This is a genomic window from Pseudomonas akapageensis (assembly GCF_011355085.1).
Lineage (GTDB): Bacteria > Pseudomonadota > Gammaproteobacteria > Pseudomonadales > Pseudomonadaceae > Aquipseudomonas > Aquipseudomonas akapageensis.
The window spans coordinates 1-57,112 of the sequence record NZ_VXCP01000040.1 but is presented as its reverse complement, the minus strand read 5'-3'; the positions used below and the strand labels follow the sequence as shown (position 1 = coordinate 57,112).

General features: G+C 61.0%; 52 protein-coding genes and 1 rRNA gene (1 of these 53 cut by a window edge). 29 read left to right on the top strand and 24 right to left on the bottom strand.

The annotated features are described in order from the left end of the window. From F2S13_RS23395 to F2S13_RS23375, 5 genes are all read left to right on the top strand, one after another. On the top strand, window positions 1–93 hold the 3' end of the coding sequence (locus F2S13_RS23395) for a flavin reductase family protein (RefSeq protein WP_166365307.1). 423 nt of this gene lie to the left of the window's left edge; the window shows 93 of its 516 coding nt (coding positions 424–516); its start codon lies off the left edge, out of view; it ends in the stop codon at window positions 91–93. 34 nt (window positions 94–127) lie between these two features. Beyond that, window positions 128–883 (top strand): glucose 1-dehydrogenase, encoded by a 756-nt coding sequence (locus F2S13_RS23390; RefSeq protein ID WP_166365305.1) that lies wholly within the window; start codon window positions 128–130, stop codon window positions 881–883. Between the two features lie 13 nt (window positions 884–896). Then, on the top strand, window positions 897–1,988 hold the full coding sequence (locus F2S13_RS23385; protein WP_166365303.1) for a ferredoxin--NADP reductase: 1,092 nt from the start codon (window positions 897–899) through the stop codon (window positions 1,986–1,988). A gap of 102 nt (window positions 1,989–2,090) precedes the next feature. Next, on the top strand, window positions 2,091–2,837 hold the full coding sequence (locus tag F2S13_RS23380) for an SDR family NAD(P)-dependent oxidoreductase (protein ID WP_166365301.1): 747 nt from the start codon (window positions 2,091–2,093) through the stop codon (window positions 2,835–2,837). Between the two features lie 69 nt (window positions 2,838–2,906). After that, window positions 2,907–4,472 (top strand): FadD3 family acyl-CoA ligase, encoded by a 1,566-nt coding sequence (locus F2S13_RS23375; RefSeq protein ID WP_166365299.1) that lies wholly within the window; start codon window positions 2,907–2,909, stop codon window positions 4,470–4,472. Window positions 4,473–4,594: 122 nt separating this feature from the next. On the opposite strand, the gene F2S13_RS23370 is transcribed toward F2S13_RS23375, so the two are convergent. Both F2S13_RS23370 and F2S13_RS23365 read right to left on the bottom strand, forming a co-directional pair. Next, complete coding sequence (locus tag F2S13_RS23370; protein ID WP_166365297.1) at window positions 4,595–5,473, bottom strand: SDR family NAD(P)-dependent oxidoreductase; 879 nt, start codon at window positions 5,471–5,473, stop codon at window positions 4,595–4,597. Further along, a complete protein-coding gene (locus F2S13_RS23365) occupies window positions 5,470–7,212 on the bottom strand; it encodes an FAD-binding protein (RefSeq protein WP_166365295.1) in 1,743 nt (580 codons plus the stop codon). The genes F2S13_RS23370 and F2S13_RS23365 overlap by 4 nt, the downstream gene beginning before the upstream one ends. A 263-nt stretch (window positions 7,213–7,475) precedes the next feature. Here F2S13_RS23365 and F2S13_RS23360 point away from each other — a divergent pair, with 263 nt between their 5' ends. From F2S13_RS23360 to F2S13_RS23350, 3 genes are read left to right on the top strand one after another with little or no spacing between them, the layout of a single operon-like run. Next, complete coding sequence (locus tag F2S13_RS23360) at window positions 7,476–9,053, top strand: DUF1302 domain-containing protein (RefSeq protein ID WP_166365293.1); 1,578 nt, start codon at window positions 7,476–7,478, stop codon at window positions 9,051–9,053. Between the two features lie 23 nt (window positions 9,054–9,076). Next, window positions 9,077–10,459, top strand: coding sequence for a DUF1329 domain-containing protein (locus tag F2S13_RS23355; protein WP_166365291.1), 1,383 nt, complete (start codon window positions 9,077–9,079; stop codon window positions 10,457–10,459). Window positions 10,460–10,514: 55 nt separating this feature from the next. Beyond that, window positions 10,515–11,465, top strand: a complete 951-nt coding sequence (locus F2S13_RS23350) for a 5'/3'-nucleotidase SurE (RefSeq protein ID WP_166365289.1) — start codon at window positions 10,515–10,517, stop codon at window positions 11,463–11,465. 127 nt (window positions 11,466–11,592) lie between these two features. Here F2S13_RS23350 and F2S13_RS23345 read toward each other — a convergent pair whose 3' ends face one another. Continuing rightward, window positions 11,593–12,702, bottom strand: coding sequence for a 3,4-dihydroxy-2-butanone-4-phosphate synthase (locus F2S13_RS23345; protein ID WP_166365287.1), 1,110 nt, complete (start codon window positions 12,700–12,702; stop codon window positions 11,593–11,595). 14 nt (window positions 12,703–12,716) lie between these two features. Then, on the bottom strand, window positions 12,717–13,643 hold the full coding sequence (locus F2S13_RS23340; protein WP_166365285.1) for an alpha/beta hydrolase: 927 nt from the start codon (window positions 13,641–13,643) through the stop codon (window positions 12,717–12,719). Between the two features lie 202 nt (window positions 13,644–13,845). On the opposite strand from F2S13_RS23340, the gene F2S13_RS23335 reads away from it, so the two are divergent. The 4 genes from F2S13_RS23335 to F2S13_RS23320 all read left to right on the top strand — a co-directional run bounded on the left by F2S13_RS23335 (window position 13,846) and on the right by F2S13_RS23320 (window position 17,215). Beyond that, entirely contained in the window at window positions 13,846–14,889 is a 1,044-nt protein-coding gene (locus F2S13_RS23335; RefSeq protein ID WP_166365283.1) for a 3-ketosteroid-9-alpha-monooxygenase, oxygenase component, read from the top strand. Between the two features lie 128 nt (window positions 14,890–15,017). Beyond that, the gene (locus F2S13_RS23330; RefSeq protein WP_166365281.1) at window positions 15,018–16,148 is read left to right on the top strand and encodes a helix-turn-helix transcriptional regulator; all 1,131 of its coding nucleotides are present in this window, start codon (window positions 15,018–15,020) and stop codon (window positions 16,146–16,148) included. A gap of 248 nt (window positions 16,149–16,396) precedes the next feature. After that, window positions 16,397–16,945 carry an ADP compounds hydrolase NudE gene (gene nudE, locus F2S13_RS23325; RefSeq protein WP_166365279.1) on the top strand — a complete coding sequence of 183 codons (549 nt, stop codon included), beginning with the start codon at window positions 16,397–16,399 and terminating at the stop codon, window positions 16,943–16,945. 105 nt (window positions 16,946–17,050) lie between these two features. Next, window positions 17,051–17,215: a hypothetical protein gene (locus F2S13_RS23320; RefSeq protein WP_166365277.1), complete on the top strand. Its 165-nt coding sequence runs from the start codon at window positions 17,051–17,053 to the stop codon at window positions 17,213–17,215. Between the two features lie 154 nt (window positions 17,216–17,369). Here F2S13_RS23320 and dmpG read toward each other — a convergent pair whose 3' ends face one another. Genes dmpG through F2S13_RS23300 form a run of 4 tightly spaced genes read right to left on the bottom strand, consistent with a single transcriptional unit; the run spans window position 17,370 to window position 20,950 of the window. Beyond that, window positions 17,370–18,392, bottom strand: a complete 1,023-nt coding sequence (gene dmpG / locus F2S13_RS23315) for a 4-hydroxy-2-oxovalerate aldolase (protein WP_166365275.1) — start codon at window positions 18,390–18,392, stop codon at window positions 17,370–17,372. Between the two features lie 13 nt (window positions 18,393–18,405). Further along, window positions 18,406–19,314, bottom strand: coding sequence for an acetaldehyde dehydrogenase (acetylating) (locus tag F2S13_RS23310; RefSeq protein WP_166365273.1), 909 nt, complete (start codon window positions 19,312–19,314; stop codon window positions 18,406–18,408). A 20-nt stretch (window positions 19,315–19,334) separates the two neighbouring features. Beyond that, window positions 19,335–20,126 carry a fumarylacetoacetate hydrolase family protein gene (locus F2S13_RS23305; RefSeq protein ID WP_166365271.1) on the bottom strand — a complete coding sequence of 264 codons (792 nt, stop codon included), beginning with the start codon at window positions 20,124–20,126 and terminating at the stop codon, window positions 19,335–19,337. Next, entirely contained in the window at window positions 20,123–20,950 is an 828-nt protein-coding gene (locus F2S13_RS23300) for an alpha/beta fold hydrolase (protein ID WP_166365269.1), read from the bottom strand. The genes F2S13_RS23305 and F2S13_RS23300 overlap by 4 nt, the downstream gene beginning before the upstream one ends. A 162-nt stretch (window positions 20,951–21,112) precedes the next feature. On the opposite strand from F2S13_RS23300, the gene F2S13_RS23295 reads away from it, so the two are divergent. Beyond that, a complete protein-coding gene (locus F2S13_RS23295) occupies window positions 21,113–21,886 on the top strand; it encodes an SDR family oxidoreductase (RefSeq protein WP_166365267.1) in 774 nt (257 codons plus the stop codon). 32 nt (window positions 21,887–21,918) lie between these two features. After that, on the top strand, window positions 21,919–22,422 hold the full coding sequence (locus tag F2S13_RS23290) for an SRPBCC family protein (RefSeq protein ID WP_166365265.1): 504 nt from the start codon (window positions 21,919–21,921) through the stop codon (window positions 22,420–22,422). On the opposite strand, the gene F2S13_RS23285 is transcribed toward F2S13_RS23290, so the two are convergent. The 7 genes from F2S13_RS23285 to F2S13_RS23255 are packed head-to-tail and all read right to left on the bottom strand — an operon-like array spanning window position 22,398 to window position 28,084. Next, entirely contained in the window at window positions 22,398–22,832 is a 435-nt protein-coding gene (locus F2S13_RS23285; RefSeq protein ID WP_166365263.1) for a nuclear transport factor 2 family protein, read from the bottom strand. The genes F2S13_RS23290 and F2S13_RS23285 overlap by 25 nt on opposite strands. Further along, window positions 22,829–23,218 carry a steroid Delta-isomerase gene (locus tag F2S13_RS23280; protein WP_166365261.1) on the bottom strand — a complete coding sequence of 130 codons (390 nt, stop codon included), beginning with the start codon at window positions 23,216–23,218 and terminating at the stop codon, window positions 22,829–22,831. Before F2S13_RS23280 ends, F2S13_RS23285 begins: the two co-directional genes overlap by 4 nt. Before the next feature lie 9 nt (window positions 23,219–23,227). Then, window positions 23,228–24,430: an acetyl-CoA C-acyltransferase gene (locus F2S13_RS23275; protein ID WP_166365259.1), complete on the bottom strand. Its 1,203-nt coding sequence runs from the start codon at window positions 24,428–24,430 to the stop codon at window positions 23,228–23,230. A gap of 31 nt (window positions 24,431–24,461) precedes the next feature. Further along, window positions 24,462–24,920, bottom strand: a complete 459-nt coding sequence (locus F2S13_RS23270) for a MaoC family dehydratase (protein WP_166365257.1) — start codon at window positions 24,918–24,920, stop codon at window positions 24,462–24,464. Between the two features lie 2 nt (window positions 24,921–24,922). Continuing rightward, entirely contained in the window at window positions 24,923–25,705 is a 783-nt protein-coding gene (locus tag F2S13_RS23265) for an SDR family oxidoreductase (protein ID WP_166365255.1), read from the bottom strand. Window positions 25,706–25,721: 16 nt separating this feature from the next. After that, window positions 25,722–26,915: an acyl-CoA dehydrogenase family protein gene (locus F2S13_RS23260; RefSeq protein WP_166365253.1), complete on the bottom strand. Its 1,194-nt coding sequence runs from the start codon at window positions 26,913–26,915 to the stop codon at window positions 25,722–25,724. After that, complete coding sequence (locus tag F2S13_RS23255) at window positions 26,912–28,084, bottom strand: acyl-CoA dehydrogenase family protein (RefSeq protein WP_166365251.1); 1,173 nt, start codon at window positions 28,082–28,084, stop codon at window positions 26,912–26,914. The genes F2S13_RS23260 and F2S13_RS23255 overlap by 4 nt, the downstream gene beginning before the upstream one ends. A 533-nt stretch (window positions 28,085–28,617) precedes the next feature. Here F2S13_RS23255 and F2S13_RS23250 point away from each other — a divergent pair. Beyond that, window positions 28,618–28,923: a DUF3077 domain-containing protein gene (locus F2S13_RS23250; RefSeq protein ID WP_166365249.1), complete on the top strand. Its 306-nt coding sequence runs from the start codon at window positions 28,618–28,620 to the stop codon at window positions 28,921–28,923. A gap of 145 nt (window positions 28,924–29,068) precedes the next feature. Here F2S13_RS23250 and F2S13_RS23245 read toward each other — a convergent pair whose 3' ends face one another. Both F2S13_RS23245 and mdaB read right to left on the bottom strand, forming a co-directional pair. Continuing rightward, a complete protein-coding gene (locus tag F2S13_RS23245; protein ID WP_166365247.1) occupies window positions 29,069–29,965 on the bottom strand; it encodes a LysR substrate-binding domain-containing protein in 897 nt (298 codons plus the stop codon). 67 nt (window positions 29,966–30,032) lie between these two features. Next, window positions 30,033–30,623: an NADPH:quinone oxidoreductase MdaB gene (mdaB, locus tag F2S13_RS23240; protein ID WP_166365245.1), complete on the bottom strand. Its 591-nt coding sequence runs from the start codon at window positions 30,621–30,623 to the stop codon at window positions 30,033–30,035. Between the two features lie 196 nt (window positions 30,624–30,819). On the opposite strand from mdaB, the gene F2S13_RS23235 reads away from it, so the two are divergent. Further along, entirely contained in the window at window positions 30,820–31,134 is a 315-nt protein-coding gene (locus F2S13_RS23235; RefSeq protein ID WP_166365243.1) for a putative quinol monooxygenase, read from the top strand. Between the two features lie 2 nt (window positions 31,135–31,136). On the opposite strand, the gene F2S13_RS23230 is transcribed toward F2S13_RS23235, so the two are convergent. After that, window positions 31,137–31,472: a type 1 fimbrial protein gene (locus tag F2S13_RS23230; protein ID WP_166365241.1), complete on the bottom strand. Its 336-nt coding sequence runs from the start codon at window positions 31,470–31,472 to the stop codon at window positions 31,137–31,139. A gap of 164 nt (window positions 31,473–31,636) precedes the next feature. Between F2S13_RS23230 and F2S13_RS23225 the strand changes: the two genes are divergently transcribed. Next, the gene (locus tag F2S13_RS23225) at window positions 31,637–32,068 is read left to right on the top strand and encodes a hypothetical protein (RefSeq protein WP_166365239.1); all 432 of its coding nucleotides are present in this window, start codon (window positions 31,637–31,639) and stop codon (window positions 32,066–32,068) included. 101 nt (window positions 32,069–32,169) lie between these two features. Next, a complete protein-coding gene (locus tag F2S13_RS23220; protein ID WP_166365237.1) occupies window positions 32,170–32,514 on the top strand; it encodes a cupin domain-containing protein in 345 nt (114 codons plus the stop codon). Window positions 32,515–32,640: 126 nt separating this feature from the next. Here F2S13_RS23220 and mmsB read toward each other — a convergent pair whose 3' ends face one another. Together mmsB and F2S13_RS23210 are read right to left on the bottom strand one after the other, a co-directional pair. Next, entirely contained in the window at window positions 32,641–33,528 is an 888-nt protein-coding gene (mmsB, locus tag F2S13_RS23215; RefSeq protein WP_166365235.1) for a 3-hydroxyisobutyrate dehydrogenase, read from the bottom strand. Window positions 33,529–33,539: 11 nt separating this feature from the next. Further along, complete coding sequence (locus tag F2S13_RS23210; RefSeq protein ID WP_166365233.1) at window positions 33,540–35,063, bottom strand: CoA-acylating methylmalonate-semialdehyde dehydrogenase; 1,524 nt, start codon at window positions 35,061–35,063, stop codon at window positions 33,540–33,542. Window positions 35,064–35,186: 123 nt separating this feature from the next. Between F2S13_RS23210 and F2S13_RS23205 the strand changes: the two genes are divergently transcribed. From F2S13_RS23205 to F2S13_RS23160, 11 genes are all read left to right on the top strand, one after another. Then, the gene (locus F2S13_RS23205; protein WP_218584069.1) at window positions 35,187–36,134 is read left to right on the top strand and encodes a LysR family transcriptional regulator; all 948 of its coding nucleotides are present in this window, start codon (window positions 35,187–35,189) and stop codon (window positions 36,132–36,134) included. A gap of 288 nt (window positions 36,135–36,422) precedes the next feature. After that, window positions 36,423–36,887 carry an OsmC family protein gene (locus F2S13_RS23200; RefSeq protein ID WP_166365229.1) on the top strand — a complete coding sequence of 155 codons (465 nt, stop codon included), beginning with the start codon at window positions 36,423–36,425 and terminating at the stop codon, window positions 36,885–36,887. Window positions 36,888–37,033: 146 nt separating this feature from the next. After that, window positions 37,034–37,774, top strand: coding sequence for a hypothetical protein (locus F2S13_RS23195; RefSeq protein ID WP_166365227.1), 741 nt, complete (start codon window positions 37,034–37,036; stop codon window positions 37,772–37,774). A 382-nt stretch (window positions 37,775–38,156) separates the two neighbouring features. Next, window positions 38,157–40,763, top strand: a complete 2,607-nt coding sequence (locus F2S13_RS23190) for a pesticin C-terminus-like muramidase (RefSeq protein WP_166365225.1) — start codon at window positions 38,157–38,159, stop codon at window positions 40,761–40,763. Between the two features lie 13 nt (window positions 40,764–40,776). Beyond that, complete coding sequence (locus tag F2S13_RS29890; protein WP_166365223.1) at window positions 40,777–41,181, top strand: lysozyme inhibitor LprI family protein; 405 nt, start codon at window positions 40,777–40,779, stop codon at window positions 41,179–41,181. Window positions 41,182–41,641: 460 nt separating this feature from the next. After that, window positions 41,642–42,061: a PA3715 family protein gene (locus tag F2S13_RS29955; RefSeq protein WP_484573267.1), complete on the top strand. Its 420-nt coding sequence runs from the start codon at window positions 41,642–41,644 to the stop codon at window positions 42,059–42,061. 67 nt (window positions 42,062–42,128) lie between these two features. Then, the gene (locus F2S13_RS23180; RefSeq protein WP_166365221.1) at window positions 42,129–42,593 is read left to right on the top strand and encodes an OsmC family protein; all 465 of its coding nucleotides are present in this window, start codon (window positions 42,129–42,131) and stop codon (window positions 42,591–42,593) included. A gap of 386 nt (window positions 42,594–42,979) precedes the next feature. Next, window positions 42,980–43,831 (top strand): sugar phosphate isomerase/epimerase family protein, encoded by an 852-nt coding sequence (locus F2S13_RS23175; RefSeq protein WP_166365219.1) that lies wholly within the window; start codon window positions 42,980–42,982, stop codon window positions 43,829–43,831. Window positions 43,832–43,845: 14 nt separating this feature from the next. Then, the gene (locus F2S13_RS23170) at window positions 43,846–44,916 is read left to right on the top strand and encodes an isopenicillin N synthase family dioxygenase (protein WP_166365217.1); all 1,071 of its coding nucleotides are present in this window, start codon (window positions 43,846–43,848) and stop codon (window positions 44,914–44,916) included. Between the two features lie 45 nt (window positions 44,917–44,961). Continuing rightward, window positions 44,962–45,756, top strand: a complete 795-nt coding sequence (locus tag F2S13_RS23165; RefSeq protein ID WP_166365215.1) for an ABC transporter substrate-binding protein — start codon at window positions 44,962–44,964, stop codon at window positions 45,754–45,756. Between the two features lie 64 nt (window positions 45,757–45,820). Then, the gene (locus F2S13_RS23160) at window positions 45,821–47,380 is read left to right on the top strand and encodes an amino acid ABC transporter permease/ATP-binding protein (RefSeq protein ID WP_166365213.1); all 1,560 of its coding nucleotides are present in this window, start codon (window positions 45,821–45,823) and stop codon (window positions 47,378–47,380) included. An 18-nt stretch (window positions 47,381–47,398) separates the two neighbouring features. Here the strand turns inward: F2S13_RS23160 and recD are convergent, their stop codons facing one another. The 4 genes from recD to rrf form a co-directional block, all read right to left on the bottom strand. Continuing rightward, window positions 47,399–49,489, bottom strand: coding sequence for an exodeoxyribonuclease V subunit alpha (gene recD, locus F2S13_RS23155; RefSeq protein WP_166365211.1), 2,091 nt, complete (start codon window positions 49,487–49,489; stop codon window positions 47,399–47,401). After that, window positions 49,486–53,187, bottom strand: a complete 3,702-nt coding sequence (gene recB, locus F2S13_RS23150; RefSeq protein ID WP_166365209.1) for an exodeoxyribonuclease V subunit beta — start codon at window positions 53,185–53,187, stop codon at window positions 49,486–49,488. The genes recD and recB overlap by 4 nt, the downstream gene beginning before the upstream one ends. Next, window positions 53,184–56,660 (bottom strand): exodeoxyribonuclease V subunit gamma, encoded by a 3,477-nt coding sequence (gene recC, locus F2S13_RS23145; protein ID WP_166365207.1) that lies wholly within the window; start codon window positions 56,658–56,660, stop codon window positions 53,184–53,186. The genes recB and recC overlap by 4 nt, the downstream gene beginning before the upstream one ends. A gap of 274 nt (window positions 56,661–56,934) precedes the next feature. Then, window positions 56,935–57,050, bottom strand: a 5S ribosomal RNA gene (gene rrf, locus F2S13_RS23140). Window positions 57,051–57,112 lie beyond the last annotated feature (62 nt).

Here is a 57,112-nt window from a genome sequence, read left to right as displayed (position 1 = left end):
CACACCAGCGCCACCATCACCCCGCTGGTTTATCTCGACGGTCACTACACCACCACCGCAGCTCCCGCCCCTTCCCTCGCCGCAGCAGGCTGACCGGGTTTCAAATCGCACGATCAGGAGAACAACAATGCAACGTGTAGAAGGTAAGGTTTGTATCGTCACCGGCGCCGCCAGCGGCATCGGTCGCGAAGACGCCCTGCTGCTGGCCCGCGAAGGCGCCAAGGTGGTCATCACCGACCTCAATGAAGAGGCCGGTCGCCAGGTGGCCGCCGAAATCGGCAGCAACGCCCTGTTCATCCGCCATGACATTGCCAGCGAAAGCGATTGGCAACAGGTGATCAAGACCACGGTGCAGCACTTCGGCCGTCTCGATGTACTGGTCAACAACGCCGCCATCCTGGCGCTCGGCAGCATCGAAGACACCACCCTGGAGCTGTGGCAGAAGGTGCAGAAGATCAACGGCGACGGCTACTTCCTTGGCTGCAAGTACGCCATCGAAGCCATGAAGGAAACCGGCGGCGGCTCGATCATCAACATGTCCTCGGTCGCAGCACTGGGCGCCATGCCGATGTTCTGTGCCTATTCCGCTTCCAAGGGTGCGGTGGCAGCGATGACCCGTTCCATTGCCCTGCATTGCAAGCAGAAGGGTTATCGCATCCGCTGCAACAGCGTGCACCCGGACGGCGTCAACACGCCAATGACCCAGGCCCTGGCCGGCGGCCAGCCGATCCCTCAGGAAGTGCTGGACCAGGACCCGATGAACCGCATGTGCGCGCCGTTGGATATCGCCAACGTGGTGCTGTTCCTTGCCGCCGATGAGTCGCGTTTCGTCAACGGCGCCGAAATTCGCGTCGATAACGCGCAACTGATCAGCGGCATCTGAGGTAGAGGTGAGTATGGGCACGCAACAGCTGAACCTGAACCCCACCGAACAATCGGCGAGCGGCAGCTACCGCCTGCAAGTCTGCGCGGTGATCGATGAGACCGCCGATGCCCGCTCGCTGGTGTTTGACGTTCCAGAGTCTCTGCGCGAACGGTTCCGCTACAAGCCGGGACAGTTCTTGAGCTTTCGCGTGCCTTGCGCCGGCAAGCTGTTGACCCGCTGTTATTCCATGGCCAGCTCGCCAGTGTGCGATGCCCGGCCCAAGGTGACGATCAAGCGCGTCGATGGCGGTCGCGTTTCAAACTGGATGAACCAGCAGGTGCAGGTCGGCGACTGGCTGGAAGTGCTGCCGCCGGCGGGGCATTTTCATCTGGACGAGCGTCAGGCGGACAACGAGCGACCACTGGTGCTGTTCGGAGGTGGTTCAGGGATCACTCCCGTTTTCTCCATTCTCAAGTCGTCGCTGCAAACCAGCGCGCGACCGATCAAGCTCATCTATGCCAATCGCGACGAAGCCTCGGTAATTTTCCGCGATGAACTGCGCCAGCTCGCCAAGGCCAATCCGGAACGTCTGGAAGTGGTGCATATCCTGGATTCGGTGCAAGGGTTCCTGACCGATGCACAGGTGCGCCAACTGGTTCGCGGCCATAGTGCCGGCGACTATTTCATTTGCGGCCCCGGCCCATTCATGGATACCGTGGAGAGCACGCTGCTTGCCTTGGGCGAGGCAGCCGTACGTATCCATGTGGAGCGTTTCGTATCCCCGCCGGACCCCGACGAGGTGCTGGCTCAAGAGGCACTGGCCCGCGCTGCCGCGGCCGACTCGGCGTGCGAAGCGTTGATCGTCGAGCTTGATGGCCAACGGCACGAGATCGCCTGTCGTCCCGGCGATACCCTCCTGCAAAGCTGCAAGGCCGCTGGCCTGGAAGTGCCTTTTTCCTGCGAAGAAGGATTCTGCGGCGCCTGCATGTGCACCATCCAGGAGGGCGAAACCCAATTGGCGCGCAATGACGTACTCAGCGCCAAGGAGCTGGCCGAGGGCTGGACCCTGGCCTGCCAGAGCCGACCGACCGGCGCCCGGGTGCGGCTGAAGTTCCCGGACTGAACGCCCTTCGGCCAATAGTCTCAACGGACGATCACCCAAGCCCTACCTGCGGTTAGACTCGGCAGCAGGTACATGGCCCACAACAACAAAAGAGGTTCAGTTATGGCTCGTTTGCAGAACAAGGTCGCGGTCGTCACGGGTGGTGCGTCGGGTATCGGCCTGGCTTGCGTACGCCGTTTCGTCGCTGAAGGTGCGCAGGTTGTGGGGCTGGACATCGGCAATGCACCAGCGGATTTCCCCGGCCTGTTCATGACCCTGGACGTGCGCGATGAAGCGCAGGTCCAGCAGGTGATGACCGAAGTCATCAGCCGCTTTGGTCGCATCGACGTACTGGTCAACGCCGCCGGCGTCGCCGACCAGGGCAGCGTCACCCAGACCACCACCGCCAACTGGCAGCGGGTGCTGGATATCAACCTGACCGGCAGCATGCTCACCAGCAAGTACGTATTGGCCCAGATGGAGTCCCAGCGCAGCGGCTCGATCATCAATATCGGCTCGATCTTCGGCCTGCAGGGCTGCGATGGCAACGTCGCCTATAACGTCTCCAAAGGTGGGATCAATCAACTGACCCGCTCCATGGCCATCGACTACGGCTACGCCAACATCCGTGTCAACGGCCTGTGCCCGGGTTTGATCGAAACGCCGATGACCACCATGGTGCGCGAACAGGAAGCCTTCCACGCCTTCTTCGCTTCGCAACACATGCTCAACCGCTCCGGGCAACCGGAAGAGGTGGCCAACGTCGCACTGTTCCTGGCCTCGGACGAGTCTTCTTTCGTCAGCGGGCAAATGATTGCGGTCGATGGCGGCTTCTCCGCCGGTCGCCGCTTCGCCCCGCCCGCCGCTTAAGCGTGCACCCCGCCGGGTGCCCTGCCCGGCCTGTTTCCTTCCGTATTCATCCTCTGCTGAGGAGGCACCATGCCGCCCGTCGAAAACGCTCTGACCATCGCACAACTCTTCGTCAACGCAGCCCAGGCCTATGGCGACAGCCTGGCCATCGACGACGCGGGGCGACGGATCAGCTACCGCCAACTCGACCAACTGCGCCAGCAAGGCGCCCGTGCCCTGCTGGCGCTGAACGTGCAGGCCGGAGACCGGGTGGCCGTCTGGGCGCCGAACATCTGGGAATGGATCGTCGCCGCCGGCGCCTTGCAGAGTGTCGGCGCCGCCCTGGTGCCGCTCAACACGCGGATGAAGGGCGCCGAGGCGGGCTACATCTTGCGCGAGAGTTCTACCTGCGTGCTGTTTGCCATCGGTGATTTCCTGGGCACCAATTACCCGGGCATGCTGGCCGCCGAAGACCTGCCGGACCTGCGCCATATCATCAGCCTGCGCGGCAACGGACCGGGCACCCTGGCCTGGGACGACTTTCTCGCCCTTGCCGCCGAGGTTCCCGAAACGGCATTGCAATCCCGCGAGCAGACCGTAGGGCCGCAAGCATTGTCCGACCTGCTGTTCACCTCGGGCACCACCGGCAAACCCAAGGGCGTGATGACCCAGCACGGGCAAAACCTGCGCATCGTGCGGGACTGGAGTGAAGTGGTCGGCCTGCGTGAAGGCGATCGCTACCTGATCGTCAATCCGTTCTTCCACTCCTTCGGCTACAAGGCTGGCTGGCTGGCCGCGCTGATGCGTGGCTGCACCATCGTGCCGCAGCAGGTATTCGATGTGCAGGCGGTGCTGGAATGCGTGCAGCGCGAGCGCATCACCGTGTTGCCCGGGCCACCGACTCTCTATCAATCGCTGCTCGCCCATCCGCAACGCGGCGATTACGACCTGTCCTCACTGCGCGTGGCCGTGACCGGCGCGGCGGCGATTCCCGTGGAAATGGTCTGGCGCATGCGCGACGAGCTGGGCTTTGCCACCATCGTCACCGCTTATGGCCTCACCGAAGTCTGCGGTTTTGCCACGATCTGCCGCCCCGGCGACTCTCCGGAGCGGGTCGCCACCACCAGTGGCCGTGCGATGCCAGGCGTCGAGATCCGCTGCGTGAGCAGCACCGGTCACACCCAACCGGCCAACGTACCCGGCGAAGTGCTGATACGCGGCTACAACCTGATGCAGGGTTACCTCAACAACCCGCAAGCCAGCCAGGAGCTTCTCGATGCCGAGGGCTGGCTGCATACCGGCGACATCGGCGTGCTCGACGAAGACGGCTACCTGCGCATCACCGATCGCCTCAAGGACATGTTCATCACGGGTGGTTTCAACGTCTACCCGGCGGAGATCGAGCAATGCCTGCTGCACTACCCGGGCGTAGCCCAGGCGGCGGTGATCGGCATTCCCGATGAGCGCATGGGCGAGGTGGCCATGGCCTTCCTGCTGCCGGCACCGGGCCAGGTGATCGACACGGCGCAGTTCATTGCCTGGTGTCGGGAGCAGATGGCCAACTATAAAGTGCCGCGCAGGGTGCAGGTGCTGGAGGCCATGCCGCTGAATGCGGCGGGGAAGGTGACCAAGAATGCGTTGCGGGAGATGGTGTAGATTTTTGCGGCCTTGAGGGCCCTATCGCTGGCAAGCCAGCTCCCACAGGGTCCCAGGTTGTTCACACATGATATGGCAAGCCTAGCCCCTTGTGGGAGCTGGCTTGCCAGCGATGAGGCCCTTCAGACCACCCGAGCAGGATGTTGTTGGCGCGGATCCCCCAACATCGCCCGATGCGAAGGCGGCTGACGCCCTTCGGCCTCACTGATCCCATACCCCGGCGCGATCTCGGCAGTGATCAACGTCTGCCCGGAATACTTCATCAACTCCGGATCATTGAGCAACGCATGAATCACCCGCCCATTGAACTCCGGCGTCTCCGCCTGTGCCAGAAAAGCCTTGTACTGCTCGCCATGCTGCTCGCCGGCGATACGCGTGCGCTCGGTCAGTTGCGGGCCGAGCCAGAGTGACAGCGCGGCCACGTCATGGTTTTCGAAATCGATGGCCATATCCGCTGCCAGCTTGTCGCAACCAGCCTTCTGCGCGCCATAGGCCGGCCCGTGCATGTAGCAACCGGCACCGAACGACGAAGTGAAACACACCAGTGCGCGCTCACTACGCAGCAACAGTGGCGCGGCATGGTAGCTGGCGACGTAGGCCGAACGCAGGCCGACATCGATGATCCGCACCAGGTCCAGGGGCTTTTCCCAGAACGGTCCCGGCTCGATCAATCGGTCGTGGATAAAGGCTGCATTGTTCACCAGCAAATCCAGGTGCCCGCACTCGCGCTCGACCTGGGCGAACAGCGCCTGCACCTGGGCATCGTCGCCATGGTCACAGACCACGGCGATGCCGCGGCCACCGGCAGCGGTAATGGCCGCTGCCGTTTCTTCCAGCGAACCATTGAGGGGGCGCCCATACAAGTTGGAACCTCCTTGCGCCGGGGCGCGCCCGGTGACGTAGACCGTCATGCCGGCGGCGCCGAGCGCCAGGGCGATACCCTGGCCGACACCCCGGCTGGCACCGGTAACAACAGCAACCTGACTGCGTTCTGTACTCATCTTCCACTCCTGGACATGGCCAGGGCCTGTTGGCTCTGGCACTGGTGCTTGATGTGATTGGCGGCCCGGTAGCCGAATGTCATCGCCGGGCCGATGGTGGAACCCGCGCCGGGGTAGGTACGCCCCATCATCGAGGCCGCGCTGTTGCCGATCGCATACAGACCGTCGATCGGCTGCCCGTCTTCATGCAGTACACGGGCGTGCACATCCGTCAGCAGCCCGCCTTTGGTACCGATGTCACCGGCATCGATGCGAACCGCGTAGAACGGCCCCTTGAGCAGCGGCGCCAGGCACGGGTTGGGCTGTACATTGGGGTCGCCGTAATAGCGATCGAACAGCGAATCACCCTTGTGAAAATCTTTATCGATGCCCTGCACCGCCATGCCGTTGAATCGCTGCACAGTGCGTGACAGTCCGGCGGCATCCACACCGATTTTTGCCGCCAGCGCCGACAGGCTGGAGGCTTTATGGAAGTACTTGCGCAGGTGCTTGGGCAGTTGCCAATCACGCTGGGCATAGCCCGGCAGCAACGCGCCACAGGGATATTTGTGACGGAACGTGGCGTCAAAGATCATCCAGCACGGCACGCTTACCGCACCCTCACGGTTGTTGGCGTACATCGCGTAAACGATATCGGTGTAGGGCGCGGCTTCGTTGACGAAGCGCTCGCCGGCGGAGTTGACCAGGATGCAGCCAGGCAAGGTCCGCTCGACAAACAAGGCACGCTGTTTTTCCTCGCCCTGCACATGGGTCGTGGGTGCCCACCAGCTGTGGCTCATCAGCGCCGTGCGCGCACCGATGGCCTGGCCTGCCCGTATGCCGTCGCCGGTATTGTTCGGCGGCGTTGCACTCCAGCCGGCCTGCGAGGGTTGCGGATGGTATTGCGCGCGCATCGCCTGGTTACGCTCGAATCCGCCGGCGGCGACGATCACGCCGTGACGCGCCTTGATGTTGAATGTTTGCCCGTCGCGGCAGACGCGCGCACCACCGACCCGATCACCGATGATGATCAGCTCCTGCAGCGAACAGTTGAGCCAGAGCGGCAGCCCGCGGTCGAGCAAGGAACAGCGCAGCGCGCCGATCAAGGCATTGCCCAGGGTCAGGAACCGATCGCGGCGCGACAGTTTTCGCCCTTCACGGTCACTCCAGTAACGCCACATCACTCGCAGGGTCAGCCCCAGCCAGCCCTTGCCACGGCAGAGCAGGACTTGCGCCTCTTTCATGGTCATCGCCATGCGCCCCATCATCAGGGTACCGGGTGATGGCGCACGCATGCGCAGGAACTCTTCGCCCAGGGCAGCGGCATTGAAGGGCTGTGGGTCCATGGAGCGATAGCCCGGTTTGCCGCCCGCCACTTCAGGGTAGTAATCGGCATATCGGGGTTGCGCTTCAAAGCGCGCACGGGTGTGTTTTTCAAGGTACTCGACCATCTCGCGGCCATGCTCGACATAGGCTTCGATACGCCCGTCATCGATCTCGCCATGGGTCACGGCCTTGATGTAGGCAATCGCCTCCTCGGCCGAGTCGCTGCCGCCAAGGGCGCTGATACGGTGGTTATTGGGTATCCAGATACCACCACCCGACACGGCTGAAGTGCCGCCATATTCGGCGCTCTTTTCTATCACCAGTGCATTGAGACCAAGATCGTGGGCGCGCAGTGCAGCGGTCATCCCGCCCGCCCCCGAGCCGATCACCAACACATCGCAGCATTCATCCCATTTGATCTCGGCATCGTTCATGCGATCACCTCCCCCGGCGGCCCAACTGACAAGAAGCCGCTACCGGCGCAAGGCCGGGTGCGGTCGTTCTCGTGATTGTTCGCCGCGCCTGCCTGGGTGGTCATCGTCCAATGGGACTAAGACGCCGCCGCGCATCCCTCACAAATATCGCTTAGTCCGCTTGGACGATGTTACGCCTGAAGGGTGACTCCATAGTCGCCCCAGCTTCACTTCTCAACCCTGAACTGCAGGTCGGGCTGGCCTGACCGCGGCATGAGGACGACATGATAAAAACAACAATCGCCCCACAACCACTTAACACTTGCGTACGTATGGCCATGCTGTTGCTCGCTGGGGGACTGGGCAGCCAAGCGAATGCAATGACCTTTCAACCGAGCGATGACCTGAGCCTCGACTGGGATACCACGCTGACCTACAGCGCGGCCTGGCGTACCGAAGGTCGCGATAACAAGCTGGTTGCCAATGCCAACGGCAACGACGGTGACAACGCCTTCGACAAAGGCAGCATGATCAACAATCGCGCTGGCTTCATCACCGAAGCCAACCTGAAATGGCGTACCGACTACGGCATGTTCGTGCGGGCGACCGGCTTCTACGACAGCGTCTACGATCAGGGCAACGATAACGACACCGGCACCTCCAACTGCTTCGCCGGCGGCCATTGCTCGCGCCCGGATCGCTTCCCCCAGGCCACCATCGACCAGCACCGAGACGACGTGCGCCTGCTCGACGCCTACGTCTACGGCACCTGGGACCTGAGCGGGCACAGCCTCAACCTGCGTGCGGGCGACCAGGTGGTGAACTGGGGCGAAAGCCTGTTCTACCCCGGTATCTCTGCAGCACAGAGCCCGGTTGACGCCACCAAGTCGACCACCCCGGGCGTCGAGGTCAAGGAGATCCTGCTGCCGGTGGGCCAGGTGTTCGGCCAGTTCAGCCTGACCGACGCACTCAATGTGCAGGCCTACTATCAATACAAATGGGAAAAGACCGAAATCTTCGGCGTCGGCAGCTACTTCTCCACCACCGACTTCATCGACAGGGGCGGCTTCAACGATGCCACCGGCTTCGTCCAGCGCCTCAAGGACGACGAGCCAAGCGACAGCGGCCAGTACGGCGTGGCCTTCACCTATGCGGCCGAGTCGCTGAACAACACCGAGTTCGGCGTCTACTACTCGCGCTTCCACGACAAGACCCCGTCGCTGGACTTCCAGAGCGACCTGGGCCGCTACCGCGTGCGCTACTTCGACAACATCGACCTGTACGGCGCCAGCTTCTCGACCGTGCTGGGCGACACCAGCATCGCCGGTGAAGTCAGCTACCGCGACGGCACCCCGGTGATGGTCGACAACGGCTTCTCCAGCCCGGTACGTGGCGAGACCCTGCAAGCGCAGACCTCGCTGATCCATGTGGTCGGCCCTACTGCCTTTGCCGACAACACCACCCTGGTCGGCGAGCTCGTCTACAACACCGTGCTCAACAACGACAAGTCTGCGCCGGTGACCCTGGCGCCAGGCTTTACCCTGCCCGGCACCGACAGCCTGGTCTACGACCGCGATGCCTGGGGTTACACCGTGCAGGCGACCTTCGATTACAACAACGTGTTCAGCGGCTGGGACATGTCGGTCCCGGTCACCTACAGCACCGCCGCGCAGCACGACAGTGCCATGGTCGGTTCGATCAACGCAGGCCAGGGCGATGACCGCGCGAGCATCGGCAGCTCGTGGCGCTACCTCGGCAACTTCACCGTGGAGGCCCGTTACAACGCTTACCTTGGCAACGCCAACAATGCCCCCCTGGCTGACCGCGACAACGTCGCCCTCAACTTCAAATACCGGTTCTGAAGCCCCTGATGGAGGAGCACAGCATGTCTAGAATCACTCACACATGGATGCGCACTACCCTGGCCGTGGCCCTGCTCGGCAGCAGCCTGGCCCTGCAGGCCAAAGTCAGCAACGAAGAAGCCGCACGCCTGGGCCAGGACCTGACCCCGATGGGCGCGGAAAAAGCCGGCAATGCCGATGGCAGCATTCCGGCCTGGACCGGTAAATGGCGCGGCCTGCCACCGGGACTCAAGTTCGGTGGTGTCGGCACGTCATACCCGGATCCGTACGCGTCGGAAAAACCCTTGTTCACCATCACCGCGCAGAACATGGATCAGTACGCCGCCAACCTCACCGACGGCCAGAAAGCCCTGTTCAAGCGCTACCCGGACTCCTTCAAGATGCCGGTTTACCCGAGCCATCGCGATTTCCGGGTCGATCAGACCACTGAAGAGGACATCAAGAAAAACGCCGTCACCGCCGAAGCCACCAACGACGGCAACGATACCAACAATGCTTTCGGCGCCTCGCCGTTCCCGATCCCGAAAACCGGCAACGAACTGATCCTCAACCACACCATGCAAGGGCGTGCCCGCACCGAAGAGGCCGTGTACCAGCAGGCGGTGATCTATCCCGACAACAACCGGGTAATGGAAAAGGTCGACTACAAGATTTTCTCGGTGTGGTCCGACCCGCAAAAGAACCTGGACTCTTCGGGCGGGATCCTCTCGCACTTCTTGCTCACCACCCTGGAGCCGGTGCGCAAGAAAGGTGAGATTGTCGTCGGCCACGAGTTCATCAACGCCACCGCCGAGCCTCGCCAGGCCTGGCAATACACCCCGGGTCAACGCCGCGTGCGCCGCGCGCCGACCGTGGGCTACGATTCGCCAAGCGGTGCGGGCGGTTTCCGTGTCTATGACGAAGACCGTCTGTTCAACGGCGCGCCGGATCGCTACAACTGGTCCATCGTCGGTAAAAAAGAAATCTACATTCCGTACAACAACTACAAGATCGACGAGCCTGACGTAAACGTCGAAAAGGTCCTGTCGACCACTGGCCACATCAACCCCGATGTCATGCGCTACGAGAAACACCGCGTCTGGGTGGTACAGGCCACGCTCAAGCCAAACGCACGGCACATCTATGCCAAGCGTGTGATCTACCTGGACGAGGACAGCTGGGCAGCCACCCTGGCAGACAACTACGACAGCCGTGGGCAACTGTGGCGCACCAACATGCAGACCTCGATCTACGCCTACGACATCCAGCGCTTCCATGCCCGCCTGGGCATCTACCATGACCTGATCGTGGGCTCCTATCTCGTCGACCGCATGCTGGTCGATCAGAAACCTGCCAAGCTCAATGCCAGCAACTTCGTCGACGACGACTTCACCGCCGGCAACCTGCGCAAGCTCGGTACCCGCTAAACCCCGCCGCCCCGGCCGACTCGTTCGGCCGGGGCGCGCCCTTTCGGAGACCTCCATGAACAAACTGCTCACTGGCGTCATTGCCATGGCCAGTGCCGGCCTCACGCTGCAGGCCAATGCCTTGAACATTCTCCTGACTAACGACGACGGTTGCCGCGCTCCGGGCATCAATGCGATGTACCAGGCGCTGACGGCGGCCGGCCACCAGGTGACCCTGGTCGGCCCGTTGAACGACAGCAGCGGCATCAGCGCCGCCAGCGTGGTCAGCCCGGGGCAGGCCCTGGCCGTGACCGAGCTTGATGCGCACAAATTCTGTGTCGGCCCGCCCGAGGGCTACACCCCGCCTGCAGGCAAGACCTCCGCCATTGGCACACCGGTGGATGCGGTCAACGTCGGCCTCGACGTACTGCTCAAGGATAACCGTCCGGACCTGGTGGTGTCGGGCACCAACTTTGGCGAAAACGTCGGCCCGCTGACGCAAATGTCCGGCACCCTGAACGCTGCCGTGCGCGCCATGTTCAAGGGCGTGCCGGCCGTGGCCGTTTCCACCGCGATCGACATGGAGCTGATCATGCGCGATCAGCAGGCCGGCTACCGCAAGACCCTCGACGCCATGGATGACACCGCGCAGTTTGCCGTGCAGGTGATCCAGAAGGCCGTGGCGGCAGGCGCAGCATCCAAAGGAAAATTGAACGTTCTCGGCTTGCCCGGCAGCAACGGGTTGAACATCAACTACCCGGCCCTGGCTGCAGCAGAAGTCAAAGGCGTCAGCTACGCCCCGATCGGCACCTGGGATCGCGTCAATTTCACATCCGTGCGCGGCGGCGATGGCATCGTGCGCGCCAATCTGGTTGCGCCTCCGACGCCGACGGCCGAACAGCAGCAGGCCGATGCCTATCAGTTGTGGCAGGGGAATGCGGTGATTACGGTGATTGATGGGGGGATGACGGCGCCTGGCGAATTGCAGGAGCAAGCCCGAGAGATGCTGAACGGCATCAAGCCCTGATTACATATTGCAGGCGGCCGCTTTGCGGCCGATCGCGGGCAAGCCAGCTCCCACAGGGTTGGGCGGTGCATTTTCCCTGTGGGAGCTGGCTTGCCAGCGATCGACCGCGCAAGCGGTCGCCATACAATCACTCTGTCAAAGCCTGAAAAGGCACAAACTCAGTCACTTCCAGATCAAACCCCGCCACAGCCTTGTAAGGTATGGGCGAGCTGAGCAAGCGCATCTTGCGCACATTCAGATCGCGCAGGATCTGCGCACCGATGCCAACCGTGCGTTGCGGAAACTGCGGCGGCCGGGGCTTGCCGCCACTGCGATGACGCAATTGCTCGAGCACCCCTTCCGGGGTTTCCTTCTGCGCCAGCAACACCACCACGCCACAGCCGGCCGCTGCAATGCTGGCCAGCGAACGCTCCAGGTTCCACTGCTGCGGCCCGCCTTCGGTCTCGCAGCCCAGGGCATCACGCAGCGTCTCGATGCTTTGTACCCGCACCAGCGTCGCTTCGCTGCTGCTGATGCGTCCCTTGACCAGCGCCAGGTGCAATTGGCCCTGGTAGGTGTCCTGGTAAGTCATCACCTGGAATTCACCGTGGCGCGTATGCAAGGGATAGACACCCGAGCGATGGATGGTCCCTTCATGACAGATGCGGTAGTGAATCAGGTCGACGATGCTGCCGATGCGTAATCCATGCTCTCTGGCGAATGCATGCAACTCGGCACCCCGCGCCAGTTCACCCTCTTCGTTGAGGATGCTCACCAGCGTTGCTGCCGGCTGCAAGCCGGCCAGGCGGGTCAGGTCGCAGGCGGCTTCCACATGCCCGGCGCGCTGCATGACGCCGCCCGACAAGGCCTGCACCGGAAAGATGTGACCTGGCTGGACCAGATCGGTGGGGCCACTGCCCGGGGCCACGGCAACCTGAATCGAGCGAGCCCGATCGGCAGCCGAGATGCCCGTGGATACACCGGTGGCTGCCTCGATCGACCGGGTGAAGCCCATGCCATGGGATGCCCTTGAATTGGGCACCATCAAGTCCAGGCCGAGCACGCCGCAGCGCTGTTCGGTCAAGGCCAGGCAGATCAACCCGCGCGCCTGCACGGCCATGAAGGTCACTGCCGCCGCATCGACCTGCTCGGCCGCCATCAGCAATGAGCCTTCACCATTGTTCTCGTCATCGGTAATGACCACCATCTCGCCGGCACGCAAGGCTTCGATCAGCTGTGGCACGCTGTCGAACTGCACACTCGCCGCGCCGTTCAATTGAGCGCCCTGCGCACGTCGGCAGCCGCAGCTGCCAGTGCCTGAGCTGCGCGCTCAACGAATGGCGCCATGCTGATAAAACCATGCACCATGCCGTCGCAACGTTCGACACGTGTCGGCACGCCGCCCTCCAGCAGGCGCTGGGCAAATGCCTCGCCCTCGTCGCGCAACGGATCGAACTCAGCGGTGATCAGGGTCGTGGGAGGCAACCCTGTCACAGAATCGGCAGCCAGCGGAGAGGCCAGGGGATCGTCGATTTGTCCGGGTTCCACAAGGTACTGCTGCCAGAACCAGCCCATCATCGCCCGCGAAAGCAGGTAACCCTCGGCGAATGCCTGGTAAGACGCACTGTCGCAGCGGCCATCGGTCACCGGATAGAAAAGGCACTGGTAACTGATCTTCGGCCCCTGCCGTTGCGCCGCCTGGCGGCTCACGGCCAGCGCCAGATTGCCCCCGGCACTGTCACCGGCGACGGCCAGGCGACGGCCATCAAAACCCAGCTCAGCGGCGTGTTCGACCAGCCAGCAGGTCGCAGCAAAGCAATCGAGCGGTGCTGCCGGGAACCTGGCTTCCGGTGCCAGCCGGTAGGCGACCGACACCACCACTGCCCCGACCTGCTTTGCCAGGGAACGGCAAAGATCGTCATGGGTGTCGAGGGTGCCGATCACGAAGCCGCCACCATGGAAGAACACCAGTAGCGGCAAGTCTTGCTGATCCAGTGGCCGGTACAGGCGCGCATCTAGTTCACCCTCGGCACCGCCTACGCGCAGGTCGCGCACTTCGGCCATGGTTTCGCCGGGAACGGGGGCCAGCATGTTGTCGGCGAACTGACGATAGTGCACGGCATCAAGCGTGCTGTAGTCCGGCTCCGGCGCGGCACTGAATTGCTGGAGCACAGCGGCGATCTGACTGTCGAGCGGCATGGGCGCCTCCTTGAATCGAGTCTTTGGGAACATTGGGTGTCGCCAGTAGAGCCGCCCACCGTCAAGCAGCCATCGTCCGTTCAGACGATGCCCTCCTGCGCAGGCGCGGCAGAATCCCTTGTGTGCACAAGCGCTACCTGCCGACTTGCCTGAGTCAGAGCCCGAGGTAGCCCAACCCGTGATACCTCCGGAGAACAAAAAGATGAGTACCCTGCACCGCATCGAAACAAAACTGCTGGAAGACCGCTATGCCCGTGGCTGGCACTGCCTGGGCCTGGCCGCGCAATACCGCGACGGCAAGGCCCATCGCCTGGACGTGTTCGGCACCCGCCTGGTGGCCTTCCAGGGCGATGACGGGCAACTGAACATTCTCGACGGCTATTGCCCACACATGGGCGCCGATCTGAGCACCGGCTGCGTCGAAGGCAACTCGATCCGCTGCCCGTTTCACTCCTGGCGCTGGGGCGCCGATGGCGTCTGCGATGACATTCCCTATGCCAAGCGCATTCCACCACGGGCCAAAATCAAAAGCTGGCCGATCATGGAAGAAAACCAGTTGCTGTTCATCTGGAACGACCCCGAAGGCAACCCGCCGATCGCCGAGCAGCGCATCCCGCGTATCGATGCGTGCTTCAACGACGAATGGGCTGTGTGGGAAGTCGCCGAGCTGAAAATCGATACAAACTGCCGCGAGCTGATCGATAACATCGCTGACATGGCGCACTTCGATACGGTGCATGGCACCGATCTGGACGAGTTCAGCAACGTCTTTCAGGGTCATACGGCAACTCAATTCATGCGCGGTACCAGCGCGCGCCTGTCCGGCGACAGTGAACTGAGCACCGTGGCCACCTACTTCGGCCCCGCCTACCAGATCACTGAAATGACCGGCGCCATGAATGGCCAGGAAATCCACTCGATCCTGCTCAACTGCCATGTGCCGATCGACCTGGACAGCTTCACCCTGCGCTACGGCGTACTGGTGAAAAAGATCCCGGGGCTCAGCGAAGAGCAGAACCAGGCGATGGCCAAGGCTTACGTGGAGCAGGCACAGGAAGCCTTCTACGAAGACGTGGCCATCTGGCACACCAAGACCCGGGTCGACAACCCACTGCTGTGCGATGGCGACGGCCCGGTGTATCAACTGCGTCGCTGGTACGAGCAGTTCTACACCGACGTCGCCGCACTGCCGGTCGATGTCGAAGAAACCAAGCGGTTTGTCGTGCGCGCCCGCGAACGCGTCTGACACCGGCTGCGCGGTCTGACGGGCACACCTGTTGCGCCCGTCAGGCCCCGTGCCAGGGCGCTGCGCTGGGTCGAAGACGGCGCTTGTTCTCGACCCTTGCCAACGCCAACAATAAAAACGGTTCTCCTATGCAGCAGTCCCTCAGCCTCAAGACATTCAGTGAATTGGTCGGCAACCTCTATCAGGGGCCGCTGGAGAACATTCCCTGGGCGACCTTCCTCAACCAGCTCAATGTTTACCTGCAAAGCAAGTTCGTGACCTTCATCCTGCGCCCGCCGAGTGCTCAGGTGGACGGGCTGATGGTCAATACCACCGGCACCTCGACCGAAGCGACGGCATCCTATAACAAACATTTTTTCACCCTCGACCCGTTCGTCGACCTGCCCAACCGCCAGGTCGTTACCCTGGCCGAATTCGTCTCCAACGACGATTGGCAAAACTGCGAGTTCTACAAGAATTTCATGGAGCCTGTGGATGTGTTCCAGGTCCTTGGCGCCGACATCAACACCTGCGACGGCGCCCAGTGCCGCATCCGCATCAGTCGCGGCCGCGACGACAAGGCCTTTGGCGATGAAGAGAAGGCCTTGCTGGCGGAGTTCATTCCGCACCTGGAACGCTCGATCAAGATCCACATGCAGCTCAACCGTATCGAAGCCGAACGCAACCTTTATGCCGGTGCGGTGGATCAAATGGCAGTGGGTACCATCATCCTCGACGAAGCCGGCAAAGTGCTGCAGACCAACCAGGTTGCTGACCGGCTGATCCAGGAAAAAGACGGGATCAAACTGGTCAACGATGGCCTGCAGGTCGGCACGGCCCGTGATACCCAGGAGTTTCGCCGCCTGGTGAAACAGTCGCTGCTCTCGCAAAAAAGCAGCAACCCCTCGGTGGTCGAAGCCCTGCGCGTGCAACGGCCTTCGGGGCGCGCGGACCTGGGCATCATCGTCCGCTCGGTACCGTTGGCGGCCTGGAGCGAAGGCAAACAGTGCCCGACGGTGGTGATCTTCATCAGCGACCCGGAACAACAATCCAGCGCCCCACAAGAGATCGTCCGCGCCCTGTTCGACTTCACCCCGGCCGAAACCCAGCTGGCGATGCTGCTGGCCAACGGCCTGACCCTGGACGAAGCCTCCGAGGAGCTGGGCATCAGCCGCAACACTTCACGGGCACACCTGCGCTCGACGTTCTCCAAAACCGGGGTGACTCGCCAGACCATGTTGGTGCGGTTGATCCTGCGCAGCGTGGCGACGCTTGGATAATGCAGGCAAGGGTCATGCTGACCTTCTGTGGGAACTGACCTCCTGTGGGAGCTGGCTTGCCAGCGATGCAGGCGACGCGGTCTGTCTGGAACACTGCGGTGATGCTATCGCTGGCAAGCCAGCTCCCACAGGGATTTATGTTTAGACACGTCAGCCTTGGACGCCATCGTCCGCTTGGACGATGGCGGCCGCCGGACCTCGGCGCACAGTAGAGACTTCCAAACCTTCCCCACAGCGGGGGGCAGCACATGCGCAACTGTCCGACCATCCTCAAGACCGAACTGCTGGCCGAAAGCGGCCATTTCCAGATCGAAGCCCTGCACCTGCAATTCAGCAATGGCCAGCAACGCGTCTATGAGCGCCTGCGCGGCACCGGCTACCGCTCGGTGATGCTGGTGGCGATGCCCGATCCGTTGCATGTGTTGATGGTTCGCGAATATGCCGTGGGCGTGGAGAAAACCGTGCTGGGCCTGCCCAAGGGCGGCGCCGAACCGGACGAGGATTATCTGCAGGCGGCGCAACGCGAGCTGATCGAAGAAGTCGGACTGCGCGCCGGACGACTCAGCGAGCTGGGCGAGTTGACCCTGGCGCCCGGGCATCTGTGTCATCGCTACAGGGTGGTCCTGGCCGAAAATCTGAGTCCCTGCCAGCTGGACGGCGACGAGCCAGAGCCACTGGAGTGCATTCGCGTACCCCTGGCGCAGATCCCCGACCTGGTCGCCCGTGGCGAGCTGCATGAGGCCCGGGCGATTGCTGCGCTGTTCATGGCCATGGGTGCCCTGGCCAGGCGTGGATGAGCCGCTGATCGGCCGCTGTGGCGCATAGTCCGTTTGGACGAGGCCGTTTTCTGGCGAGGGCAATAAGGTGATTTCACAACAATAAAATCAGTACCGAGGCTCGCCATGCGAATCCGTTCCTACGCCTTTCTGGTCCTCCTCTGCGCCGGCAGTTCTGCCAGCCTGTGCCAACTCATCAAGAATGAACCCTATCGCATTACCAGCCTCAGCAGTTGCGCCAGCATGAACATCGCTTGTTATCCACCCGTGGTACGCAACCTGATGCCCTGAGAATTGTGCAAGTCGACGCGGAGCGTCTGGCAAGGCATTCCCACGCAGAGCGTGGGAACGAGAAAAAAGAAGCCGTGGGAGCGGCCCTGGTCGCGAAGGTCGGATGCGACTCCAGACCTTTCGCGACCAGGGTCGCTCCCACGGCAAAAAGGTTTCAGCCCCGTGCGCGTGACAGGGTCAGCGCCAGGTCTTCGATCATGTCTTCCTGCCCACCCACGGTTCCGCGACGACCCAGCTCCACCAGCAGGTCGCGGGCAGCGATGCCGTACTTCTGCTCGGCGCGCTTGGCGAACAACAGGAACGAGCTGTAGACACCGGCGTAGCCCAGGGTCAGCGCATCGCGGTCGAGGCGGATCGGATGGTCCATCATCGGCACCACCAGGTCCTCGGCGACATCCATGATCCGGTACAGGTCGATGCCGCTGTTGACGCCCATGCGTTCGAGCACCGCAACGAACACTTCCAGCGGCGTGTTACCGGCGCCGGCGCCCAGCCCGGCGACCGAACCGTCGATCCGAGCAGCCCCTGCCTCGATGGCTGCCAGCGAGTTGGCAATCGCCATGCCCATGTTGTGGTGGCCGTGGAAACCGACTTCGGTGCCGGCATTCAAGCCTGCACGCAGGACGCCGATTTTCTCGCTGACTTCATCGGGCAGCATGTAGCCGGCCGAGTCGGTGCAGTAGATGCAGTTGGCGCCGTAGCTTTCCATCAGACGGGCCTGCTCGAGCAGTTTTTCCGCGCTGACCATGTGCGCCATCATCAGGAAGCCAACGGTATCCAGCCCCATCTTGGCCGACATGCCGATGTGCTGGCCGGAGACATCGGCTTCAGTGCAGTGAGTGGCGACACGAATGGTCGAAACACCGTGTTCATGGGCCATTTTCAGATGGTCGAGGGTGCCGATGCCTGGCAGCAGCAGCGCGGATACCTTGGCCTGCTTGAGCTTCGGGATCACCGCCGAGAAATATTCCTCGTCGCTGTGGGCCGGAAAGCCGTAGTTCAACGAAGCACCACCGAGGCCGTCGCCATGGGTGATCTCGATCAGTGGCACACCTGCGGCATCAAGTCCGGTGGCCACCGCGATCATCTGCTCCAGACTGATCTGATGCTGTTTGGCGTGCATGCCGTCGCGCAGGCTCATGTCATGCAGACGGACGCTCTTACCTTGCAAATTCATGGCAGTTCTCCACTCAACGGGCGGGCAGTTGCAGGGCGCCCTTGTGGGCTTCTTCGGCGAACATCTCGGCAGTACGCAGACCGGCGGCGGTCATGATGTCGAGGTTACCGGCGGATTTGGGCAGGAAGTCGCCGAGGCCTTCGACCTCGATAAAGATCGACACCTTGCGGCCATCGAAGACCGGCCCGTTGATCAATTTGTAGCCAGGTACGTAGCGCTGCACTTCCTTGACCATCTCCAGCACCGAGGTACGGATGGCGTCCTGGTTCGGCTCTTCATCGGTCAGGCAGTGAATGGTGTCGCGCATCATCAGCGGCGGCTCGGCCGGGTTGATGACGATGATTGCCTTGCCGCGCCGTGCACCACCGATCTTCTCGACGGCGCCAGCGGTTGTGCGGGTGAATTCATCGATGTTCTGGCGAGTGCCCGGGCCCACGGAACCGGAAGACACAGTAGCGACGATCTCACCGTACGCCACTGGCTGGACCCGCGACACGGCCGCGACCATGGGAATGGTCGCCTGGCCGCCACACGTCACCATGTTGACGTTCAGCGCCAGGGAAGCCGCGTGCTCCTTGAGGTTCACCGGCGGCACACAGAACGGGCCGATGGCCGCCGGGGTGAGGTCGATCATGATCACGCCCAGCTCATTGAGCTTGCGGCTGTTTTCGGCATGTACGTAAGCCGAGGTGGCATCGAAGGCAATGCGGATATCATCGTCGAGCACATGGGGCAGCAGCCCGTCGACACCACCGGCAGTGGTTTTGATCCCCATTTCCCGAGCGCGCTTGAGGCCTTCGGATTCAGGGTCGACGCCGACCATCCAGACCGGCTCGATCCACTCCGATCGACACATTTTCATCAGCAGGTCGGTGCCGATATTGCCCGGGCCGATAATGGCCGCTCTCAGTTTCTTGCTCATTGAAATTACTACCCCGCAAGTCAGGCGCAGAAGGACACCCGGGCACTGCCCAGGCCGTCGATGGTCAGGGAAAAGCTGTCGCCGGCACGCGCTGGCTCCAGCGGCACCAGTGAACCGGAAAGGATGATTTCACCGGCCTTGAAGGGAATGCCGAAGGCTCCCAGGGTGTTGGCCAGCCAGGCCACGGCAGTCAGCGGGTTGCCTTGCACCGCAGAGCCCAGGCCTTCGCTGATCTGCTCACCGTTCTTGAACACCTTCATGTGCAGGTTGGGCAGGTCCAGCTCGCGTGGGTCGACCTGGGTATCGCCCAGTACGAACACGCCGCAGGAGGCGTTATCGGCCACGGTGTCCTGAATACGGATGCGCCAGTCGTGAATCCGCGAGTCGACGATTTCGAAGCACGGCATCACGTACTCGGTGGCCGCCAGCACGTCGGCTTCGGTGACACCGGGGCCGACCAGGTCGTGCTTGAGCTTGAAGGCGATTTCGCCTTCGGCGCGCGGCTGGATCAGCTTGTTGGCGGACAGGGAAATCTGTGCGCCATCGGCGAAAGACATCTCCTTGGTGATAAAACCAAAGTCCGGCTGATGCACATTGAGCATCCGCTGTACCGCCGTCGAGGTCACCCCGATTTTCTTGCCGACGATGCTGTCACCCGCGGCCACGCGGCGTTCGATGCTGTAGAGCGATATGTGGTAGGCATCTTCGATGCTGATCTGCTCCCAGCGCTCGGTCAGCGGCGCCAGCGTCTTACCGCTCAGCAGTGCCTGATAAAGCTCTTCGCCATACTGGCGGCGCAATTGCTCGCTCATGGGCGGGCCTCCTCAAGGAACGCCAGGCATTCGCGGTTGAACAATTCACGGTGCTCGACCATGACCCAATGGCCACATTCGCTGAGCATGATGAAGCGGATCCGGCTGCAGGCAGCCAGCATCGTCTGCGCCCCGGAAGCCGGGCAGAACTTGTCGTTCATGCCCCAGAAACCCAGAATGGGGCATTGCAACTCGGCCAGACGCGACGCCATGTTCGGCACCTGCATGGTCGACAGCACGCAGGTCGGCTGCTGCTGGACCACGGCGACCCGCTCAGCGACGGTCTCATCGCTGATCAGCGACGCATCGAACAATTGCAGGCTGAGCAGGCGGCGCATCCCCGCGGCATCGTTCAACTCGCCATTGGCAAAGGCGGCGCCCATCTTCTGGATGCCTTCCATCTGCAGGTAATACTGCTCTTTTTCCATCAGGCCGCCGGGGGCCATCAGCACCAGTCGGCTGACCCGCCCAGGCTGCTCCAGCGCCAGCTTGATGGCGATGGCGCCGCCCAGCGAGTTGCCCACCAGCACGCAGCGCTGGATATCCAGGGCATCGAGCAAACCGCTCAAGGCGCCGACGAAGAAGTCCAGGGTGTAGAGGGTTTCCGGCTTGTCCGACGCACCATAGCCTGGCAGGTCCGGGACGATGACGCGGTAGCCGGCTTCGGCGAGCACCGGATAATTCTGCTTGAAGTTGCTGTGGCCGCTGGCACCCGGGCCACTGCCATGAATGAAGACCACCGGCTCGCCCGCGCCGATGTCCTGGTAATGCAGCTGCAATCCATCGGGCAACGTTACGAAGTGCCCTTGCGCTGATGCGCCCATGAGGTGTCCTCCCGGCCTGTTGTTGTACCGGGATTATTCCGAGGGGGCCTGAATGCAACATCGTCCGACAGGACTACGCAGCCATAGTCTTTTTGGACGTTGGCGCAGGCCCCACCCCACCCTAGCATCGGCCACATTCCCGATTGATAGAACGAGGCAGCCATGCACGATCCGATGGACTTTCGCGGTAAAGTGGTACTGGTCACCGGCGGCGGCAAGGGTGTCGGTCGCGGCATCAGCCAGCGCTTTCTCGAGTGTGGGGCCGAGGTGGTGATTTGTGGTCGCCAGGCACCCGATACATTGCCGGCTCATGCCGGCCGCGAGGCGTGCTTCCTGCCCTGCGACCTGCGCGATGTGGAGCAGGCTCAGCAGTTGATCGATGCCCTGGTCGAGCGCTTCGGGCGCCTCGATGTACTGGTCAACAATGCCGGTGGCGCTCCGTATGCCGACGCTGCAACCGCTTCGCCACGCTTTTCCGAGTCGATCATCCGCCTCAATCTGCTGGCGCCACTGAACCTCAGCCAGATGGCCAACCGGGTGATGCAGGGGCAAGCCGAAGGCGGTGCGATCATCAATATCTGTAGCGTCAGCGCGGTCCGCCCTTCCCCGGGGACGGCGGCCTATGGCGCAGCCAAGGCCGGTTTGTTGAACCTGACCCGTTCGCTGGCGGTAGAGTGGGCACCCAGGGTGCGCGTCAATGCGGTCATTGCCGGGCTGATTCTCACCGAGCAGGCCGCCATGCATTATGGCGATGAAACCGAGATCGCCCGGGTGGCCGCGACCATTCCGTTGCAACGCATGGCGGCCCCTGAAGATATCGGTGATACCTGCCTGTACCTGGCTTCGCCACTGGCACGTTATGTCAGCGGCGCTGATCTGGCCGTGCATGGCGGCGGCGAACGCCCGGCGTTTCTCGATGCTGCCAAATCCCACTGAGCTCTTAACCCGTAAAGAATGGAACGTTTTCAATGCCAGCCATCGCCAGCCACAGCGTCCTGCTCGACCTCACCCCGACCGCAGCCTGGGTCAGGCTGCGTGACCTTAGCCTCGCTCCACATTACGTGCCCGGCCTGACCGGTTGCCAGTTCCACCCTGGCAATCACGAAGGGCTCGGCGCCAGCCGCCGGGTGTTTCGCAAGGGCGGCCAGTGGCTTGATGAAAGCGTGGTGCAGTGGCAGGAAGGCGAAGGCTTCGTGCTGGTCCTGCACAAGGGCAATGGCGGTGCGCCCTTCCCTTTCCGTCAGGCCAGCTTCCACTATGCCTTGCAGGCCGAGGGCGAAGCCACACGCATGACCACCAGCATGCATTACTGCCTGCGTGGTGGTCGTCTGGTGGAGTGGTTATTGCGCAAGGCGTTCGCCAAGGTGGTGCGACAGATCGCCGAGAACCTCAAGGCCTACTACGAAAGCGGGGCGACCCAGAACCCCGCCTTTGTTGATGCCAACCTTCAGGGCCGCGCTACTTCAGAGTGAGCCTTGAAGGCGGTCGCGACGATCTTCCAGCTGCCGGCGATGCGCCGGTAGCGATCCTGATAGAAACCGCCCAACTGCCGGGTCGCCCCGCTTTCACCGTCGAGATTGAAGTACCACAGCGCCCAACGGCCCTGGGCCTCCTCCTCGTTCAGCAGTTCGATCTCCGGGTTGGCACCGTGGTGCAGGTCGATCACCCGCGCATGGCAGGCCAGCTCGCGGTACAGCGCAACGAAGCTGTCGCGTTCACGGAAAATCCCCAGCGGGCCATAGTCGATCAGCACTTCGCCCTCGGCGAAGCAGTCGGCAATGGCCTGCACGTCCTTGAGGTCGCAGGCGTTGAGGTAGCGGTGCTTGAGCTGGCGAATGTCTTCCAGCGCTTCCAGGCGAGCAATACGTTGTTCCAGATTCATGCTGACTCCTGCGCGGTCACGTTGACCTCGCTCCAGTAGGCTTTCATCGAGCGGATCTTTCCTGCCGCATCGAACTCCATTACATCGATCACATGGATCGAGCAGGCTTGCCCGCCCCATTCCAGGTCCACGCGAAACGGTACTGCCCCACAACTGTTATGGGTGGCCCGCACGGGGCCCGTGAGCACCGCCGAGGCATTGCTGACACCCAGGCCTTCACGGTAGAAACGGGCGATCTCGGCGATGCCGTGAAATGCAGGTTTACCCACCGGGTCTTCGACCACGGCATCCTCGGCATACAGCGCGACAATGGCGTCGATGTCACCGGCATCGACCAGCTCGACATAGCGCGTCATGGCCGCTTGAACTTCTTGTGGGCTGAGCATTGCCTTCTCCTAGACCACTTCGAACAAGGCAGCAGCACCCATGCCGCCACCGATGCACATGCTCACCACCACATAACGCAGACCGCGACGCTTGCCCTCGATCAAGGCATGACCCACCATCCGCGCGCCGGACATGCCGAACGGGTGGCCGATGGCAATGGCGCCGCCGTTGACGTTCAGGCGCTCATCGGGAATGCCCAGGTTGTCGCGGCAGTACAGCACCTGGCTGGCGAAGGCTTCGTTCAACTCCCAGAGGCCGATGTGGTCCACGGTCAGGCCGTGGCGCTTCAGCAGTTTCGGGATCGCATAAACCGGGCCGATGCCCATCTCGTCGGAGTTGCAGCCGGCCACAGCCAGACCACGATAGATGCCCAGCGGCTCCAGCCCGCGCTGCTCGGCCAGCTTGGCGCTCATCAGCACCGACGCCGATGCACCGTCGGACAACTGCGAAGCGTTGCCGGCGGTGATGAAACGTCCTTGCTCGCTCCATTGGCCACCCTGCCAGACCGGCTCCAGGGCGCTCAGGCTTTCCCGGGTGGTGTCGGCGCGATTGCATTCATCGCGCAGCAGGGTGACGTTTTCATAGCGGGTCTCGCCGCTGGCCTTGTCGAAAATCGACTTGCGCGTGGTCAGCGGGGCCATCTCGCGATCGAACAACCCGGCGTTCTGGGCCAGGGCGGTGCGCATCTGGCTCTGGTAGCTGTACTCGTCCTGTTCCTGACGGGAAATGCCATAGCGCTGGGCGACGATTTCCGCCGTCTCGATCATCGGGATATAGGCACGCGGGTCCAGCTCGATCACCGCGCTGGACTGATTGCGGTAGAGGTTCTTGTGCTTGTTCTGCACCAGCGAGATCGACTCCAGGCCACCGGCGACGGCGATGTCGATTTCGTCGCAGATGATGCCCTTGGCCGCCATAGCGATGCTCATCAGGCCCGAGGCGCACTGACGCTCCACTGCCATCCCGGCCACCGAGGTCGGCAAGCCGCCGGCGATGGCGCACAGCCGTCCGAGGTTGTAGGACTGAGTGCCCTGCTGCGCGGCGGCACCGATGATCACATCGTCCACCTCAGCCGGATCGATGCCTGCGCGGCGTACCGCTTCGCGCACCACATGACCGCCCAGCGTGGGGGCTTCAGTGTCGTTGAAGGCACCGCGAAAGGCTTTGCCGATCGGTGTGCGGGCGGTGGAAACGATGACGGCTTCTTTCATGCTGGATTCCTCGAATGGCTAGGCGGATGGATCAGGCGGGGTAGTAGCGGCTGATGGTGTCGACCACGCAGCCGGGACGCTCCTGGCCTTCAATCTCGATGGTGACGCGGGTGGTCGCCTGGACCCCGCCCTTGACCTCCTCGACTGCAACCAACTGAGCGCTGCCGCGAACGCGCGAACCGACCGTCACGACATTGGGAAAGCGCACCCGCTCGCAACCGTAATTGACGCCCATGGCAATGCCACGCACCTCGACGATCTGCGGCAGAAACAGATTCACCAGGGCCAGGCTCAGGTAGCCATGGGCGATGCAGGCGCCGAAGGGGCCGCTGGCGGCCTTGACCGGGTCCACGTGAATCCACTGGTGATCGCCACTGGCTTCGGCGAACAGATCGATGCGCTCCTGCTCGATACTCAGCCAATCGCTGACGCCAAGGTCCTGGCCCACGGCCCCGGCCAGGGCAAACGGCGTGTCGAAAATACGTGCCATGCTCAAGCCCTCTGGCTGGAAACCGACAACACTTCGCCGGTCATGTAGGAGCTGTAATCGCTGGCCAGGAACATCATCACGTTGGCCACTTCCCACACCTCGGCGGCACGGCCGAAGGCTTCGTTCGCCGCGAGCTTGTCGAGCACTTCCTGGGGCGCGGAGCGGCGCAGAAAATCGTGCAGGGCAATGCTCGGGCTGACCGCATTGATGCGGATGCCGTATTCGGCGGCCTCAACCGCGGCGCAGCGGGTCAAGGCCATGACCCCGGCCTTGGCTGCGGCGTAATGCGATTGTTCTTTCTGGGCGCGCCAGCCCAGCACCGAGGCGTTGTTGACGATGACGCCGGCACGACGCTCCATCATTTTGGGCAGCATGGCGCGGGTCATGCGCATGGTGCCGGTGAGGGTCACGTCGAGGACGCGGTTCCACTCTTCGTCGCCCATTTCCACCAGCAGGCGCGATCCGCCCAGACCTGCGTTGTTGATCAGCACATCGACCCCGCCCAGATCGCGTTCGGCACAGGCAATCAGATGCTGCACCTGGGCTTCATCGGTAACGTTGCAAACCTGGCCAAAGACCTGCTGCAACCCCGTTGCTTCACGAACTTTCAGCACGGCCTCTTGTAAGCGGCCCTCGTGAATATCGCTGATCATCAGCGCCCGACAGCCTTCTTCGGCGGCGCGCAAGGCGGCGGAAAAACCGATACCGGCACCGGCGGCGGCGGTGATCAACACCGACTTGTCACGCAACAGGCCACGGCCCGGCACATAGTTGGGAACGGACATGGGCAAACTCCTCAGGTCAGGGGCGCAGACGCGGCTCTTTGGGCATACCCAGGGCGCGCTCGGCGATGATGTTGCGCTGGATCTCGTTGCTGCCGCCGTACAGGGTGTCGGCACGGCTGAACAGATACAGCGATTGCAGGCGGGTCAGCTGATAGGGCGCGGCCTCGAGCAGTTCCGCTCCGGCGCCAAGCACGTCCATGGCGAGCTTGCCGAGGTTGGCGTGCCAGGTGGACCAGAACAACTTGTAGATGGTCGCCTCTTTGCGCAGGGCGCCGTCCTGTGCGCCGGAAAGCATGCGCAGCGAGTTGTAGCGCATGATCCGCAATCCGCTCCAGGCCTCGGCCAGGCGCTGGCGCAGGATCGGATCGCGGGCGGCACCGTTGGCCTTGGCGATGGCGATGATCTCGCTCAGTTCGTTCTGAAACTGCATCTGCTGGCCAAGGGTCGAGACCCCGCGCTCGAATCCGAGCAAGGCCATGGCAATCTTCCAGCCCTCGCCCGGCGAGCCGACGATGTTCGCAGCGTCGGTGCGGGCGTTGTCGAAGAACACTTCGTTGAATTCCGAGGTGCCGGTCATCTGCTCGATGGGTCGCACGGTGATGCCGGCCTGATCCATGGGCACCAGCAGGAACGACAGGCCACGGTGACCGACACTGCCGGGCTCGGTGCGGGCGATGACGAAGCACCAGTCCGACTCATGGGCCAGCGAGGTCCAGACCTTCTGCCCGTTGATGATCCAGTTGCTGCCGGTCTCATCCAGCGCCGCACGAGTCTTGACGTTGGCCAGGTCCGAACCTGCGCCCGGTTCGGAGTAACCCTGGCACCAGAACGCCGTGCCGCTGACGATGCCCGGCAGAAAGCGCCGCTTCTGATCTTCGCTGCCGAAGGCGGCGATGGTCGGCCCGGCCAGCCCTTCGCCGATATGACCCATGCGCCCGGGGCCACCGGCACGCGCGTACTCTTCGTTGAAGATCACCTGCTGGCTGATCGACAGACCGCGTCCGCCATGCTCAGGCGCCCAGCCAACACAGGTCCAGCCGCCGCTGGCCAGCTTGCGCTCCCAGGCTTTACGCTCTTCGGGGAACATATGCTCGTCGCCCGGGCCGCCACGAAAGCGCAGTTGCTCGAACTCGCCGCAGAGATTGGCGGCCAGCCAGTCGGCCACCTCCTGGCGGAAGCGCTCATCCTGCTCGCTGAAACTGATCTTCATGGCTGCTCCCCGAGAATCACACTGGCGATCCGCTCACGGTGCCAGGCCGGTGCGCCGAGAAAGCTTTCGCTGGCGCGGGCGCGTTTGAAATAGAGATGCGGGTCGTATTCCCAGGTAAAGCCGACGCCGCCATGGAGCTGGATCGACTCGGCTGCACAGTGAAAATAGGTTTCCGAGCACTGGGCCTTGGCCAGTGCCGAGGCCAGCGGCAACTCGGCGGCGACCTGGCCGTCGCCTTGTGGGTCGAGTACTTCCTGGGCGACGCAAGCGGCGTAGTAACTGGCCGAGCGGGCACACTCGACCTGCAGCATCATGTCGGCGGCACGGTGCTTGAGCGCCTGGAAGCTGGCGATCGGCCGACCGAACTGCTGGCGCTCCTGCATGTAGGCCACGCTCAGGTCGAGCACTTGCTGGGCACCACCGGTCTGCTCGGCCGCAAGACCGATGCAGGCCAGCTGCAGAACACGCTCCAGGTCCGGCCAGCCCGCGCCGAACTCGCCCAGCAGGGCGTCAGCACCCAGGTACAACCCATCGAGTTGTATACGCGCCAGGCGCCGCGTCTGGTCCATGGTCGGCAACCACTGACGTTCGATCGCCGCGTGGGTGGCATCCACGGCGAACAGGCTGATGCCCGCCTCGCCCGTGGAGCCTGGCGTACGCGCAGCGATGATCAACAGATCAGCACTGTGTCCGTCGATCACATGGCTGAACGTACCATTGAGCACGTAGCCTTCACCTTCGGCGATCGCTGTGGCATGGACGTCTTCGGCACTCCAGCCGTTGCCACCGGTGAAGGCCAGTGTCGCGGTGACGCTGCCGTCGGCGATGCCTGGCAGCCAGGCGTTTTTCTGCGCCTCGTTGCCAGCCAGCAGCAAGGCTGGCGTGGCCATGCAGGCCGTGGCGAAGAACGGCGAACAGAGCAGCCGCCGGCCCATCTGCTCCAGCAGGATCGTCAGCTCCACAAAGCCCAGACCAAGCCCACCGAACGCTTCGGGGATATGGATGGCGGGCCAGTACATCTCGCTGCACAGGCGCTGCCAGAGTTCGCTGTCATAACCTTGCTCGGTGACCATTGCCGCCCGAACCGCGGCACAGTCGGACACATTGGCGAGAAAACCTTCTGCCGATGCGCGAATCATTTCCTGCTCGTCGCTGAATGCAAATTCCATCGCGGCGCCTTTGCTATATGGCGGGTGCGCAGGGCGCAACACCCATTTCAGCAACGAGTGTGGCGTCAGGGGGCGGAGGGGGAATCGTTGGGGTCGCCTAGTCTGAAAGGAGGATGCAACCCCAAGACCTCGTTCCCACGCTCAGCGTGGGAATGCAGTGCAAGACGCTCCAGCGTCGGTGTGCCCGAGTGCAACGCAGAGCGTCGCCGGATGCATTCCCACGCGGAGCGTGGGAACGAGTAAGGGCTTACAGCGGCAGGCTTGCAAACCCCAATTCTCGGCGCTAAGGTACGCCGGTCGCTGCCAATTCAGCGACCGGATTTGACCGTCCGACTGAATCAAGGCGCATAAGCGCCCCAGACCTATTTCAGGCGCTTTTTCATGTCTGAAATATCGTGTCATGGCGGCTGTGCGTGGGATACCTTCGGGTATGCCGGGTTCCTTGATTCCCGGTCGGTCAACCCGCGTACAGCTGCCACCCTAACTCGTTTGACCGCGAGCGGTTGCAGCTCCACCAATCAAGGAGCTTCACCATGATCAAAATCGTCCCCGATCCACCGCTCACCACCCTTCAGAAAACCGTCACCACCCCCTTCGGCATCTGCGACGCGGGGCATGAGCCGCTGTTCGCCGTCCGCGCGGGCATTCCTGCCGAAGATGCCCTGGTACATGCTTCGCTGCTACTCAAGGGCGCCTGTGCGAGTACTGTTCAAGCCTGTGAAAAAGCAGCTACTGCCGAGAGCGGCCTGCTCTGGTTGACGCTGCATGCGATCGAAACCGCCAAGGCGCTGGTCGATGCGGTGGTTGATGGCGTTCAATGCGAAGAACATACCTCGTAGTGACGGCAGTGAAGTATTCGGGGCTCAAACGGAAGCCTTGAAGGCCTTGCGGCCCTATCGCTGGCAAGCCAGCTCCCACAGGATTCACCTTGACCTCTGTGGGAGCTGGCTTGCCAGCGATGAGGCCATGACATTCACCAAATTATCAAACTGAATAAATCGCCAACTTCTTCTGAATAAAATCCAGAAAACACTGAATCCGCAACGCCAGCTGCGAATTGCGGTAATACACCGCATGGATCGGCTGCCGATAACCATTGTTGGCCTCTGTCAGGATCACCTGCAGACGTCCGCTGCGAATGTCTTCATGGGTCATGAAGTGCGACAGGCAGACAATCCCCTCGCCGGCCAATGCCAGTTCGCGCAAGGTTTCGCCGCTGGACGCCGACAGCCCCGGCTGGATCAGCAAGCGATCGCCTTCGCTATGACGCAAGGGCCAGTGGTTGAGGGTTTCGGTCTGGGTAAAGCCCAGCAGCACATGCCCGGCCAGCGAATCGACGTCGGTTGGCGTGCCGTGCCGGGCCAGGTATTCGGGGCTGGCCAGGATGTTCAACGGGCTGCAGCCCAGCGAACGCGCGTGCAGGGTGGAGTCGGCGAGGTCGCCGATGCGGATCGCGATATCGGTACTCTGCTCGAGCAGGTCGATGATCAAATCATTGGTGTTGAGCTCCAGCTGGATTTCCGGATACAGCTGCCGAAACTCACCGATCCACGGCACGATGGCATGCAACATGAACGGCGAGGCCGCATTGATGCGCAGGCGTCCGGAGGGCGTCTGGTGCCGCAACGACAGGTGCTCCTCCAGCTCATCCATCTGCGCCAGGATCTGCTTGGCCCGCTCGAAGAAGAAACGCCCCTCCTCGGTCAGGTCCATGCGGCGCGTGGTGCGGTTGATCAGGGTGGTGTCGAGTTTGCTTTCGAGTCGCGAAAGCGTACGGCTGATGGCCGACGGGGTCTGGCCAATCTGCTCGGCCGCCGCGGAAATCGAGCCGCACTCGATCACCGAGACGAACACCTGCAACTCATCGGATCTGGCTTTCACTACACCCCCTTCTGGTCAGGACAGCGTTTGATAGTAGCTGTCCGGGAGGGATTTGAAACACCCGGGCTCAAACCGCAACGTCGAAGACCTTGGCCAGGTGCTGCTCATAGCGGGCCACGTCGGCTTCGATCGCCGGCTCTTTCATCACGTTGACGCTGAGGAAGGTCGGCAAGCCGGTCATGCCGAGGAACTGATTGGCCTTGTGGAACGGGAAGTACACTGCGTCCACACCCTTGCCCTCGAAGAAGTCGGTCGGGTCGTCGAACGCTTGCTGCGGCGCGTTCCAGGTGGCCGAGATCATGTACTGCTTGCCGTGAATCAGGCCGCCACTGCCGTATTTCTGCGAGGCGTCGGAACGGGTCCGGCCATCGTTGGCATAAAGGCTGCCGTGGCCTTGGGTAAAGACTTCATCGATGTACTTCTTCACGGTCCAGGGCGCGCCCATCCACCAGCCGGGCATCTGATAGATGATCACATCGGCCCAGAGAAACTTCTGCACTTCTTCGGCGATGTCGTAACCACCATCGATAAAGGTTTCCTTGACGTCGAAGCCGGCACGGTCCAGGAACGCCAGTCCGGCTTCGTGCAAGGTCGCGTTATAGCGACCGTCGGAGTGGGCGAATTGTTTACCACCGTTGAGCAACAGTACTTTTTTCATGGGATGCCTCATCTGCTGTTCAGTCCGGGTCGGTCTGGCCGAGCCTTGGGACTGATTGAATTTGGATGGCGGCATCTTAGGTGGCAGGCAGGTTGGGAAAAACCGGCTCCGGGGCAAAATACATTTGACCAAAACGCACGAATCAACCACTTATTCTTGCCATAAAATTTGAACCTCCAACGAACTGGAGATTCCCATGAGCGAGCAATACGGTTTCATTTTGCAGGCCAAGACCCGTCCGGAAAAAGCCGAGGCATTCGAAGCGCTGTTTCGCAGCTATGTAGAACCCAGCCGGGCCGAACCCGGCTGCATCGAATATCACATGCTGCGAGACCGGCAGGACCCGACCCTGTTCGTCTTCTATGAGATCTGGCAGTCCAAGGCCCATCTGGACGTGCACTCGGCCTTGCCACATATGCAGCGCTTCCATGAACAGCGCATGGACTACCTGGAGCGCGATTTCGATATCCAGTTGATCGAGATGCTCAGCCCGTCGTCCGCCAACCGTTGAATTCAGCGATAACTCAAGGTCAGTACCAGCAATTTTTTGGATTGAACCGATCCTGGTACAGGAATCAGCACTTGCGACTCACTCATGCTTATCGCGGCTGGCGCGTGAGTTGCTCGTGCATCATGGAGGCTGGCAACCGGCTGTATCGGACAGCCCGACATTTCGACCTGGAGGACTTGCTGGGGCCCCACACCCTGCAGCGAATGGGTGCGGACCTGGCAAGGCGGCTCGACAATCCTCCCTGTGAAATGAATCACTCCTGTTTCGGCGGCGATGGCCGCGTCAAAAAAACATAAACCCAATGCCAGAGCGCACAACCAACGGATTGTATTGATCATTGCAAAATCCCCAGGGCGTGCAGCCGGGAAGCAACGGCTGCGTCTCTCTTTGCAACGACCTGCGCCCGAAAAACTTAAGCATCTATTTTTTTGACCCTTGCAGGCGATTGGCTACAGTAGCTTTTACCCGCTACCGATCTGAAGTTTTTTCCAAGGAGAGAACTATGCAGCGTTTTGCCAATCCGTCGGATTACGTTTTGCAAGACAGGGAAGGGAAACAAGTCTATTTGCTTCCCTGGGAAAGAAGGATGTGTCCGGGGAACCCCACGGATGAACCGCAACAAGGCGCTCTGCGCTATAACAAATACATCCTCAGTTGCATGCATGGGCTGGAGCCCAAGTCACCGGTAGAGCGAATCGTCGAAATTGCGCATTGGTGCTTGCACGTGTCCGGCGAGCCGGCCAGGGCATTGGCGGACGATTTATCCGCCGCCTACTTGAACCGCTATCGCTTTCTGCTCGAAGACTTGCCTAAACATGACGAAGCATCCAGGGCCCATCGCGGGTTTCTGGCGTTCTGGACAGAGGAAATCAAAAAGCTGCCGTCCGCGACCGTGATGGCGTTGCGTGCCAGGGCTGCAGGTATCAAGCCTTAAGTCGTGTCGCGATTGGGACAACTGGGGGTCGAGTTCAGACAATTGAAGGCCGGGCCAGCCCGCTAGGGTGTGCTCTGTCATTCACTTTGCCTGGAACGCTCATGTCGAAATCTCTAGTTGTCCTGCGCGACACCCACCCATTGCCGGTACTCGATGCATGCAAATGGGAAAAGCTGGCCGGTGATCCGCACACCGTGAACCTGAATGCCTACACCAGCGAAGATGGCAGCAAGATCATGGGTACCTGGATCTGTACGCCAGGCAAATGGCGGGTCAATTACGAGAAGTGGGAGTATTGCCACTTTCAGGAAGGCTACTGCGTGATCACCCCGGATGGTCAGGAGCCGGTGCACCTGCGGGCTGGGGATATCTTTATCGTTGAACCGGGGATGCGCGGGACCTGGGAAGTGGTCGAGACTGTGCGCAAGTATTTTGTGTTTGCTTGATATCTGAAGGCCCTTCGGGCCTTGGCGCAGCCTGGCGGCAGCGGCTACACCGATTGCGGTATGCCGAACATTTGTAGCCGCTGCCGCAGGCTGCGCTGAGGTCCGCAGGACCTCCAAAAGCCCCGATTACTCCGGCTTGCGATACGCCTCAACAATAGCCGAGAAGTCCTTGCCCCCCTCCCCGCGCAAGCTCATCGCCTGATACAACTGCTGCGCCACCGCCCCCAGGATCACCGGCTGATGCGCCTGGCGCGCGGCCTCGGTCGCAAGCCCCAGATCCTTGAGCATCAATTCCGCACCAAACCCACCGGTATAACCACGCGAAGCAGGCGCCGTTTCGATAATGCCCGGCCAGGGGTTGTAGGTGTCCGAACTCCAGCAACGTCCGGTGGAGCTGTTGATAACGCCCGCCAGGACCTTGGTGTCGATCCCCAGGGCTGCGCCCAGGGCCATGGCCTCGGACACGCCGATCATCGAGATGCCCAGCAGCAGGTTGTTGCAGATCTTGGCGATCTGCCCGGTGCCGACAGCGCCGCAGTGCACGATATTGCGGCCCATTTGCCCCAGCACCGGTTGCAATTGCGCGAACAATTCGTCGGTTGCGCCAACCATGAAGGTCAGCGTGCCGGCCGCAGCCCCGCCGGTACCGCCGGAAACCGGTGCATCGGCCAGTGCTACGCCCTGCTTGGCCGCCGCAGCCGAAATTTGCTGGGCGGTCTGCGGGTCGATGGTGCTGCACTCGACTGCCGGGGTACCGGCCCGAATCCCGGCCAGTACACCGTCTTCGTTCAGGTAAACGCTGCGCACATGGGCCGCAGCCGGCAGCATGGTGATCACCAGCTCGCCGTCCCGCGCAGCCTCGCGCGGCGAGGCGCTGACGGTGCAACCCAACTCCTTGAACTCGGCCAGCACCGTTGTGTTCAGGTCGAACACATTCAACTGATGCCCGGCCTTGATCAGGTTGCGCGCCATCGGTGCGCCCATGTTGCCCAAGCCGATAAATGCGATACGCATGCTCGTTCTCCTTAACGCAGGTGGATGGTGGTGTTCACACCGTCGTTGACACTGTCATCGTCGAACCAGCGGCTGGTGACGGTCTTGGTCTGAGTGTAGAACTGCACCACTTGCTTGCCGTACGGGCCCAGGTCGCCGAGCTTGGAACCACGGGAACCGGTGAAGCTGAAGAACGGAACCGGTACCGGAATCGGAATGTTGATACCGACCTGGCCCACATCGATCTCGTTCTGGAACTTGCGCGCCGCCGCACCGCTCTGGGTAAACAGGCCGACGCCATTGCCGAAGGGGTTGCGGTTGACCAGGGCAATGGCTTCGTCGAGGGTGTCGACTTCCAGCACCACCAATACCGGACCGAAGATTTCCTTGGTGTAGATGTCCATGTCGGTTTTGACGCCGGAGAACAGGGTCGGCCCGATGAAGTTGCCTTCCTCGTAGCCAGGAACCGTGACTCCACGACCATCGAGTTCCAGCTTGGCGCCTTGCTTCACACCAGTTTCGATCAGGCTGAGGATGCGTTCCTTGGCCCGCTTGGAGATGACCGGGCCGACGTCAGTGCCGGGTTCGCTACCGGCGTTGACCTTGAGTTTTTCAGCCAGGGTCTTGAGTTCGGGCAGCCATTTGCGCGCCCCGCCCACCAGCACTGCCACCGAGGTGGCCATGCAGCGCTGACCGGCCGCGCCGAAGCCCGCGCCGACCAGTGCATTGAGGGTTTGCTCGCGATTGGCATCGGGCAGCACCACGGCGTGGTTCTTCGCGCCCATCATCGACTGTACTCGCTTGCCGTGCTTGCCGGCCAGGTTGTAGACGTGGGTGCCGACTTCAGTCGAACCGACGAAAGACACCGCCTTGATGTCCGGGTGGGTGCACAGCGCATCGACCACATCCTTGCCGCCATGCACAACGTTGAGTACGCCGGCCGGGATACCGGCTTCCAGCGCCAGCTCAACCAGCATCATGGTCGACAGCGGATCCTGCTCCGAAGGCTTGAGCACGAAGGTATTGCCGCAGACGATGGCCATCGGGAACATCCACAACGGGATCATGGCCGGGAAGTTGAACGGGGTGATGCCCGCGCAGACACCAATCGGCTGGCGCAAGGTGTAAGTGTCGACACCGCCGGCAACGTTCTCGGCGAACTCGCCGACCTGCAGGGTGCCGATCGAACAGGCGTGCTCGACCACTTCCAGGCCACGGAAGATGTCACCTTCGGCATCGGCGATGGTCTTGCCCTGCTCGGCGCTGAGGGTCATTGCGATACGCTTGGAGTGCTCGCGAATCAGTGCCTGCAATTTGAGCATGATGCGCATGCGCGCGCCGATCGGCGTGTCGCGCCAGGTTTTGAAAGCGCGCTGGGCGGCGGCAATCGCTGCCTCGACTTCTTCGTCGGTGGCGAACGGAACTTTCGCCAGGACTTCCTGAGTCGCCGGGTTGACGATGTCACGCCATTCACTGGTCTTTGACTCGACCCACTGGCCGTCGATCAGCAGTTTGACGTGTTCGACCTTCTGGCCGGCTTGGAGGGACGCGTTCATGAAAGTTCTCCTGGTTATTTTTGTGGAGATATCGAGCACTGGGGTGAGTGCTTGGTCATGTGTCTGTTTTGGAGTATAGATGTGCAAACATCTAATAAGTACGCACATAAAATCCGGTCCAACATGCAAAAAAACATCACGTCTTTGGGCTCGCTGAACTGGGATGACCTGAAGTTTTTCCTGGAAGTGGCCCGCACCCGCAAGGCCAGCAGCGCTGCCAAACGCCTGGGTGTCGACTACACCACAGTGTCGCGACGGATCAGTTCGCTGGAGTTGTCGCTGGGTACCTTGCTGTTCGAAAAGTCGCGTACCAATGGCTTTATCCTGACGGCCGAAGGTCAGCGCCTGCTGAGCTCCGCCGAGTCGATCGAAAGCACCCTGCACATGGCCTGCGAACAGGTTTCAGGCTCGGGCGTGGCCCTGTCCGGACACGTGCGCATGGGCTGCACCGAAGGCTTCGGCAGCTTTTTCATCACCCCGCAGCTGAGCCACTTCGTCGACACCTACCCGGCGATCTCGGTGGATATCCTGCCGCTGCCGCACTTCATCAGCCTGTCCAAGCGCGAAGCCGATATCGTGATTGCCCTGGAACGGCCGGAACACGGCCCTTATGTGTGCTGCAAGCTGTGCGACTACCGCCTGAAGCTCTACGCCACCCAGCAGTACCTGGACCGCCACGAGCCGATCACCAAGGCGTCGGACCTGGCCCGGCATCAGTTCATCAGCTACGTCGATGACCTGGCATTCAGCTCCGAGCTGCTGTACCTGGCCAACCTGTTGCCGGCCGCCAGCGCCAGCCTGCGCAGCACCAGCGTCATCGCCCAGTACACCGCCGCGCAGCAGGGGCTTGGACTGGCGATCCTGCCGTGCTTTCTCGCCGCGCAGGACCCGAACCTGATTCCGGTGCTGCCGGATGAAGTGGATATCACCCGGCAATTCTGGATGTACTGCCGGGAGGATCTGCGCAAGCTCAAGCGGATTACCTTGTTGTGGGATTACATCAGGGAGGTGACCGAGCTCAATGGCCCATTGTTGCTGGGCGAAACGCGTGTTGTCCGGTTTGCGGACTGAGTGACTGCACGAAGAAAGGACCGGCACCACGGTCGGCGTAGCCGCTGCCGCCAGGCTGCGCTCGCGCGCGAAGCGGGCGCAGGTTCTCAAGATCGCCGGGGGCCTTACGGCCCAGCGCAGCCTCCGGCAGCGGCTACAGGGGTCCACGCCTGCCGCAGATCCGCGAACGTCCGTGCCATTCTGAAAATCGCATAGTCCTTTTCCCAAATATGCAGCTCCGGGGTGCCCTTGTGGCACCTTCCCTTCACACTGGCTGCCCACGACAGAACTTCCGATCAAGGATCAACCATGACCGAACACACCTATGAAGTAAAAGTCTCCTGGCAAGGCAACACCGGTACGGGCACGTCTGGCTATCAGGACTATCGACGAGATTTCCTCGTCGAGGCCAGCGGCAAGCCAGCCATCGAGTGCTCATCGGACCCGGCGTTCCTGGGCGATCCGAAAAAATGGAATCCGGAAGACTTCCTCGTCGCTTCCGTCTCGGCTTGTCACAAGCTGTGGTACCTGCATCTATGCGCGGTGAACAAAATCACTGTGCTCAGCTATGTCGATGCACCAATCGGCCGCATGATCGACACCCATCCCACACGCAAGGGCCACTTCACAGAAATCGTTCTTCGCCCCGTGATTGAGCTGTCCAAGGAGTCGGATAAGGCCCTTGCGGTTCGCTTGCACGAAGAAGCACATCACGAATGCTTCCTGGCCAACTCCGTCAACTTTCCGATTCGTTGCGAACCGGTGATCGCTTAAGAGCATAGGCTCGGCTCCCCCGCAACCTTCAAGGCGCAGATTTTTCCGCCAGATTCTCGAAGGCGATCTCTTCGACTGACCAGAGTCGCAACACCATCTTCACCGGGCCTACACTGAGCAAACATGTCAGTGATGAGGCGGGTTCTATGCACTCCACCAGAAACCAGAAAATCGAAAAGACCTATTTTGACTCATTCCGTCAACACTACGCTCTTCCAACTGGGGAGATTGAACACGATGACAAACCGGATGTACTCATCCACGGAGAAGGACAGCCTCGTATGCTTGGCGTGGAGATCGCGCGCCTCTACAAAATAGACGGCCAGCTCAATCAGAGCGAACAGCAGCAAATCGTAAAGCGGATCACAATTATTGAGCTGGCCGAACGGATATACCTGTCGCGTGGCGGCCGCAAGATTGCGCTCGGCATAAGCTTTGATCCGCAATATCCGATTATGCGGAAAAAGCACATGACGAAAATTGCGAATGACCTCGCCTCATATGCTTTGGAAATTTCATCTCTACGAAATGGGCATCAGAGCCATAGCCCACTCGAAGACACGCCAGAGTTAAGCTGGCTCTATCACGATGGAAAAGAATATCCGAACAGTACATGGGGACCCGTGCAGAGCTACGACGTTCCGGCTTTGTTAGTTACACGAGTAAAAGAACTGGTTGCGCAGAAGACCCAGAAGATTCAGGCGTATGAGCCGTGTGGGGCCTACTGGTTATTGCTCATTGTCGATTTTTGGGACCAGGCACAGGATCAGAGCATTCACTGGCCCGCAGATGAGAACATCGGGCAAACCCCTTTCGAGCGGATTCTCATCTATAAGACTTGCTTCAATGAGGTCGTTGAAGTGAGTCAGCGCGGGGTGGCTATCTGAAGAGCATCATTTAATAAGTCAGGGTTCGCCTCGTACCCAGCGATCTCGGCGTTCACGCTGTTTTCGACAGCGCGGATAAGCTCTTCTATCTGAGGTAGCTTTCTGAGTAGTGCGGCATAGTCATACCCTGGACGACGATCTGCCCAACACCGATGATGTTTAGCCGCTTGTGCAGCCCTTCCGGCTGGTCATCTGAATATCGTGTAGTCCATTTCCCAAATGCATGGTGCTGGGGTGCCCTTGCGGCGCTTTCTCTGCACACTGGCTGCCCACGATTCAAGGGCGCCCTAGCCTAACAACCTTCTATTCACCGAGCATGAAACCGAATCCCAGGGGCGCACGGAGATCTCTGGCTGATCCCTTTGCAAGGAACAACCCCCCCATGGCTAGCTTACTCAGATGGCTGTTTGGCATCCCCCAGCACGAACGCGACGCTCGCTTCAACGTACATCACCCCCCGATCCTGCCAACTCTGGACACCGGCCCCGTTCACTCAGCCTTGCCCGCCGAGTCCAGCACCGACGCACTGCCACCGGTACAGAACTGGAGCCACCCTTTCAAGGACACGCGCGACCCGCTGCGACAGCTGACCCACTTGGCCAACGCAAAAGCGGGCTTCTACCCGCTGGGAGTCAACGGCCTCTGGCACGGCGGCGTGCATTTCGACGACGGCACCCTGGATCAATCCAGCGACGGCGAGGTAAGCGTGCATTGCCTGGCCGACGGAGAAGTGGTCGCCTACCGCATCGACCAGCACTCGCCGACCACGTCCTACATCGTCAACAAGCTGCCGACACTGCGACCCTTCTCGCGCAATTTCGTGCTGGTGCGGCACCGCCTGCAGGCACCGAAGCTCGAAGGCAGCGCGGACACGCCGCCCAGCCTTACATTCTTCAGCCTGTACTTGCACCTGCAGGACTGGGCGGTTTACCAGAGTGACACGCCCCTGGCCCGCCCGGCCTTCTGGCCCGAGGGCGCGACTCGCCGAGTCAAGGAAACGGTCAACGACTTCCACCCTCGCTATCCCAATCAACCCGGCCTGAACGTGCGCAACAAGGCGTGGCAGGGCCAGGTCCTCGACCTCCTGCCCCGGGGGGCGCAGGTGACCGTCAGCGGTGAAGGTGATTACCGCAAGCTGGAGAACAGCCTCGGGCCGACCAACCTGATCAGCGCCGATTGCTCATTGCGTGGCTACGTTGCCTTCAGCCTGCTGGAACCCATCGAGGCAGGTCAGTACCGCGTCGCCACCAAGGAGGGCGCGCTATACGTGCGCGCCGAAGCGAAGCTTGATAGCGACAGGATTGGAGAACTGCCAAAAGGCACGGAGGTGACGATCAGCGGTGACGGCGACTTCCGCAAGCTGGAGCGGGTCAACCAGTACGTGCACTACAAGTCGCTGCAAGGCGGGTTGGAACCCCTGGCCCATGATCGCGTGGTCGTACTCGACCAGCCCGTCCCAATCAAGGCTGGCGACCTGATCGGTCACATCGGCCTGTACCAGGACAGTCATGCGGCCCCGGAAAAGAAACTGCACCTGGAGGTGTTCAGCGGCGGTGAGGTGGAACCGTTTATTGAGGCCAGTCGCGCCTGGGCCCAGCGTCTGCCAGCCAGCAGCAAGACCTGGCTGAAACTGGCCAAGGGCACGGTGGTGGCGGCGCATCAAGAGCACTTCAGCGCTAAGCGGCCGCCGAATTTCTACGGGAGCAATACCTCGAGCGACGCCGACCTGTTGGTCCCCAAGAGCCTGCTCGATGGGCTGTCTGCCGATAGAAAAATCACAGAGCCCGCCGCGAGTGACCGCAAAGCCTATAACTGGTACCGCCTCGACGGGTTGCTGCATGACGCCGACCACAAGCTGATCGATGGCTGGGTGCGTGAAGAAGTGGGCGTTACCGCTTGGGTCAGCCCCTGGTCGTGGGAGGGCCACGACATCATCTACCACTTCGACCTGCCCCGACAAATGCTGGCCTCTTTCAAGCGGGCCGCCAAAGCCTTCAACGACGAGGAGCTTGAACGCTTTGGCCGCATGGCCGACGAAGGGGATCAGGGGCCGATCAAGCAGCGATTACTCGAGATCATTGGTCACAACCGCGATAGCCAGATGACCGCCAAGGAATTGCAGGCCGCCCTCAAATTGCCTGCTCGTGCCCAGTCGATCGCGCAGTTGATCATCCGCGCCGAAAGCGAGTGGTATTACCGCGCACAGAAGTGGGACGCGCTGGATGAAATACTCGGACATAGCGGTTCGACGCCAAACCTGAACTGGTTCGCGGAGAAGGAGCGGCTCAAGCAATTGAGTTGGTGGGATGAGGTGGCGGTGAGGGTTGGGCTGCCGGGGTACGGGAAGGTGTATCACTTTCACCCGGTTGGGATTGTAGGGAATTTCAAATCGCTGCAAGAAATAAAAATCCTTGCAGGCAAGATAACCTTCGATGCAGAAGGCAATGATAATCCAAGCTCAACGCACTACAGCAGAGTCATCCATTGGCCAGGGAATGACTTGTCTGGAGTAACGTTGGGGCGAGGGTACGACATGGGAAATCGGACGCAAAGCGAAGTACACGCCCATATGACAACAGCAGGAATAGATGATAAAAAAGCCAGACAGATATCGTTGGCTCACGGCTTAAAAGGACTGGCCGCGAGAGACTTTGTAAGACAACACAAAATATCAATTGGCGAAATAACCAAAGACCAACAAATATCACTATTCAACGCCATCTATCCCGACTACATTAAAAGGGCTATTTCAAACTATAACAAATGGACCTCGTCTGAGGCCGAACGGGCGGAATGGGAAAATCTAAACCCCCACATCCAAGATGTACTGGTCGATTTTGTTTATCAAGGATTTACTTTGGGTGGCAACCCAATGAAAGCCGGGATGCGCAATAGCAAGACAGAACTGATCTCATATATTGAAAACACCCCTGCAATTAGTCAATACGAACCCGGACGCCAAAGAGCTAGATATCTTAAAAGCAATTAAACGGAGCCACTTAATGACTGTAAGATCATTTGCGACACTTCTGTTATTTTTTTGCAATTCATGCTTTGCCGATTCTGCCCCCCCAGAGCGGTGCTCATCTGGCGGTCTAGATAGTCAAGACATTTACGACTGCTCCAAGCTCAGAATTGAAGCCGCTGACAAAGAGCTCAACAGCACCTATAAGGATCTAAACAGTAGAGTATCTACAGAGTACAGAGCGGACGCTCCACTGGGAGAAAAACTTAAAGAGCATATAAAAACATCGCAGATCGCCTGGATCAAGCTAAGAGACTCAAATTGCGCCGTTGAGAGCTTTGTGATCTCCCGCGAAACTCAAGCGTTCGAAACAACAAAAAACAATTGTCTTGCTAGAGAAACCATAGGAAGAACTCATTACCTAAAAAATTTGAAATTTTAACTTTTTCGCCGGTACCTGCATCTGCAGATACCGGCTCAGATAGAAAAACCTGTGCGACCAGCAGCTCTCGCTGTAACTCTTACTCACAGTGAACATTTGGCAGAACCCCATACCCAATATGGCCAAGGCACCTAAAGCAACAATCAAGCAGTTATTTAATATAATCATTAAAAAACTAACGATCTCGTTACTTATTACTTTCACAACATTAACGAACGCTGCATGCTTGGATGAACACAAAAGCCTCATTGACAAACTCTACAAGAGCTCCGAAGTGATTCGACATAACTCTTTTTGCAAGCCATGGCCAGCTACAGGCTACATTATTTTCGCCACATCAATTGAGTTAAAAGAGCGGACTGACCTTGGAGTAGTGATCTTAAACCCAACAACCAATAAAATTATTGGAACCGACCGTGAAATTGATGCACTAACTAGCGACGCCATCTAAAATACTGGAATGACAATTGATACGGCTAACTACCGACTAAACAAGGATACCTTAGCATTTGGAATTCGTACCTCATGGCAAGGCTCATCACAGCCAAACCCATATAACTCAGAATCATTAAAGCTTTATATCATGCACAACAATAGCTTGATTACCATTCTAAACGGGTTAAACATGTATGAGCATTCTGGCGAGTGGGATACTCACTGCACTGGCGAATTCACCACACGAAAAATGACAGCAATCATAGTACCATCGACAAAGCCTTACGCAGACCTACTTATCAAAGAGAACACAACAAAAACTCTATCCCGAGAATCTGCGGAGGGATGCCAAAACCTATCAAACAAATCAGAGATAAAGAAACACATACTAAAATACGAAAAAAATCATTACCAAGTCCCACCAAGTCTACGCCCTCTTGTGTAGTGCTTAGCGAGGCCATTCCACCAAAGCCATTAAGGGCTCGCAGTGCACGCCCAATCAAGGATCAACCATGACCGAACACACCTATGAAGTAACAGTCACCTGGCAAGGCAACACCGGTACGGGCACGTCAGGCTATCAGGACTATCGACGAGATTTCCTCGTCGAGGCCAGCGGCAAGCCAGCCATCGAGTGCTCATCGGACCCGGCGTTCCTGGGCGATCCGAAAAAATGGAATCCGGAAGACTTCCTCGTCGCTTCCGTCTCGGCTTGTCACAAGCTGTGGTACCTGCATCTATGCGCGGTGAACAAAATCACTGTGCTCAGCTATGTCGATGCACCAATCGGCCGCATGATCGACACCCATCCCACACGCAAGGGCCACTTCACAGAAATCGTTCTTCGCCCCGTGATTGAGCTGTCCAAGGAGTCGGATAAGGCCCTTGCGGTTCGCTTGCACGAAGAAGCACATCACGAATGCTTCCTGGCCAATTCCGTCAATTTTCCGATTCGCTGCGAACCGGTCATTGTTTAAAAGCATTCGTTTGATACCCCGAACCATCCAGGCGAATGGCGTCGCTTGGGACTTCACAAAATGATGCCTCAACAGTGGCACCCCTCGCTGACACCCAACGTAGACGCCCTCTTGCTACTTTCCAAGGCACAATAAACGGCATTAAGTAGCAAGCTATTTATTCATAAAAGTCTGAAGTATTGATTTCATCTTTCAGATTCTTTACTTCCCCACACTGTGCCTAACATCGGCCCCAGAGCGAACGACCCACGGCGTCGCTTGGTGGGACCAGATACGCAGAGATCCGGCTCAAAAATCATCTGTTGTTGCTGCCCATTGACCGCCGACCCGGCTTGCCGCCGTCGTTGTGCTTTTTCAACAGGCCCAGGGATTTTTGAGGATCACCGATGAAGCTGGAAATTTTCCGCACGCTGTGGGGCTACACCGCCAGCAAGGCCCAGGCACTCGAAGAGCTGTTGCAGGCCGGCTTTGACGGCATGGAAGCTCGCCTGCCGCTGGACGCCCGCGAGCGTGCAGAGTTCGCCGCTTTCCTCAAGGCCAATCAGCTTGGCTATATCAGCACCGTCTTCACCGCCTACGACGTTCTGCCGGACCAGTCCGCATCGCCCGCCGTGCACCTGGACGATCTCGACAAGAAACTCGCCTGGGCCGCCGAGCTCAGCCCCCGCTTCGTCAATGTGCTGGCCGGCAATGACCGCTGGTCGTTGGCACAACAGGTCGAATTCTTCGGCCAGGCCCTGGAGCTGGCCCGCAAACATGGCCAGGTCTGCAGTTTCGAAACCCACCGCGCGCGCTCGTTGTTCAACCCCTGGGTCACCCTGGAACTGATCCGGCAATTGCCTGATCTGCTGTTCACCAGCGATATCAGCCACTGGGTGGTGACCTGCGAGCGCCTGCTGAACGACCCCGCCGACGACCTGAGTGCCTTCGTCGAGCGCGTCCACCATATTCAGGCCCGGGTCGGTTACGACCAGGGGCCGCAAGTCCCGCATCCGGCAGCTCCCGAATATGCCAATGCGCTGGAATTCCATCAGCAGCACTGGGAAGCCATCTGGCGTTCGCAGCAAGCCCGCGGCTATCAGGTCACGACCCTGACGCCGGAGTTCGGCGCCGACGGCTACCTGCATCACCTGCCGTTCACCAACGTTCCGGTCGCCGACCTGTGGTCGCTGAACGTCTGGATGGGCAGGACCGAACGCGAACACTTCAACCGTTTCAGCCATTCAAGCAAGCCTTAGGGAGCCGCTGCGTCATGCCTGACAATAAAAACAACAGCGCCAGCACTGACACACAGAAAGCCAACTTCAAGACCATTCCGGTGGTGAATATCGCCGGTTTGTTCAGTTTTGAACTGGAGCACCGCCTGGCCGTGGCCGAACAACTCGGCAATGCCGCCAGCGAAGTCGGATTCCTCTACATCACCGACCACGGCATCGACCCGCACCTGATCGCCAACCTGCGCCGCGCGGCCAAGGACTTTTTCGATCAGCCCTTCGACACCAAGATGCAGCACTACATCGGCACCTCGAAATCCCACAAGGGCTTCGTCCCCGAGGGCGAAGAGGTTTATGCCAAGGGCAAGCCGGACCACAAGGAAGCCTTCGACATAGGCTTCGAAGTGCCGGCCGACGACCCGCTGGTGCTGGCCAATACGCCCTTGCTGGGGCCGAACGAATGGCCGCAGCTGCCAGGCTTCAAGGAAGCGGTGCAAGCCTACTACGCGGCGATCTTCGCCCTGGGCCGCCGCCTGTTCGGTGGTTTCGCCCTGGCCCTTGGCCTTGAAGAAGACTATTTCGACAGCCTGGTTACCCGCCCGCCGTCCAAGCTGCGACTGATTCACTACCCATTTGATGGTGAAGCCCAGGATGCGCCGGGCATTGGCGCCCATACTGATTACGAGTGCTTCACCATCCTGCTGGCCGACAAGCCAGGCCTGGAGGTGATGAACGACCTCGGCCAATGGATTGACGCGCCGCCGATCGCCGATGCCTTCGTCGTCAACATCGGCGACATGCTTGAAGTCATGACCGCTGGCACCTTCGTTGCCACGGCGCACCGGGTACGCACCGTGAGTGAAGAGCGCTATTCGTTTCCGCTGTTCTATGCGTGTGACTACCACACCCAGATCAAGCCGCTGCCGGCCTTCGCCCAGGCCGGCAAGGAATACGAAGAGATCGCCATCGGTGAACACATGTATGGCCAGGCGCTCCAGACCTATCAATACCTGCGCAAGCGGGTGGCAAACGGAGAAGTCAAATTGCCAGAGAAGGCCCGCAGGCCTTCGAGTTTCGGTCACCTGAAAAATCAGGCCCAACCGTCCTGATTGATGTTTTCAGCAACACTCTTACCTACGCCGGAGTCAGTAAAAATGAAAAACAACAAAAACACCATTGCACGCATGACACTACTGGCCGCCGGTATGCTCAGCGCATCGCTCAGCATGGCCGCATCAGATACCTTCAAGGTCGGCATGGAAATCACCTATCCGCCCTTCGAATCCTACGACGCCAACAAAAACGTGGTGGGTTCCGACCCTGAGCTGGCCACTGCCCTGGCCAAGCACATGAATGCCAAGGTGGAATTCGTCGACACCAAGTTCCCGAGCCTGATCCTCGGCCTGAACTCCGGTAAATACGACGCGATCATTTCCGGCATGTACATCACCCCCGAGCGTCAGACCCAGGCCCAGACCATCGCCTACGCCAATACCGGCGCCTCGGTGATGGTGCCCAAGGGCAGCGAAATCAATGCGAAAAAGCCTGAAGACCTCTGCGGCCTGAAACTGGGCCTGGAACAAGGCACCACCTGGGTCAAGGAGTTCAACAAGCTCTCCACTGAGTACTGCGAGAAGAACGGCAAAGGTGCTATCAAAGTCAGCGAGTACCCATCGGCTCCTGAGGTGACCCAGGCCCTGCTGTCCAAAAACGTCGACGCCCAGGTTGAAATCGCCGGCGCCGCCAAAATGATCGCGGAAAAAACCAACGGCCGCGTAGTCATCACCACCGATACCCCGATCTATCAGCAGACCCTTGGCATCTTCGTCAAGAAAGGCAACGAAGAGACCTTCAAGGCCGTGCAGAAGGCCTTCGAGGAAACGAAAAAGAGCGGTGAATACGCAGCTATTCTGACTAAGTACGGCTTGGTAGAACCGACCGCCAACTAAGAATCTGTCCCTATAGCTTGGTTGTCTGCTGCCCTCGCCCGGGGGCGGCAGATCGAGGTGCCCAATGCAATTCGAATGGTCGTACTTTTTCTCCCTGTTTTCTCTGCCCGACTTCTGGAAAGCCTGCGTCACGGTAATCGAGCTCAGTGCCCTGGCATGGTTCATCGGCATGCTGCTCGGCTTCTTGCTGGCCACGGCAAAACTTTCCCAGTCGCCCTTGCTGCGCATCCCCGCAGCGGTCTACATCTGGTTCTTCCGCAGCATCCCGTTACTGGTGCTGGTGGTGTTCGTCTACAACCTGCCGCAGATGTTTCCGGGAAGCGGCCCGATTCTTTCCAACCCTTTCTATTCCGGCTTGCTGGCCCTGGTGGTCACCGAGGCGGCGTACATGGCGGAGATCCATCGCGGTGGCCTGATTTCGGTTGCCAAGGGCCAGCGCGAAGCCGGCCGCGCCCTGGGTATCGGCCTGTTCGGTCTGCAGCGCTTGATCGTCATTCCACAGGCCTTCCGTATCTCGCTGCCCACGCTGATCAATGAATACATCACCGTGGTCAAGCTGACCTCGCTGGTCTCGGTGATCTCCCTGACCGAAATCCTCACCGTCGGCCAACGCCTGTACGCGACCAACTTCCTGGTCATGGAAACCCTCGCCGCGGTGGCGGTGTACTACGTGTTGATCGTCACCGTCTTCGGCTGGTTCCTGCAACGCCTGGAGCGTTACCTGGACTTGAACTTCCGCAAGCCGCAAACCCTGGTCGAAGCCGATGTCGCCAAGCTGCGTGCCAGCGCCGAAGCCTTGCCCGACAGCGCGCCCAAAGCCGCCGCTTCCGGTACGGCGCCGATCCTGCAACTGCAGGGCATCCAGAAGAGCTATGGCACGCACAAAGTGCTGCTGGGCATCGACCTGAATGTCGAATACGGCCAGGTGGTCTCGATCATCGGCCCGTCCGGCTCCGGCAAGACCTCGTTGATCCGCACCGTGAACGGCCTGGAAAGCATCGACCAAGGCGCAATCAAGCTGTTCGGCGAGAACTTCATCACCTCTGAAGACAAGCCCAACAGCGCCCGCCTGCGTCAGGGCGTACGGCACATCGGCATGGTGTTCCAGAACTTCAACCTGTTCCCGCACCGCACCATTCTCGACAACGTGACCCTGGCGCCGCGCTACCATGGCAGCCAGACCGAGCTGAGCGAACACCGCGCCTATGCGCTGCTGGATAAAGTCGGCCTGCTCGCCCATGCCCACAAGTATCCGCACCAGCTCTCCGGTGGCCAGCAACAGCGCGTGGCCATCGCTCGGGCCCTGGCGATGGAACCGCAGATCATGCTGTTCGACGAACCGACTTCGGCTCTGGACCCGGAACTGGTCAACGATGTGTTGAACGTGATCCGCGACCTGGCCAAGGAAGGCATGACCATGCTGATCGTGACCCACGAAATGGACTTCGCCATGGGTATCTCCGACCGGGTGATCTTCATGGAGAACGGCAACATCCAGCTCGACGCCGCGCCAAGCACCATCCGCAGCGACGCGTCCGGCGAGCGGGTGCGCCGCTTCATGGGCATCGAAGCCTCGGCGAAAGTCGAAGAGCCCAGCGAACTGGGCACTATCCTCGCGCAGTAACGTTTCTGGACCTCATCGCTAGACGGCGGTGAGGTCCAGCATCAACCCGCTCAGGCGCTTGACCTTGCGCCGCACCGCCTCTTCGAACACGCCCTGGCGTGGCTCGATCAGGCTGAACCAATGCTTGGCCCTTGTGATCCCGGTGTAGATCAGTTCCTTGGTCAACACCGGGTTCAGCGCATCCGGCAGAATCAATGCGGTATGGGCAAATTCCGAACCCTGGGACTTGTGCACCGTCATGGCGTAGACCGTCTCCACATCATTGAGCCGGCTTGGCAGCACGAAACGTACCCCGCCCTTGCCGTCGTTGCGCGGGAACGCGACCCGCAGCACCTGACGCTCACTGTCCTCGTCATCCGGCATGCGCAAGGCGATGCCAATGTCGCCGTTCATCAGCCCCAGACCGTAATCGTTGCGCGTCATCAGCACCGGACGGCCTTCATACCAGAGGTCTTCGCTCTCGATCAGCCTGGCCGCGAACAACGCTCGCGTCACCCTTTGATTAAGGCCCTCGACGCCCCACGCGCCCTTGCGCACGGCGCACAGCAGCTGGAACGACTCGAACGCCTGCAATACCGAGCGTGCCCATTCGCGCCAGCACGGATCATCGGCCGGTGCCTGCGCCGCAGGGCGGGTGCTGTGGATAACTCCCAGGTAATGCCGATAGCCTTGCGGACCATCATTGCCACGCCCGTGCCCTTGCAGCAACAAACGCTCCAGAGCTCGATCCTGTTCGCCACGCAGGGGCAAGTCGAACAGGTCGGCATAAGTACCAGTAGCCAACAGCTCACGCGCCTGTTCGGCGCTCTGGCTATTGACCAGACGTGCCAACTGGCCAATGCCGCTGCCCTGGCCGAAACGACGCGAGTGACGCAACATCACCACTTGCTGCGCCAGCGGATAGGCATGCTCGCTGCCTTCTTCAAGGCCGCTTTGGGCCAGGCTCTCGCCGCTGACCTGCTCCAACCAGGCGCGCGTCTGTGGACTGTAACGACCGGCTTCGGCATCGCGGCACAGGTCGCCCAGCACCGCGCCGGCTTCCACTGACGCAAGCTGGTCCTTGTCGCCGAGCAAGACCAGGCGCGCATGGGCGGGCATGGCGTCGAGAAGATTCGCCATCATTTCCAGGTCGATCATCGAGGCTTCATCGACCACCAGCACATCCAGCGGCAACGGGTTGCCGGCGTGATGACGAAAATGCCGGGTACCCGGGCGGCTACCCAGCAAGCGATGCACGGTGGTCACTTCGGTGGGGATTTTCTCGCGCACTTGCGCGCTTACCGTCAGGCTCTGCACCTGCTGGCTGATGGACTCGGTCAAGCGCGCCGCGGCCTTGCCGGTGGGCGCTGCCAGGCGGATGCGCAAGGGCTTGCCCGCCTCCACCGCCGGTGCCTGGAGCAATGCCAGCAAACGCACGACGGTGGTGGTCTTGCCGGTACCCGGGCCGCCAGTGACGATACTGAAGGCCCCCCGCGTGGCCAGGGCGCAGGCGAGTTTCTGCCAATCGATTTTGGTATCCCCGGCAGTGAACAATTGATCGAGGCGCGCCGACAGATCGCCCGGTAGTGCTTCGCTGGCGACCAGACGTTCACGCAAGGCGTTGTCGATCCGTCGCTCGAAGCCCCAGTATCGGCGCAGGTACAAGCGCTGTCCGGCCAACACCAACGGTCTTTGCCGGGCCAACGCATCGTCGTCACCGGCCAGTGCCACCAACGGGCTGCTGGCCAGGGTCTGGCGCCAGGTTTGGGCGTCCAGGTGCTCGAGCAATTGCGAGGGCAGCAACATCGGCCCGGCCAGGGCATCGCCTTCCGGCGGCAAGGACAAGGCAAAATCCGGTGCAGCCAGGGTCTCGCTCAAGTCCAGGCAGACGTGACCATGACCCAATTGGTGGCTGGTCAGCGCGGCGGCCAGCAACACCAGCGGATTGCCTTGCGGGTCGCGCTCGCCAAGGAATGCGACGAACGCCCGATCCAGTGCCCGCAGCCAACCACGTTCAACCCAACGGTCGAGCAGCTTGAGCAAGTCATCACCCCGTGACAAGGGTTCGAGCGCAGCCAGGCTCTGGGCATCCAACGGGGTTGGCAACAAATCGGCCAGTGTACGGTTCATGCCGGTTCTCCCTGAACAAGGTCGGCTTGCGGTTGAAGGTGCACGCCCTGGAACAAGGCATCCATCTGCTCGATCAGTTCACGGGGCGGCCGGGTGAAGTAAACGCCCTGGCTGGCTGCACGGGTGCCACGCAGGAAGATGAACAACGCGCCGCCCACATGCCGGTCATAGTCGTAATCGGGCAGCCGTGCCTTGAGTTGGCGATGCAAGGCCAGCAGGTAGAGCACGTACTGCAGGTCGTAGCGATTGTCGAGGATAGCCGCGCTCATCGCCTGCTCGCTGTAGGCCGACTCGTCGGCGCCCAGCCAGTTGGATTTGTAGTCGGCGACGTAATAGCGGCCTTCATACTCGAATGCCAGGTCGATAAAGCCCTTGAACATGCCGTTGAGCAGCACGCTTTCGGCCGGGGCACGCGCGGCGCCCTGATGGGTATGCTGGCGCACCAGTGCATCGAGCTCAGCCACATCGACCTTGTGGCTAGCGAACCAGAACTCCATTTCGATCTGGTACTGCTGCAACTGGCTCAGCGCCACCGGCGCGTCTTCGGCGAGCAGGCGCAGCGGCTCGTTGATGAGGTGCAACAGCCAATCACTCAAACTGTTGATCCATCCCTTCCAGCCGCGCCGGTTGCAACGGCTGGCGACCATCTTGAAGGCGCCCTGGGGATTGCCGGCGACCTGGGCAAAGCCTTCCTTGCCGGCCCATTCGAGCAGGCCATGGAGAAAGGTGCCGGGGTTTGGCCCGCGCGGGAAACGGTGGATGTCCCCACTGTCAGGCATTACTTCGCGGGCTGCCTGGGGGTCGAGTCGTTCGTCGTCGAACAGTTTCTGGGCCAGGGGGCTGTCGGGGGACTGGTCGCTGCCGGGGGTGATGTTGTCGCCGATGCGCAGTGCACTGTAGGACGCGATCCACCAGTTCTCGGCGGCGCGGCGCTTCGGTTGGCGGGGTGCCAACAGCGTCGCCTCGTTGCGCGGGGCGGTGAAGCCCTGCTCGTCAGCGGCAGGCAGCTCGGCGTAGTGCAGAGCGGTATTGCCCTGTTGCAGATCCCGCAACCAAGGGTTCAAGCCGGTCGACTCGGCGAGGACAGCCCCCCCGCCGAGCAAATAGCCCAGCGCCGAACGATGCAGAATAGATTCCTTGTTGTTGCCGCGCTTGAGGTCGGCCACGCCCAGCCAGCAGGCATGTTGCGCACGGGTCAGGGCGACGTAGAGCAGACGCAGGTCTTCGGCCAGGCGCTCGTCATCGGCAAGTGCGATCTGTTCGGCCGTGGGCGTCAGGGTGACCTGCCCTTGTCCTTGCTCATCATGGAAGGACAAGGGCAGGCGCTTGCCATCCACCGGCTTGCAGGAGCAGATGAAAGGCAGGAACACCAACGGGTACTCCAGGCCCTTGGACTTGTGGATCGTCACCACCTTGACCAGTTGCTCATCGCTTTCCAGGCGCAGGATCTGCTCTTCGCCAGCCTGGCCGGACAGTGCCAGGTGCTCGGCCAGATGGCGGATCAAGGCTTGTTCGCCATCCAGCTCGGCAGCGGCTTGCTGCAACAGCTCGGACAAGTGCAGCAGATTGGTCAGGACCCGCTCACCATCGCTGCGAGCAATCAATGCCTGGGGCAGTCTGAAGTCGTGCAGAAGTTTTCGCAGCATGGGCAACACGCCCTGGCTGCGCCACACCGCACGGTATTCGCGGAACTGCATGACGCGCGCTTCCCAGGCGCGCTCGTCCTGGTTCAACTGCTCGAGCTCCGGCAGCGACAGGTCAAGCGTCATGCTGGCCAAGGCTGCCTTCAGCGGACGCTCGGCATCGGGCTCGGCGCAGGCACGCAGCCAGGCCAGCAGGTCGTGGGCCTCTTGCGCGGCGAAGACCGAGTCCTTGTCCGACAGATACACGCTGCGCACGCCTCGGGCGGCCAGCTCGCTGCGAATCACCTGGGCCTCGTTGCCGTCGCGTACCAGAATCGCGATATCCGAAGGCAGTACGCCGCGCAGTGACTGATCGGCCAGTGCGAAACCGCAACGACGTTGCTGGCCGCCATTGAGCAGACGCACGATCTCGCTGGCACAGCTGGCAGCCAGTTGCTGGCGATAAACCATGCCGGACAACGGCTCATCGCTTGGCAAATGCCAGATCTGCAGCGCAGCAAGGGGCTGCCCATCGACCTGCAGCACCTCCTTGCGCCCCTGGGCTTTCACCGAAACAAAGGGCACCGGGTTGTCGTCGCCCTGGCGGAACAGGAACGCCCCGCGGCCTTGCTCACGCAGTTCGGCGCGGGCGAACACATGGTTGACCGCCTCGACCATGGCATGGCTGGAGCGGAAGTTGGTGTCGAGGGTATGAAGGCGCCCATGGGTTGCCTGGCGCGCGCGCAGGTAGGTGAAAATATCGGCGCCACGGAAGGCGTAGATCGCCTGCTTCGGATCGCCGATCAGGAATAGTCCACTGTTCGGGTCGTTGTCTTCGATGTGATAGATGCGTTCGAAGATTCGGTACTGCACCGGGTCCGTGTCCTGGAATTCGTCGATCAGGGCCACCGGGAATTGTTCGCGGATCAGGGTCGCCAGACGCTCGCCACCCGAGCCCTGCAAGGCGGCGTCGAGTCTGAGGAGCATATCGTCGAAGCCCATTTCCGCGCGGTGGCGTTTCTCTTCTTCAAAACGTGCCCCAACCCAGCGTGCAGCATGCTCCAGCACGGCGGCGTCGGGCGTCGGCAAGGCCTGAAGCTGGTCGCGCAAGGTGAGCATGGCGTCCAATGCCGGATGGCTGGGGGCCGTGCCCTTCCACGCCTCAGCCATACCCTCGGGTGTCAGCCGGGTGAAGCCGGTGCCGATGTCCAGCTCTTGCGCAGACTCGTCCTCGGCCCAGGCGCTCAACTTGTCGAACCAGGGCTCGAAATAACGCGCCTGCATCTTGCGGCCATCTACCGATTTGGTGGCCAGGCCTTGATTGCAGATTTCACGCAACTCGATCGACCACTGCGCCCAGGGCGCCTTGATGGCGCGCAAGGCGTCGGCACGCTGCTGCAGGCAAGCCGTGATCAGCACGGCGGGTTCATCGCTGTCGGCGCCGGCCTTCTGCTTGCCGAACATTGCGCGAACCCGAGGCAGCAAAGCGGCCGGGCTGCCCCAGTGGTTGCGCACCCAGTTCAAGGCCTCGCCATGCATGCTGTAGCAGAAGCGCCGCCAGTAATCGCGCAGCACTTCGCCGAGCAATTCACTGTGGTCGGTTTCCAGGGTCTGGGTGAACAGGCTGCCGCTGTCGAAGGCGTGTTCGCGCAGCATGCGCTGGCACCAGCTGTGAATGGTCGAGACCGCAGCCTCGTCCATCCATTGCGCCGCGACGTCGAGACGGCTCGCGCAACCAGGCCAATGCTCGGGTGCGAACTCGGCGCGCAATTGCTCGATCAAGGCATCGGGCGCAGCCATTTCCTCGCGAAAAAAACGCGCAGCTTCGGCCAGGCGGGTGCGGATGCGATCGCGCAGCTCTTTGGTCGCTGCATCCGTGAACGTCACCACCAGGATCTGGGGCGGCAACAACTCGCGCCCGAAGCCTTTGTCCCCGCCGTGTCCCAGCACCAGGCGCAGGTACAGTGCGGAAATGGTGAAGGTCTTGCCGGTGCCGGCACTGGCCTCGATCAGTTGGCTGCCATGCAGTGGGAAGGCCAGCGCCAATGGCGGTTGCTTGATGGATTCGATACTCATGAGCGGCCCTCCTCGGCACTCAAGGATTGCCACGGTGCCTGGACCAGGGGCTGGTAAAGCGCCTGGCACCAGCCTTCGAATTCTTCACTTTCGGTCAGGCTGGCAAAGTCCGGGAACTGCCGGGCCAACGCAGTGCTTTCCCGGCGCTCGCCATCGCTGGTTTGGCCGTCACCTTCATAGGCTTTACTGGCTGCCGCCTGGGCTTTGATCGGATCGCTCTGGGACAACCAGGCAAATGCGGTCTTCACCGCCACCGGCAGCGGCTCGGCCATGCCCGTCTGCCGGGCCAGCAACAGGTTGCCCAAGGCCTCCGCTGCCGCAGCCTGGGGGATCGGGCCCAGCAGCAGGGTGTCATCGCTGGCGACCAGGGCGCTGCTCAGTGGCAAGCCGACTGCGCAAGCGGCCAGATGGGTCACCCAGGAGCGGATCAAACGGTGCCATTTGCGCGAGCGGCTCGAGCCGATGGCATTGGGGATTGTGGTGATGCTGAGCAAACCACCGTCGGCGCGTTGATGCAGGCCGCCGAGCCAGCCTTCGAGTTTCAGTTGCCGGTACTCGAAGCTGATTGGCAGGGCACTGTTCACGGGGGTCGGCCAGAGCGCCAACAGGTTCCCATGACGTTGCAACAGATCCGGCAGAGGCTCGATCAACTCCGTCTGCAGGCACTCGCCGAAACCGGCCATGGGCAACAAGCCACTGCCTTGCAGCCGTTTGGCTTGAGCCTGCAGTGCCTGCTCGATCTCATCCGGGCGAGCCATGGCGGCGCCAAGCAGGCTCTCGCTCAGGCTGTAGCGCTCGAGCGCATCGAGCACGAAGGGTTCTTCGTCGGCCAAGGGTGCCTCTACCGACTCGAAAAACACGTTCAACCGCTGACTGAAGAAGTGCCGCACGGGATGGCGCAGGAAGTCCTGCAGCTGCGCCAGGCTAAGCGGTTCTTCCGGCTCAAAGGGGGCGAGGCGCTCAGTGGGTTGCGGCGCTTGACGGTCGGCATGCAGTTGCTGCCATTCGCGGGCATAGCTGAACAAGCCGGTGCCCTGATGAAAGTAGCGGGCGCTGAAGGGCTGCAAGGGGTGCTCCAGTGTCAGCGCATGAATCAACTGTTCACCGGCATCGAGCTTGTCGTCGCCGGCGGCATCGGCCAACCGCCAACCACTGGCGAGGTGATCGCGCAGTTGCCCGATCAACACGGAAGCCGGTCGTTCGCTGTTATCGCGGATGCTACGCCCGACCCAACTGACGTAGAGCTGATCACGGGCCGATAGCAGGGCTTCGAGCAACAGGTAGCGGTCATCTTCACGCCGCGAGCGATCGCCGGGGCGGTAATCGTGGCCCATCAGGTCGAAATCCAGCGGTGGTTGCGCACGTGGGTAATCGCCATCGTTCATGCCTAACAGGCAGACCACCTTGAAAGGGATCGCACGCATAGGCATCAGGGTGCAGAAGTTCACGGAACCGGCCAGAAAACGCTGGGACAAACGGCCCTGATCCAGACCCGCCAGCCAGGCTTCGCGCACTACGGTGAGTGGCAGCAAGTCCTGCAGGCCGACGTCCTCACAGGTTTGCAGCCAGTCCTCGCGCAAATCCTCCAGCTGCACCAGCAGATAGTCGTCGTGTTCGTTGCCGGCGAGGAAGAACACTTGCAGCAATGCTTGCAGGCGTTTGCCCCACTGCTGCGCCGATGCCGGTTGTGAAAGCGCCTGATGGGCAACTTCCAGGGCATCGAGCAACGCTACCAACGGTCCGATCAATGCGGCGTCCAGGCCACCGATTTCATCGTAGGGCTCGATACCGTCGCAGTGTTCGCCGGCACCGACGGCATAGCCCAGCAGCATGCGTCGCAGGCCGAAACGCCAACTGTTCTGCTCAAGGTCTGCGGGCAAGCCGAGGCCGGCGCGCTGTTCGGCATTGAGACCCCAGCGGATACCGGCGCCTTCGATCCAGCGGTGCAGGGTCGGCAGGTCGCGTTCCTGGACGCCAAAGCGTGCGCGCAGTGCCGGCACATCGAGCAGGTCGAGGATCTCACTGGCCGGGAAGCGGCTATCGGGCAGCTTGAGCAAGTGTTCGACGGCGATCAGCAGCGGATCGCGGCCGCGCTGCCCCTGGTCAGTGAGAGTGAAGGGAATGAAGCGCCGGTCTTCGCGGCCGATCTGGCCGAACACCGCGCGTATGTGCGGGGCGTAGGCATCGACGTCCGGCACCATGACGATCACATCGCGAGGCCGTAATGTCAGGTCGGCACTGAAGCGTGCCAGCAGTTGATCGTGGAGGATCTCGACTTCGCGCTGGGCACTGTGGGCAACATGGAAGCGTACCGAGCGGTCCTTGGCCGGGTCGATGGGCTGCCAGCGCTCGCGTGTCTCGCTCAGGGGGCGCAGCTCCAGGATATCGTCCTGCAATTGGTTGAGCAGGGTCTTGGGGTCGGCATCGCTGAACAGGTCGATACGGCCATCGCGGAACGCTGAACGATAGCTGTTGGGGTCGTCGTAGCTGTCGAGCAGGTTGATGTAGTCGCGGCCCTGCTTGCCCCAGGCGGCCAGCAGTGGGTGGGCGTGCTGATGCAGGATGTCGGCGTTGATCACGCTCGGCATGCCGCCTTTGCGCGCCTGGCGCTTGTATTGGTGACGCAGCAGGTCCTTGTCGGCAACGATATCGGCCCAGTGATGCCGACACGGGTTGTGCACGCACAACAGCACCTGACTGAACCGGGCAAGCCCCGCCAGGGCTTCGAGTGCCTGGGCAGGCAGCGATGAGATGCCAAAGACAATGACACGCGAGGGCAGCCCGGCTGGGGCTTGCGTCAGGTTGTTGATGCGTTCGATAAAGCGCTGGTGCACCCCCGCGCGGCTCTGGGCCATGCCTTCGGCGCCGACATCCAGCAGCAAGGCACGCCACAGTTCAGCCTGCCAGCAGTTGGCCTCGGCCAGGGGGATATTCTCGCCACGGGCGTTACGCACTTGATGCCGGCCTGCGGCCCAGTCTTCGAGCCAGTCAGCGCGATAGACCTGGTACTGGTCGAACAGGTCGGCCAGGCGCTCGGCCAGTTGATAGCGTTTGCGCAGATCGGCATCGTCGACGAGAAAGCGCTGCAAGGGTTCGAAGTGTGGCTGGTTGATGACCTCAGGCAGCAGACGCATCAGGCGCCAGGTCAGCGGGGCTTTATCCAGCAATGAAGTCTCGGGGATTTCTTCGCGGCCCAGCACCATTCGGTACAGTTGCCACATGAAGCTGCCTGGCAATTGCACATCGATGGCGGCGGCAATACCACAACCACCTTGATCATCCTCTTCAGGATCTTCGGCCAGGGCCAGTTTCAGCCATTGGGCGATGCCGTTGCTCTGTACCAGGGCAATTTCGTTTTCCAGCGGCGCCAGGGGATAACGACGCATCCAGCTCACGATCAGGTTGCGCAGTTCATCAAGGCGATTGCCATGGACCACCATGAATCCCGGAGTGAGTGAGCTTGCTTGCGACATGAGGCGTCCCTTGAGGCTGTGCTGATAGGGGCGAACCTTATCACTTTTGGCTCAAAACCGGCCGTCAGATACTGTCGTGATGTAACTAGCTTCCTCGTTCCCACGCTCTGCGTGGGAATGCCTCCCCTGACGCTTTGCGTCGTGACGCCGGAGCGTCTGACACTGCATTCCTTTGCTGCGCGTGGGAACGAGGTCCGGGGCGGTGGTGTCCGGGCTTTTCGCGGGACAAAAACAAAACCCCATCTGCGTTCGCAGATGGGGTTTCGGAATTTAATCTTGACGATGACCTACTCTCACATGGGGAAACCCCACACTACCATCGGCGATGCATCGTTTCACTGCTGAGTTCGGGATGGGATCAGGTGGTTCCAATGCTCTATGGTCGTCAAGAAATTCTGTAGCCAGAAGGTCTTGTCAGACACTCCAGCGAATCGGGTATGTGATGATTTGTG

Bases quoted from the DNA above. Each gene is read 5' to 3' on its own strand.
- F2S13_RS23390 (WP_166365305.1), top strand. From the start codon at position 128: ATGCAACGTGTAGAAGGTAAGGTTTGTATCGTCACCGGCGCCGCCAGC.
- F2S13_RS23385 (WP_166365303.1), top strand. From the start codon at position 897: ATGGGCACGCAACAGCTGAACCTGAACCCCACCGAACAATCGGCGAGC.
- F2S13_RS23380 (WP_166365301.1), top strand. From the start codon at position 2,091: ATGGCTCGTTTGCAGAACAAGGTCGCGGTCGTCACGGGTGGTGCGTCG.
- F2S13_RS23375 (WP_166365299.1), top strand. From the start codon at position 2,907: ATGCCGCCCGTCGAAAACGCTCTGACCATCGCACAACTCTTCGTCAAC.
- F2S13_RS23370 (WP_166365297.1), bottom strand. From the start codon at position 5,473: ATGAGTACAGAACGCAGTCAGGTTGCTGTTGTTACCGGTGCCAGCCGG.
- F2S13_RS23365 (WP_166365295.1), bottom strand. From the start codon at position 7,212: ATGAACGATGCCGAGATCAAATGGGATGAATGCTGCGATGTGTTGGTG.
- F2S13_RS23360 (WP_166365293.1), top strand. From the start codon at position 7,476: ATGATAAAAACAACAATCGCCCCACAACCACTTAACACTTGCGTACGT.
- F2S13_RS23355 (WP_166365291.1), top strand. From the start codon at position 9,077: ATGTCTAGAATCACTCACACATGGATGCGCACTACCCTGGCCGTGGCC.
- F2S13_RS23350 (WP_166365289.1), top strand. From the start codon at position 10,515: ATGAACAAACTGCTCACTGGCGTCATTGCCATGGCCAGTGCCGGCCTC.
- F2S13_RS23340 (WP_166365285.1), bottom strand. From the start codon at position 13,643: ATGCCGCTCGACAGTCAGATCGCCGCTGTGCTCCAGCAATTCAGTGCC.
- F2S13_RS23335 (WP_166365283.1), top strand. From the start codon at position 13,846: ATGAGTACCCTGCACCGCATCGAAACAAAACTGCTGGAAGACCGCTAT.
- F2S13_RS23330 (WP_166365281.1), top strand. From the start codon at position 15,018: ATGCAGCAGTCCCTCAGCCTCAAGACATTCAGTGAATTGGTCGGCAAC.
- nudE (WP_166365279.1), top strand. From the start codon at position 16,397: ATGCGCAACTGTCCGACCATCCTCAAGACCGAACTGCTGGCCGAAAGC.
- F2S13_RS23320 (WP_166365277.1), top strand. From the start codon at position 17,051: ATGCGAATCCGTTCCTACGCCTTTCTGGTCCTCCTCTGCGCCGGCAGT.
- dmpG (WP_166365275.1), bottom strand. From the start codon at position 18,392: ATGAATTTGCAAGGTAAGAGCGTCCGTCTGCATGACATGAGCCTGCGC.
- F2S13_RS23310 (WP_166365273.1), bottom strand. From the start codon at position 19,314: ATGAGCAAGAAACTGAGAGCGGCCATTATCGGCCCGGGCAATATCGGC.
- F2S13_RS23305 (WP_166365271.1), bottom strand. From the start codon at position 20,126: ATGAGCGAGCAATTGCGCCGCCAGTATGGCGAAGAGCTTTATCAGGCA.
- F2S13_RS23300 (WP_166365269.1), bottom strand. From the start codon at position 20,950: ATGGGCGCATCAGCGCAAGGGCACTTCGTAACGTTGCCCGATGGATTG.
- F2S13_RS23295 (WP_166365267.1), top strand. From the start codon at position 21,113: ATGCACGATCCGATGGACTTTCGCGGTAAAGTGGTACTGGTCACCGGC.
- F2S13_RS23290 (WP_166365265.1), top strand. From the start codon at position 21,919: ATGCCAGCCATCGCCAGCCACAGCGTCCTGCTCGACCTCACCCCGACC.
- F2S13_RS23285 (WP_166365263.1), bottom strand. From the start codon at position 22,832: ATGAATCTGGAACAACGTATTGCTCGCCTGGAAGCGCTGGAAGACATT.
- F2S13_RS23280 (WP_166365261.1), bottom strand. From the start codon at position 23,218: ATGCTCAGCCCACAAGAAGTTCAAGCGGCCATGACGCGCTATGTCGAG.
- F2S13_RS23275 (WP_166365259.1), bottom strand. From the start codon at position 24,430: ATGAAAGAAGCCGTCATCGTTTCCACCGCCCGCACACCGATCGGCAAA.
- F2S13_RS23270 (WP_166365257.1), bottom strand. From the start codon at position 24,920: ATGGCACGTATTTTCGACACGCCGTTTGCCCTGGCCGGGGCCGTGGGC.
- F2S13_RS23265 (WP_166365255.1), bottom strand. From the start codon at position 25,705: ATGTCCGTTCCCAACTATGTGCCGGGCCGTGGCCTGTTGCGTGACAAG.
- F2S13_RS23260 (WP_166365253.1), bottom strand. From the start codon at position 26,915: ATGAAGATCAGTTTCAGCGAGCAGGATGAGCGCTTCCGCCAGGAGGTG.
- F2S13_RS23255 (WP_166365251.1), bottom strand. From the start codon at position 28,084: ATGGAATTTGCATTCAGCGACGAGCAGGAAATGATTCGCGCATCGGCA.
- F2S13_RS23250 (WP_166365249.1), top strand. From the start codon at position 28,618: ATGATCAAAATCGTCCCCGATCCACCGCTCACCACCCTTCAGAAAACC.
- mdaB (WP_166365245.1), bottom strand. From the start codon at position 30,623: ATGAAAAAAGTACTGTTGCTCAACGGTGGTAAACAATTCGCCCACTCC.
- F2S13_RS23235 (WP_166365243.1), top strand. From the start codon at position 30,820: ATGAGCGAGCAATACGGTTTCATTTTGCAGGCCAAGACCCGTCCGGAA.
- F2S13_RS23230 (WP_166365241.1), bottom strand. From the start codon at position 31,472: ATGATCAATACAATCCGTTGGTTGTGCGCTCTGGCATTGGGTTTATGT.
- F2S13_RS23225 (WP_166365239.1), top strand. From the start codon at position 31,637: ATGCAGCGTTTTGCCAATCCGTCGGATTACGTTTTGCAAGACAGGGAA.
- F2S13_RS23220 (WP_166365237.1), top strand. From the start codon at position 32,170: ATGTCGAAATCTCTAGTTGTCCTGCGCGACACCCACCCATTGCCGGTA.
- mmsB (WP_166365235.1), bottom strand. From the start codon at position 33,528: ATGCGTATCGCATTTATCGGCTTGGGCAACATGGGCGCACCGATGGCG.
- F2S13_RS23210 (WP_166365233.1), bottom strand. From the start codon at position 35,063: ATGAACGCGTCCCTCCAAGCCGGCCAGAAGGTCGAACACGTCAAACTG.
- F2S13_RS23205 (WP_218584069.1), top strand. From the start codon at position 35,187: ATGCAAAAAAACATCACGTCTTTGGGCTCGCTGAACTGGGATGACCTG.
- F2S13_RS23200 (WP_166365229.1), top strand. From the start codon at position 36,423: ATGACCGAACACACCTATGAAGTAAAAGTCTCCTGGCAAGGCAACACC.
- F2S13_RS23195 (WP_166365227.1), top strand. From the start codon at position 37,034: ATGCACTCCACCAGAAACCAGAAAATCGAAAAGACCTATTTTGACTCA.
- F2S13_RS23190 (WP_166365225.1), top strand. From the start codon at position 38,157: ATGGCTAGCTTACTCAGATGGCTGTTTGGCATCCCCCAGCACGAACGC.
- F2S13_RS29890 (WP_166365223.1), top strand. From the start codon at position 40,777: ATGACTGTAAGATCATTTGCGACACTTCTGTTATTTTTTTGCAATTCA.
- F2S13_RS29955 (WP_484573267.1), top strand. From the start codon at position 41,642: ATGACAATTGATACGGCTAACTACCGACTAAACAAGGATACCTTAGCA.
- F2S13_RS23180 (WP_166365221.1), top strand. From the start codon at position 42,129: ATGACCGAACACACCTATGAAGTAACAGTCACCTGGCAAGGCAACACC.
- F2S13_RS23175 (WP_166365219.1), top strand. From the start codon at position 42,980: ATGAAGCTGGAAATTTTCCGCACGCTGTGGGGCTACACCGCCAGCAAG.
- F2S13_RS23170 (WP_166365217.1), top strand. From the start codon at position 43,846: ATGCCTGACAATAAAAACAACAGCGCCAGCACTGACACACAGAAAGCC.
- F2S13_RS23165 (WP_166365215.1), top strand. From the start codon at position 44,962: ATGAAAAACAACAAAAACACCATTGCACGCATGACACTACTGGCCGCC.
- F2S13_RS23160 (WP_166365213.1), top strand. From the start codon at position 45,821: ATGCAATTCGAATGGTCGTACTTTTTCTCCCTGTTTTCTCTGCCCGAC.
- recD (WP_166365211.1), bottom strand. From the start codon at position 49,489: ATGAACCGTACACTGGCCGATTTGTTGCCAACCCCGTTGGATGCCCAG.
- recB (WP_166365209.1), bottom strand. From the start codon at position 53,187: ATGAGTATCGAATCCATCAAGCAACCGCCATTGGCGCTGGCCTTCCCA.
- recC (WP_166365207.1), bottom strand. From the start codon at position 56,660: ATGTCGCAAGCAAGCTCACTCACTCCGGGATTCATGGTGGTCCATGGC.